This window comes from Streptomyces sp. NPDC059828 (assembly GCF_042731955.1).
Lineage (GTDB): Bacteria > Actinomycetota > Actinomycetes > Streptomycetales > Streptomycetaceae > Streptomyces.
Genome location: NZ_JBHWIW010000018.1, coordinates 48223 through 105893, shown reverse-complemented (window position 1 = coordinate 105893; position 57671 = coordinate 48223). Strand labels below are relative to the sequence as shown.

Below are 57671 nucleotides of genomic sequence, written 5' to 3'. Positions count from 1 at the left end.
CATCCCGGTGGCCACGGCGAGGTACGGCACGCCGACCGCGTAGATGATCGCCGAGCCGAGCACCATCGTCCCGGCCGTGCGCAGCACGGAGCGGTCCGCGCCCCGGCGGGCGAGAGCGCCGACCACGGTGGCGGCGAGCAGCATGCCGAGGATGTAGCCGAAGGACGGCATCCCGTAGCCGGAGGACGCCTCGGCGAACCACGGCACGCCCGCCACACCCGCGACCGCGTACACCGCGAGGGCGAGGAAGCCGCGGCGTGCCCCGAGCGCGGTGCCGACGAGCAGCGCGGCGAAGGTCTGGCCGGTCACCGGGACCGGGGAGCCGGGGACCGGGACGGAGATCTGAGCCGCGATGCCGGTGAGCACGGCGCCGCCCATGACAAGGGCGATGTCCTTGGTGCGCGAGGCGGGCAGCAGGTCGGCGAGGACCGCACCGGTGAACGACGGGCGGACAGGGGCGGCAGCTGTGGTGCTCATCGGTACTCCGCAGTGGCAATTCGATGTGGACATGGCGACGCTAACCGATGAGTGAACGCCCGATCACCGTCGGTCGCAGACAAACCACCGGTCAGCACCTTGGTGGGGTTCACACAAATCGACGGATGCACACCGCGAGGGGGCGTGACGCGCATCACTGAGCTGACGAGCACGAAAGTCCATGAAGGCCGCCCCGGGCGCCCGACGGGACCTCGGGGATCCCTGTGGGCTCTCACCAATTCCCCGACCCGCGGGCGCGATCCCGTACGGTGTATGTGCGATATGCAACCACCTCGTACCCAAAGCTTCACATTGTGTGAGCATTTTGTCCGTATAGCGGTCACTCATGCTCTGTGACCGGTACGGGGCCCAGACTTGGGCGACCCGCTTCGCCCCTTGTCCCCTGTCCCCCATGAGCAAGGCACACCCATGTCCCGGACCCCGGCGCCCGCACCCGCCACCGACACGACCGACAGCACCGCCGGCGCCGCCGACTCGGCGGCGCTCGGGCACAGCCTCAAGCCGCGTCACCTGTCGATGATCGCCCTCGGCGGCGTGATCGGCGCAGGACTCTTTGTCGGTTCCGGCGAGGGAATCGCCGCCGCGGGCCCGTCGATCGTCATCGCCTATGCCGTGTCCGGACTGCTCGTGATGCTCGTGATGCGCATGCTCGGCGAGATGTCGGCGGCGAACCCGGCATCCGGCTCCTTCTCCGTGCACGCCGAGCGGGCGCTCGGGCCCTGGGCGGGCTTCACGGCGGGCTGGTCCTTCTGGGTGCTGCTGTCCGTCGCGGTGGGCCTGGAGGGCATCGGCGCCGCCGAAATCGTCAGCGGCTGGCTGCCCGGCACACCGGAGTGGGCCTGGGTGGCGCTGTTCATGCTGGTGTTCTGCGGCACCAACCTGGCGGCGGTGAAGAACTTCGGCGAGTTCGAGTTCTGGTTCGCCGCCCTCAAGGTCGGGGCCATCGCGCTCTTCCTGGTCCTCGGCGGGCTCGCCATACTCGGTCTGCTGCCCGGCACAGAGGCCCCCGGCACGGCGAATCTCACGGGCGAGGGCGGCTTCCTGCCCAATGGGTCCCAGGGCCTGGTCGTCGGCCTGCTCGCATCGGTGTTCGCCTACGGCGGCCTGGAGACGGTCACGATCGCCGCGGCCGAGTCCGAGCACCCGGTCCAGGGCGTCGCCAAGGCGGTGCGTACGGCGATGTGGCGTATCGCGCTGTTCTACATCGGATCCATGGCGGTCATCGTCACGCTGGTGCCCTGGGACGACCCGGATGTCGCCAACCCCGACAAGGGCCCGTACGTCACGGCCCTGAACCACCTCGACATCCCCGGGGCGGGCACCGTGATGCAGGTCGTGGTGCTGGTCGCGCTGCTCTCCGCGATGAACGCCAACATCTACGGCGCCTCCCGGATGGCGTACTCGCTCGTCGCCCGCGGCCAGGGCCCGAAGGTCCTCGGCCGGGTCACGGGCGGCGTGCCGCGGATCGCCGTGCTGGTGTCCTCGGTGTTCGGCTTCGTCTGCGTGGTGCTCAAGTACTGGCGTCCGGATGACGTGTTCCCCTGGCTGCTGAAGATGATCGGCGCGGTGATCCTGGTCGTCTGGCTCTTCATCGCCGTCTCCCAGCTCGTGCTGCGCCGCCGCACCGAGCGCGAGGCCCCGGAGAAGCTCGTGGTGCGGATGTGGCTGTACCCGGTGCTGACCTGGGTCGCCATCGCGGCCATGCTCGGCATCTTCGTCCTGATGCTGCGTGAGCCCGGCACCCGCGAACAGCTCCTCTACACGGGTGGGATGACCCTGGCGATGGCCGTCTGCGGTGTGCTCGTTCAGAAGAGCCGCAAGCGGACGCAGTCGGCGGACTGACTCCCGCGAACCGACCGCCGAGACCCCCGGACCGCATCGCGGTCCGGGGGTCTTCTGGTCACGCCGCCACCTCGCGAGCCCTTGTTGCTGCTAGCCTGCACTTGCGAATAGTTTGCAATTAGTGGTCGAAGGGCTCGGACATGGCCGTGTACACGCTTCCTGAACTCCCGTACGACTACGCGGCGCTGGAGCCGGTGATCAATCCGCAGATCATCGAGCTGCACCACGACAAGCACCACGCCGCGTACGTGAAGGGCGCCAACGACACGCTGGAGCAGCTGGCGGAGGCACGGGACAAGGACGTCTGGGGCTCGATCAACGGCCTGGAGAAGAATCTCGCGTTCCATCTCTCCGGCCACATCCTGCACAGCATCTACTGGCACAACATGGCCTCCCCGAAGCACGGTGGCGGCGGTGAGCCGCTGGCCGCGGACGGCGTGGGCGAGCTGGCGGACGCGATCGCGGAGTCCTTCGGCTCCTTCGCCGCATTCAGGACCCAGCTCTCGAAGGCCGCGGCCACCACGCAGGGATCCGGCTGGGGCGTCCTCGCCTACGAGCCGGTCAGCCGCCGGCTGATCGTCGAGCAGGTCTACGACCACCAGGGCAACGTCGGCCAGGGCTCGGTGCCGATCCTGGTCTTCGACGCGTGGGAGCACGCCTTCTACCTCCAGTACAAGAACCAGAAGGTGGACTTCATCGACGCGATGTGGGGCGTCGTCAACTGGCAGGACGTGGCGAAGCGCTACGCCGAGGCGAAGGAGCGCACCCCGCTCATCACTCCCTGACACCGGTTCGCCGGCGGGCAAGCGATCCGGAGCGGGGCCTCCCGCCGGAGGCAGGGGCCGGGAACCGGGCCCCACAAGAGGTCTCCTGCTTGTGATCGTCTTCTCAGCCTTCACTTGCAGGTGGATGGAGGAAGGGCCTCCGCGAGGACAGGACTCGCGGAGGCCCTTCTTCTGCGCGCCCCGGACACAGGGCGCCCACGCGGCCGCGGGCGCCCGTGCGAGGATCGTTGCCGTTCGAACGAGACACGAAGGAGTGGCCGTGCCCGGAGAGAATCTGTCCCGCGACGAGGCCCGTGAGCGGGCCGCGCTGCTGTCCGTCGACGGGTACGAGGTCTTCCTCGATGTGCGGTCGGCCACCGAGGAGGACGCGTCCGAACCTCGGACCTTCCGCTCGGTGACGACGATCCGCTTCCGCGCGGCCGAACCGGGCGCCGCCAGCTTCGCCGACCTGCTCGCCCCGTCGGTGACCGCCGTCACCCTGAACGGCGAGGAGCTGGACCCGGCCGTCGTGTTCGACGGGTCCCGGGTGACGCTTCCCGCGCTGCGCGCCGAGAACGTCCTGGTGGTCGACGCCCAGTGCGCGTACAGCCGTACCGGCGAGGGTCTGCACCGCTTCGTCGACCCCGAGGACGGTGAGGTCTACCTCTACACGCACTACGAGCCGGCCGACGCCCGCCGGGTGTTCGCCAATTTCGAGCAGCCGGATCTCAAGGCCCCCTTCCGTTTCGAGGTGGCCGCCCCGGAGAGCTGGACGGTCTGGAGCAACGGGGCCGTGGAGTCCCGGGACGGCGACAGCCGGCGCTTCGCCGTCACCAAGCCGATCTCGACGTACATCACCGCGGTCGTGGCCGGTCCGTACCATTACGAGACCGACCTCTACACCCGCGCGCTGCCCGACGGGAGCACGCTGGAGATCCCGCTCGGCGCCATGTGCCGCAAGTCGCTCGCCAAGCACTTCGACGCGGACGACATCTTCCTGGTCACCAAGCAGGGCCTGGACTTCTTCCACGACCACTTCGACTACCCGTACCCGTTCGGGAAGTACGACCAGGCCTTCGTGCCCGAGTACAACATCGGGGCGATGGAGAACCCGGGGTGCGTGACCTTCCGCGAGGAGTTCATCTTCCGCGGCAAGGTGACCCAGGCGTCGTACGAGCGGCGCACCAACGTCATCCTGCACGAGATGGCGCACATGTGGTTCGGCGACCTGGTCACCATGCAGTGGTGGGACGACCTGTGGCTGAAGGAGTCCTTCGCGGACTTCATGGGGTCCTTCTCGATGGTGGAGGCGACCCGCTTCCACAACGGATGGGTGACCTTCGCGAACAACCGCAAGGCCTGGGCGTACCGCGCGGACCAGCTTCCGTCCACCCACCCCATCACGGCCGACATCCGTGACCTGGAGGACGCGAAGCTCAACTTCGACGGCATCACCTACGCCAAGGGCGCGTCGGTCCTGAAGCAGCTGGTGTCCTATGCGGGCCGGGACGCCTTCCTCGAGGGCGCGCGGCGCTACTTCGCGCGGCACGCGTACGGGAGCACCCGGCTGGGCGATCTGCTCTCCGTGCTGGAGGAGACCTCGGGGCGGGACATGGCGGCCTGGTCGCGTTCCTGGCTGGAGACCGCCGGGGTCAACACACTGACCCCGGTGGCCACCTACGACGCCGAGGGCCGGATCACCGAGCTCGCGGTGCTGCAGGAGGGCGAGGAGTTCCGGCCGCACCGTGTGGCGGTCGGGCTGTACCGGCACGAAGGGCCGGAGCTGGTGCGTTACGCACGGGCCGAGGTGGACGTGGTCGGGGCACGGACGGTCCTGGACGAGCTGGCGGGGGCGGAGCGTCCCGCGCTGGTGCTGGTCAACGACGACGACCTCACGTACTGCAAGATCCGCTTCGACGAGGGCTCGCTGGAGACACTGCGCTCGCACCTGGGTGCGATCACGGACCCGCTCGCCCGCGCGCTGTGCTGGTCGGCACTGTGGAATCTGACACGGGACGCGCTCATGCCCGCGCGGGACTTCGTGACCCTGGCGATGGACTTCGCGGCCCGGGAGTCGGACATCGGTGTGCTCCAGATGGTGCACGCGTGGGCGCGCACGGCGCTGGTGCACTATGCGGCACCGGGCTGGCGCGAGGAGGGCGGGCGGCTGCTGTCCACGTGCGCGCTGCGGGAGCTGCGCCTCACGGAGCCGGGCAGCCAGCACCAGCTCACCTGGGCGCGGTTCTTCGCGGCGGCGGCCACGACCGCGGCCGATTTCCAGTTGCTCCAGGGGCTGCTCGACGGCACCGCGAAGATCGACGGCCTCGATGTCGACCAGGAGCTGCGCTGGGCGTTCCTGGAGCCGCTGGTCGCGCACGGGGTGGCCGACGAGGCGGCGGTCGGGGCGGAGCTGGCCCGTGACGACACCGCGTCCGGCAGACGGCACCAGGTCCGGTGCCTGGCCGCGCGCCCATCGGCCGCGGTCAAGGACCAGGCGTGGGCGCAGGTGGTGGAGTCCGACGCGCTCTCCAACGCGCTGGTGGCGGCGACGATTTCGGGATTCGTACAGTCGTCGCAGCGTGAGCTGATCGCGCCGTACGCGGAGAAGTACTTCGCCGCGATCGAACGGGTGTGGGCCGAGCGTTCCATCCAGATCGGCATGGACGTGGTGCAGGGATTCTTCCCCGGCCTCCAGGGCGACCAGGCCACCCTGGACGCGACGGACGGCTGGCTGTCCTCGCACCCCGCGGCCCCTCCGGCGCTGCGCCGACTGGTCATCGAGGAACGCGACGATCTGGCACGGGCGCTGCGTGCCCAGCAGCGGGACGCAACGCGGGACTGATCCGCCTCGGGTGTGCGGTGTGCCGGTGACGGCGCACCGCACACCCGCACCCGGCGCCTTTCGCGTACGTGACGTCGCCGCCGTCCGTCGCTGCGCCTGTCGGCCGCGGCCACCCCCGTCGCCGAGGGACGGACCACACGACGGCGTCTCCACCGTGGCCGGCCTCCACGGCGTCACCGGTGCGGCTGGAGGCTCTGGCCGCCATGGCACCGGCGGACGGGTGTGCCGGTGAGCGCAGCGCCTGATCGGCTTTCGAACTACCGTACTTTAGGGCGGTGTTGTCCGGAATTGTCGACGAACGTGTAACAGCGGTTAGGAGCCGTACGTCACAAGGGAATTGGCGCATCATGAACCCCAACACCCCTCTTCCTCAGCGCCCCTTGAGTCACCGGTCCGACGCAAGAAGCCGGGTACTGACCGCCGCGCAGCTCCGCGCGCACGGCGTGCCGGCGGACCGCGCCGCCGAGCGGTGCAGGCCCGGTGGGCCGTGGCAACAGGTCCTGCCCGGTGTGTATGTGCTGCACCGGGAGCCGCTCACCAGCGAGGAACGGCTGAACGCCGTGCTGGCGTACGCCGACCGGCCCGCGGGCGGCGGGGAAGCCATGATCACCGGGCTGGCGGCGCTGGCACTGCGGCGGTTCGCCTCGGTACCGGCGCTGCCCTCGCTGGAGCGGATCGACGTGCTGGTGCCGCGCACCAGGCGGCTGCGGTCGGCGGGATGCGCGCGGCTGATCCGCACCCAGTCGCCGCCGCGGCCCGAGTACGTCGCGGGGCTGCCCGTCGCCCCGGTCGCCCGGGCGCTCGCGGACGCGGTCGCCCGCCTCAGCGACCCGGCCTCGGTGCGCCGGCTGCTCACCGAGACCGTCCGCGCCGGATACTGCGAACCCTCCGCCGTGGTCGGGGAGCTGAACCGGGCGCGGTTGCTCTCCCGGCCCCATCTGGTGGACGCCGTGGACGCTCTGCTCGCCGAGGGACGGGCGCTGGCGGAGGACCGGCTGTACGAGCTGATCCATCTGTACGGGCTGCCCGACCCGCTCTGGAATGTCGACCTGCGGCTGCCCGGCGGTCCCCATCTCGGCACCGTCGACGCCTACTGGCCCGGGCAGGCGGTCGCCCTGGAACTCGGCACCCGCGCCCCGCGCCCGCCCCGGCACGGGATTGCCGGGGCGGGCCCGGACCTGGAGTGGCCCGCGTACAGCCATCAGCGGGAGCACCTGGAGCGCCTCGGCATCACGGTGGTGCATGCCTCACCGAAGCGCCTGCGGGATGCCCCCGCCGAACAGGCGGCGGTGATCCGTACCGCGCTGATGGCCTCACCGCACCGGGAGCCCGCCGCGTATGTCGTGGTACTCCCCCGTTGAGCCCCCCGGTCCCGGGATCAGCAGAACTCCGCCTCCATCACGGCCGCGCTGTCGCCCGCCCAGTCACTGTTGAAGTTCAGCGCGAGGGCGTGGCCGCCGTCCCGGGTGGCGACGGCTCCCGACGCGGAGCCGTGGATCCCTCCGCCATGGCCCCAGACCTCTTTGCCGCAGGACAGCTTCATCGCCATCAGCCCGAGCCCGTAACGGAGGTTCGGCGAGTCCTCGTCCGTCGGCAGGGTCGTGGTCATCTTCTTGAGCTGCTCCTTCGGCAGCAGCCGTCCGGCGAGCAGGGCGCGGTAGAAGCGGTTGAGGTCCCCGGTCGTGGAGATCATCTCGCCGGCCGATCCGGCGGCGGACGGGTTCAGCTCGGTGACATCGTGGACGGTGTCGTTCGGCTGGGGACCGACCAGGACCGAGTAAGCCCGCCCGCTGGGACGCGGCATCGAGACCCGGGTGCCCGGCACGGAGGTGCCATGCAGACCCAGCGGACGCAGGATGCGGCGCTCGACCTCGGTGCCGTACGGATGGCCGGTGGCCTTCTCGATGACCAGTCCGGCGAGGATGAAATTGGTGTTGGAGTACTTCCAGTCGGCTCCGGGGGCGAAGTCCGGGCGGTGGCCCGTCGCGAGCCGGACCAGTGCGCGCGGGGTGTAGGTGTCGTAGCGGTGTTCGAAGAAGCCCGGCCCGAAGGTCTTCGCCACGAACCCCGGGTCCTCGGTGTAGTTGTAGAGGCCGCTGGTGTGGTTGAGGAGCTGCCGCAGGGTGATGGCCCGTCCGTCGTTCCCGTTGCCCCGCACCAGCCCGGGCAGCCAGCGCTCCACGGTGTCGTCGAGGCTCAGTCTGCCCTCGGCCTCGAGCTGGAGGATCACCGTGGCCACGAACGTCTTGGTGATGGAGCCGACTCGGAAGCTGTCGCCGGACCGGCGCTCCCGTCCGGTGGTGCGGTCGGCCACACCCGCATCGCCGTTCCAGACGGGCCGGCCGGTGCGGGCGGCCTGCGCGAGCGCCCCCGGCACCCCCTCGGCGACGGCCGCCTCCAGCGCCTGCTGGGTGCGCGCGTGCTGCCCGGAAGGGGCCCGGGAGGAGTCGGCTGCTGCCGCTGGGGTGGCGAGCGCGGCCACCGTCGCGGCCGCGACGAGCACCGGCGGAATCATGCGAACGGGACGTACGGTCATGCGGGAACTCCTGTCTTCGGGAGCTGCGGGCAAACCTGACGTGCTTCGACCGGATGAACTCCGCCCGGCGCCGCCGGGTTGCCCGGCGTGCCGGTGGTTGAGCGGAATTCAGCCGTTCCCGGCACGAGCCCCGATCGCCCTGCCCGCCGGGGGCCGCTCCCGCCACAGCTCCAGCCCGATGTCCACCAGCGCGACCCGCTCGAGCTCCGGCACGGCGGCCAGCTCGTGCCACGCGGCCAGATCGGTGGAGCCGCCCGTCTCGGGGCGCAGCTCTCCCCCGGTGATCCGTCCTTCGTAGACGATGCGCAGGCTGTGGAAGTCGAAGTCACCGGACACTCTGCGCGGACGGCGCTCCCGCATCGAGTCGATGCCCAGCAGCGCGGTCACCTCGGCCGTGTACCCCGTCTCCTCGGTGACCTCACGCACAACGGTGTCGGCCGGATCCTCCCCGTGGTCCATCCCGCCCCCGGGCAGCGTCCACCGCCTGGTGCCGTCACGCGCCACCCAGCGGGCGAGCAGTATGCGCCCGTCCCTCACGCACACGGCGTAGGCCGCGACCCTCAGTTGCCGACTCATGGCCCCGACACTAGGCCGTCCCGGCGAACCGTTCACGTACCCTTGAGGGGTTAGCCAAGAGCGAGAGTGAGGCTGGGAGCCCGCCATGACCGCGTCCGCCGGTGCGCCCGATCCGCGTCCGCTCACCGGTGAACCGGTCTCCCTCGACCTGCTCAACACCCGGTGGACACAGGAGGGCGAGCTGCGGGATCTGCTCGTCTCGGTGGAGGGGCTGCGGGTCTGGCTGGCCGCCCATGGGCTCGACGGCCGCTTCCGGGCCGATCACGTCACGCTGGAGAGGACCATCGAGGCCCGCGAGGCGCTGGGCGGTCTCATCGACGGAGCCGGGGGCGCGGCGGCGGTGGCGCGGGTGGACGGCGTGCTGGAGCATGGCCGCGTCCGGGTGCGGCTCACCGCCGAAGGGCCCGGCGAGGAGGTCGAGTTCGGCGATCCGGCCTGGGGACCCGGCTGGGTCGCCGTACGGGACTATCTGGAGCTGCTGCGCACCGCACCCGACCGGATTCGGGCCTGCGCCCATGAGGCGTGCGTGCTGCACTTCTTCGACACTTCCCGGAACGGGACACGACGCTGGTGCTCCATGACACTGTGCGGGAACCGCGCGAAGGCGTCGCGACACTACGCACGGTCCCGCGAGAGCTGACCAGCGCGGCCCGGCGCATCGGACGCGCAGGGCGGATACGGCACACAAGCCGCTTACCCCGCCGCAGCGGGTACCGCAATCGGGAATCCCCCAGGTCACCCCTCGACCACCCCTTGAAGTCGATCGGCGGAATGCCCACTTTCGAGGTGTTCGCTCCCTCGGCGCATGTCACGCCAGTGGCGGATGTACGCCAACAACCCTTCACGTCTCCGTCAACTCTCCACAAACCCCTGTCTCTTACGAAAGGGTGAGCGGTCATCCGGTACCGAAATCCGGACCCTCTCTTTCACCAACAGGGATGTAGATGACCCCCGAATCCCAGAGCTCCATATCCGGCCGGAGACGCGCCGCCCGTGTGGCAGCCGCGGCCGGCCTTGTGGCCGCGCTGGTCACCACCGGAGTCGTGCCCGCCTTCGCGGCGGCCGCTGACGACCCGGTCGGTTCCGCGCCCGTGAAGTCCACGAGCTCCGACAAGCTGGGGGCGGCCGACGCCGACCTCCTGGAGCAAGCAGAGACCAAGGGCGAGAAGACCGTCACCATGATGGTCGCCACCGCGCCCGGTGAGACCGAGAAGGTCGCCGCACAGCTCGACGCCGTGCCGGGTGCCTCGGTCGGCAAGGTCTACGACAAGCTCGGCTATGTCCGCGCCACCGTGCCGACCGGCAAGGCCGACGCGGCGATCAAGGCGGCCGCCAGGCTCGGCAGCGTCCACGGCATCGACCTCAAGCACGAGATCGAGCTGGACGACCCGACGCCCGCGGGCGACCGCGCGAGCGGGATCGCCACATCGCCGAACGCCAAGTCCGGCAAGGGTGCCAAGGGTGCGAAGGCCGGCAGCTACGCGGCTCCGGACAAGAAGACGCCCGCGCAGAACCCGTACAACCCGTCCTTCGAGACGGGCGCGGTGAAGTTCGTCCAGGACCACCCGAAGTACGACGGCCGCGGTGTCACCATCGGCATCATGGACTCCGGTGTCGACCTCGGTCACCCCGCGCTCCAGAAGACCACCACCGGCGAGCGCAAGATCGTCGACTGGGTGACCGCGACGGACCCGCTGACCGACAACGACGGCACCTGGCGCGCCCAGATCACCCCCGTCGCCGGTCCGACGTTCACCGCCTCGGGCAGCACCTGGAAGGCTCCGGCCGGCTCGTACCAGTTCAGCCGGTTCACGGAGTCGATCACGGCCACCGGTGACATGAAGGGCGACGTCAACCGGGACGGCGACACCACCGACCGGTTCGGGCTGCTCTACGACCCGGCCGCGGGCTCCGTCCGTGTCGACACCGACCAGGACGGCGACTTCACCAACAACGAGCCGATGAAGCCGTACAAGGACGGCTACCAGGTCGGCTACTTCGGCACGGACAACCCGGCGAGCGATGTCGCCGAGCGCATCCCGTTCGTGATCGAGATCCGCAAGAACGTGGCCATGGACCCGCTGGGCGGCGACTGGGTCGGCAAGACCGCCGACTTCGTCAACGTCGGCATCATCGAGTCCGAGCACGGCACCCACGTGGCGGGCATCACCGCCGCCAACGGCCTGTTCGGCGGCAAGATGAACGGCGCGGCGCCCGGCGCCAAGCTGGTCTCGTCCCGTGCCTGCTCCTGGAGCGGCGGCTGCACCAACGTGGCGCTGACCGAGGGCATGGCCGACCTGGTCATCAACCGCGGTGTGGACATCATCAACATGTCCATCGGCGGTCTGCCGGCGCTCAACGACGGCAACAACGCCCGTGCCGAGCTCTACAGCCGTCTGATCGACGAGTACGGCGTGCAGCTGGTCATCTCGGCGGGCAACGAGGGTCCCGGAATCAACACCATCGGCGACCCCGGTCTGGCCGACAAGGTGATCTCCGTGGGTGCCGCGGTGTCCAAGGAGACCTGGGCGTCCAACTACGGCTCCGTCGTGGAGAAGCCGTACGCGATGTTCCCGTTCTCCTCGCGCGGCCCGCGTGAGGACGGTGGGTTCACCCCGACCATCACCGCGCCCGGCGCCTCGATCAACACCATCCAGACCTGGCTGCCGGGCGCCCCGGTGGCCGAGGCCGGATACACGCTGCCGGCCGGTTACGGGATGCTCCAGGGCACCTCGATGTCCTCGCCGCAGGCGGCTGGCGCGAGCGCACTGCTGCTCTCCGCGGCCAAGCAGCGCAAGATCGACCTGGCTCCTGCCGACCTGCGCACCGCTCTGACCAGCTCCGCCAAGCGGATCAGCGGTGTGGCCGCGCACGAGCAGGGCTCCGGTCTGATCAACATCCCGGGTGCCTGGGATGCCGTCAAGGCCGGCGCGACCGCCAACGAGTACTCCGTGAAGGCGCCGGTCGACACCGCGATCGACCAGTTCCTGAAGACCCCGGGCTTCGGCACCGGTCTGTACGACCGGGAAGGCGGTCTGAAGACCGGCCAGAAGAAGTCGTACTCGATCACCATCACCCGGACCACCGGTCCGGACCGTCCGATCCGGCACGAGCTGGACTGGAAGTACAACGACGGCACCTTCGACCTGCCCGGCCGCGGCTACGTCATGCTGCCGCTGGACGAGCCGGTCACCGTCAAGGTCGACGCGAAGCCCCGCACCGCCGGTGTGCACAGCGCCATCCTGGAGCTGGACGACGTCCGCACCGAGGGCGTGGACCGCCAGATCCTGTCCACGGTCGTGGTCTCGCAGCAGCTTGCCAAGCCGTCCTTCGGGTACTCCGCGTCGGGCTCCGTGCAGCGCAACAGCCACAAGTCGTACTTCGTGACCGTCCCCGAGGGTGCCAAGGCCCTCGAGGTCGCGCTGGGCGGGCTCAAGGACCAGAGCCAGACCCGCTTCATCTCGATCCACCCCTACGGTGTGGGCGTCGAGGACAGCGCCACGATCTACTGCTACCCGAACTACACCAGCCCGACCAACACCTGCCGCCCCGACCTGCGGTCGTACGCCAACCCGCAGCCGGGTGTCTGGGAGATCGAGGTCGAGTCCCGCCGTACGTCCCCGCTGCTGGACAACCCGTACAAGCTGGACGTGTCCGTGCTCGGCGCGGCCTTCGACCCCGCGGTGAAGAGCATCCCCGAGGCCAAGGTCGGTACCGCGGCCAAGGTCGACTGGACCGTCTCCAACGGCTTCGCCGCGATCCAGGGCAAGCTGAAGGGCGGCTCGCTGGGTTCGGCGAAGGTCACCCGTCCGTCCATCGCCAACGGCGAGACGCAGGAGAGCACCCTCACCATCGGTGAGGGTGTCGAGCGCCTGGACGTCGCCATCGGCAGCACCTCGGACACCGGCGCCGACCTCGACCTCGAGGTCTGGCTGGGTGACAAGCAGGTAGGCACGTCCGCCGACGGGGACTCGGAGGAGGCGGTCAGCCTCACCAAGCCCGCCGCCGGTACGTACACGGTCAAGGTTGTCGGCTACGCCGTCCCGAACGGCAGCACCGAGTACAACTACCGGGACGTCTACTTCGCGTCCTCCCTCGGCTCGGTCAAGGTCGACGAGGCCCAGGCCGTCAAGCTCGCCAACGGCGCGTCGGCGAAGGTCGCCGCCGAGGTCCTGGTGGGCAGCGCGGCTCCCGAGGGCCGGCAGTTCTTCGGCGAGGTGCAGCTGCTGAACGCCCGCGGAACCGCGGCCGGCACCGGCAGCGTCGTGATCGAGAAGGTCACGCCGTAACACGGTCCGAACGGTCCACTGAGGTGTGACCGGCAGCACCTGGAGGGCGGGCGTCCATAGGGCGCCCGCCCTTCAGTGCCGTGAGGCCAGGTCCGGGCCCACGGCAGGCTCGACCCGGCGCCTTGCGATCCACCGCGCCGGACGTCGCTCCTGGCCGGGCGACCCCTGACCAGGCCCTGGTGTGAGAAGGACCATGCGTCCCGACCCTTGGACAATGGATTGGACAAGCCGGCCGGGGACAGACGCATCATGGAGCACGCAGACTGCACAAAGTACGGAGGAGTCCCGTGAAGGTCGGAATCGTCGGAGCCACCGGGCAGGTCGGCACCGTCATGCGCAAGATCCTCGCCGAGCGGGACTTCCCGGTCGACGAGCTCCGGCTGTTCGCCTCGGCACGCTCCGCGGGCTCCGCCATCGAGTGGCAGGGCCGGGACATCACCGTCGAGGACGCCGCCACCGCCGACTACACCGGCCTTGACATCGTGCTCTTCTCGGCGGGTGGCGCCACCTCGAAGGTTCTCGCCGAGAAGGTGGCGTCCCAGGGTGCCGTCGTGATCGACAACTCCTCCGCCTGGCGTCGCGACCCCGAGGTGCCGCTGGTGGTGTCCGAGGTCAATCCGCACGCGATCAAGGACCGCCCCAAGGGGATCATCGCCAACCCGAACTGCACCACGATGGCCGCCATGCCGGTGCTGAAGCCGCTGCACCAGGAGGCGGGCCTGGTCGCCATGGTCGCCACGACCTACCAGGCCGTGTCCGGCTCGGGCCTCGCGGGCGTCGCGGAGCTGCGCACCCAGGCCTGCGCGGTCGGCGAGAAGGCCGACCAGCTGGCGTACGACGGCGATGCCGTCGAGTTCCCAGAGCCCGCGGTCTACAAGCGCCCCATCGCCTACAACGTGCTTCCGCTGGCCGGCAGCATCGTGGACGACGGCTCCTTCGAGACCGACGAGGAGCAGAAGCTCCGCCACGAGTCCCGCAAGATCCTGGAGATCCCGGAGCTGAAGGTCTCCGGCACCTGTGTCCGCGTGCCGGTCTTCTCCGGCCACTCCCTCCAGGTCAACGCCCGTTTCGCGGCTCCGGTGAGCGTCGAGCGCGCCTATGAGCTGCTGAAGGGCGCGGACGGCGTGGAGCTCTCCGAGATCCCGACCCCGCTCCAGGCCGCGGGCAAGGACGTCTCGTACGTGGGCCGGATCCGGGTGGACGAGACCGTGGAGCACGGCCTCGCCCTCTTCCTCTCGGGCGACAACCTCCGCAAGGGCGCCGCGCTGAACGCGGTGCAGATCGCGGAGCTGGTGGCGGCCGAGCTGAGCGCCTGACCACGTTCCTGCCCCAGGGCGGCCCGCGCATGCTTCTGCGCGGGCCGCCCCGGTGTTTCCCACGCTCAGGCATGACGGGGTTACTCGGATGAACGGCGCCTTCCTCCGTGGAAGGATGGCCGGAAACGTCACATACCGAGGAGATGACCGGGTGCCTGGCACAAACCTGACCCGTGAAGAGGCGCAAGAGCGAGCACGCCTGCTCACCGTTGACTCATACGAGATCGACCTCGATCTCACCGGGGCGCAGGAGGGCGGCACCTACCGGTCCGTGACCACCGTGCGCTTCGACTCCGCCGAGGCAGGGGCGGAGACCTTCATCGACCTCGTCGCACCGGCCGTCCACGAGGCCGTGCTCAATGGCAAGTCGCTGGACGTGGCGGCGGTGTTCCGGGACTCGCGGATCACGCTGGCACACCTGCACGAGGGCCCGAACGAGCTCAGGGTCGTCGCGGACTGCTCGTACACCAACACCGGTGAGGGTCTGCACCGGTTCGTCGACCCGGTCGACGACCAGGCCTACCTCTACACCCAGTTCGAGGTGCCGGACGCCCGCCGGGTGTTCGCCTCCTTCGAGCAGCCCGACCTCAAGGCCACCTTCCAGTTCACCGTGAAGGCGCCCGAGGGCTGGAGCGTGATCTCCAACTCGCCCACTCCGGAGCCGAAGGACAACGTCTGGCGCTTCGAGCCGACGCCGCGGATCTCCACGTACATCACGGCACTGATCGTGGGCCCGTACCACTCCGTGCACAGCTCCTACGAGAAGGACGGGCAGAGCGTGCCGCTCGGCATCTACTGCCGTCCCTCGCTCGCCGAGTACCTGGACGCGGACGCGATCTTCGAGGTCACCCGGCAGGGCTTCGACTGGTTCCAGGAGAAGTTCGACTACGCCTATCCCTTCGCCAAGTACGACCAGCTCTTCGTGCCGGAGTTCAACGCGGGCGCGATGGAGAACGCGGGCGCGGTGACCATCCGCGACCAGTACGTGTTCCGCTCCAAGGTGACGGACGCGGCGTACGAGCTGCGGGCGGAGACGATCCTGCACGAGCTGGCGCACATGTGGTTCGGCGACCTGGTCACCATGGAGTGGTGGAACGACCTGTGGCTGAACGAGTCGTTCGCCACGTACACCTCGATCGCCTGCCAGGCCTACGCACCGGACTCGAAGTGGCCGCACGCCTGGACCACGTTCGCCAACTCGATGAAGACCTGGGCCTACCGGCAGGACCAGCTCCCGTCGACGCACCCGATCATGGCCGAGATCCGGGACCTCGACGACGTCCTGGTGAACTTCGACGGCATCACCTACGCCAAGGGCGCGTCGGTGCTGAAGCAGCTGGTCGCGTATGTCGGGCGGGACGAGTTCTTCCGCGGCGTGCAGGCCTACTTCAAGCGGCACGCCTTCGGCAACACCCGGCTCTCGGATCTGCTGGGCGCGCTGGAGGAGACCAGCGGCCGTGATCTGAAGACCTGGTCGAGGGCCTGGCTGGAGACCGCGGGGATCAACACCCTGCGGCCGGTGATCGACACGGACGCCTCCGGTGCCATCACCTCCTTCGCGGTCAAGCAGGAAGCCCCGGCGCTGCCGGCCGGTGCCAAGGGCGAGGCGGTGCTGCGCCCGCACCGGATCGCGGTCGGCTTCTACGACCTGGACGAGGCCGGGAAGCTGGTGCGCACCGAGCGCGTCGAGCTGGACGTGGACGGCGAGCTCACCGCGGTACCCGAGCTGACGGGCAAGCAGCGCCCGGCGGTGGTGCTGCTGAACGACGACGACCTGTCGTACGCGAAGGTGCGTCTCGACGACGAGTCCCTGAAGGCCGTCACCGAGCACCTGGGCGACTTCGCCGAGTCGCTGCCGCGCGCCCTGTGCTGGGCGTCGGCCTGGGACATGACCCGCGACGGCGAGCTGCCCGCCCGTGACTACCTGTCGCTGGTGCTGTCCGGTATCGCCAAGGAGTCGGACATCGGCGTGGTGCAGTCGCTGCACCGCCAGGTGAAGCTGGCGATCGACCTCTACGCGGCGCCGGAGTGGCGTGACGCGGGGCTGACCCAGTGGACGGACGCCACGCTGGCGCATCTGCGTGCGGCGGAGCCCGGCAGTGACCACCAGCTGGCGTGGGCGCGGGCGTTCGCGGCGACCGCGCGCACCCCGCAGCAGCTGGACCTGCTCCAGGCGCTGCTGGAGGACCGCGAGACGGTCGAGGGCCTGGTCGTGGACACGGAGCTGCGCTGGGCGTTCGTGGAGCGGCTCGCGGCGACCGGGGTCCTCGACGAGGAGGAGATCGCGGGCGAGCTGGAGCGCGACAAGACGGCCGCCGGTGAGCGCCACGCGGCCACCGCGCGTGCGGCGCGGCCCACGCCGGAGGCGAAGGCCGAGGCCTGGGCGTCCGTGGTCGAGTCGGACCAGCTGCCGAACGCGGTGCAGGAGGCGGTGATCGGCGGTTTCGTCCAGACCGACCAGCGCGATCTGCTTGCTCCGTACACGGAGAAGTTCTTCGCGGCTGTGAAGAACGTGTGGGATTCCCGCTCCCACGAGATCGCCCAGCAGATCGCCGTCGGCCTGTATCCGTCGCTTCAGGTGTCTCAGGAGACTCTCGCGGCGACGGATGAATGGCTGGATTCAGCCGGTCCGAACGCGGCGCTGCGGCGGCTGGTCTCGGAGTCCCGCGCGGGTGTCGAGCGGGCACTGAAGGCTCAGGCGGCGGATGCCGCAGCGGCCTGACCTGCTGCGCTGACCGCGTCGGCTTACTGGCGAGTAAGGGCGCCCCGGAACCACACGGTCCGGGGCGCCCTCGCACATCACGCACCCATCACGATTCAGGCGGTGTCTGAAGTGTGACCTGGCGTCAACAAGGCGGCCGGTGAACGACTATGCTCCCTCAGCGTCGCCATGTGATCGTTCCCGTTCGATTCTTTTTGAAGGTGCTGATGGTCCGTGAGGAATCGTCACCTGGAAGTGGAAGTCCGCGCATCGCGGCCTCTTTCGGGTGGCTGCTGCCCGCCGCTGTGACAGCCGTCGTCACCGCCGTCGCGGTGGCACTGGTCTCCACTCCGGCCCGTGTCCCCGTCGTGGTCATCGGCTCCGTCGCCACCATCGCGGTCGCCGTCATCGGCGCCGAGGTCTCCCGCCGCGGCAGGCGGATCGAGACACTGCGCCGCGCCGTACGGGAACGTGACGCCGTCCTGGCCCACCATTCGGCGGAGACCGCGCACCTCGCCGGTTCGCTGCTCCCCGACGCCATGGACCGGCTGCGCAGAGGCGAGTTCCCGGAGGAGGTACTGGGCTCGCTCGCCGCGTCGGAGGCACACCAGGCCGTGCTCCAGGCCGTCGTCGGGGCGGTCGTCGGCGAGGAAGAGCTGCGCGAGTCCGCCCAGCGGGCCTTCGTCAACATCGCCCGCCGCGTGCAGGCCATCGTCCACCAGCAGGCCAAGGAACTGCGGGAGATGGAGGACCGGCACGGCAAGTCCCCGGAGGTGTTCGGCGACCTGCTCCGGCTCGACCACGGCACCGCGCTGATCGGCCGACTCGCGGACTCGATCGCCGTACTCGGTGGCGCCCGCCCCGGTCGCCAGTGGGGCAGGGCCGTGCCGCTCTACAGCGTGATGCGCGGCGCCATGTCGCGAATCATCGACTACCAGCGGGTCGAGCTGCACACCGTCTCCGAGGTCGCCGTGGTGGGACCCGCGGTCGAGCCGCTGATCCACGCGCTCGCCGAGCTGCTCGACAACGCGACCCGCTACTCGCCCCCGCAGACCAAGGTCCATCTGACCGCCGTGGACGTCCAGTCGGGCATCGCCGTCGAGATCGAGGACGGCGGCGTCAGCATGAGCGAGGAGGCCCGTCGCCGTGCCGAGCAGGTGCTGCGCCAGGCCCAGCAGGGCATCGACCTCACCGACCTGGGTGAGACCCCGCGGCTCGGCCTCGCCGTGGTCGGCCGACTGGCGCAGGCGTACGGCTTCCAGGTCGCGCTGCGCTCCTCCGCGTACGGCGGTGTCCGCGCGGTCATCGTCGTACCACAGGAACTGATCACCACCGCCGAGTACGCGACCGGTATCGCACACGGCATCGGCGCCGCCTCCCGGCCCCGTACGACGCTCCCGGCCGCCGCCCCGGCCACCGCCCCCTTCGTGCCCGCGCAGCGCCAGGAGCCGCGCCAGGTGACCGGTCCCGTACCGTCGGACCTCGGTCTCATGCCGTCGGACGGCAGCATCGTCTCGTCGCCCAGCGGTCGCGTGGAGGTGACCGAGCGGACCCCGGGCGGGCTGCCCCAGCGGCGCCGCAAGTCGCGCCTCGCGGCGGACCCCGCCCCGGAGGCGGGGACTGCCCCCGGGGGCGCGTACCTGACGAACTCAGCGGCTTCCGTGCCGGACTCGTCGGCTTCCGTGCCGGACCCATCGGCTCCCGTACCGACCTCGGCTCCTGACCACGAGCCCACACCTCAGGTGCAGCCCGGAATGTGGCTGGCCGCCTTCCAGAGCGGTCTCTCCGGGGATTCCACCGATGCCAGCAAGGGGAACACGCAGCCATGATTCAGCAGCAGGCCAACATGGACTGGATGCTCAAGGACCTCGCGGAGGGGGTGCCGGAGACCCGGCATGTGGTGGTGCTCTCCGCCGACGGTCTGCGCATGGCCCAGTACGGCACCGACACCGACACCGCCGACCGGCTCGCCGCCGCCTGTGCCGGGCTCCAGTCGCTGGCCGGCGCGGTGGCGTCCGAACTCCCTTACAGCGAAGGCCGGATGCGGCTGGTCGTCATCGAGATGGACGGCGGATTCTTCTATCTGATGGCGGCGGGAGCGGGTGCGTTCCTCGCCGTACTCGCCGACGAAGGTGTGGACGCGGGGCTGATGGGACAGCGGATGCGGGACCTCGTGCTGCGCATCGGTGAGCACCTGACCAGCCCGCCGCGGGCCGACAGCGCCTACTCCGGCGGTTACGCCGGCGGAGGGGCGGCCAGGTGAGCCACCCAGGTGGTGGCGGCTGGGAGGACGCGAGCCCGGAGCGGCTCTATGTGATCACGGGCGGGCGCAGCACCTCATCCGCTCCCGTCGAGCTCGACCTGGTCACCCTGGTGGTGGCCAGGTCCCAGCCGAAGCCCGGCATGCCACCGGAGCACACAACGATCATGGAGCTGTGCCAGGCACCGTTATCGGTGGCCGAGGTCTCTGCCTACACGAACCTTCCGGTCAGCGTGGTCACAGTCCTGCTCGGCGATCTGCTCGCAGAGAAGCGGGTGATCGCCCGCGCGCCCGTCCCGGCCGCCCAACTCCCTGACCGCGCGTTGATTGAGGCAGTGATCCATGGACTTCAAAAGCTCTGAGCCCACCCTGGCCGCGGGGCCACGGAGCGAGGACGCCCTGCCCGCAACGGCCACCGCGGCCGTCAAGGTGGTGGTCGTCGGCGGATTCGGCGTGGGCAAGACGACCTTGGTCGGCTCGGTCAGTGAGATACGCCCGCTGACGACCGAGGAGACGATGACCCAGGCAGGGGTCGGCATCGACGACACGGCCGGAGTCAGCACCAAGAGCTCGACCACCGTCGCGATGGACTTCGGACGCATCAGCATCAACGAGGAGCTGGTGCTGTACCTCTTCGGCACCCCGGGCCAGGAGCGCTTCTGGTTCCTGTGGCGCGGCCTCTTCGAGGGCGCCCTGGGCGCGGTGGTCCTGGTGGACACCCGCCGGCTGGAGGTCAGCTTCGATGTCATCGGGCGGCTCGAGGAACGGGGCGTGCCGTTCGTCGTCGCCATCAACTCCTTCCCGAGCGCGCCTGGTTACCCCGTCAACGAGCTCAGGGCGGCACTGGACCTGCCGGATTCGGTGCCGATCGTCTCGTGCGACGCACGGGACCGGACGTCGAGCCGTGACGTCCTGCTCACCCTGATGCGCTATCTCCAGTCGCTCGCCATGTCACACGTGTCCTGAGCAGCCCGGACCGCACCGCACCCGGAACAGCACATGCACCCGCACCCGCACCCGCACCCGCACCCGCACCCGCACCGATGCACTTGACCTGTACCTGACCTGAAATACGAGAGGGAGGCCGACGTGGGGCCTGAGCTGTCCGTACCACCGCTCTTCTCTCCCATCGCCCCGGCGATCCACCCGAACCACTCCGCCATCGTCGTCCAGACCGCGGCCTGGGCGGAGACCTTCCGCATCGGCTCGGCTGAGCTGCGCGACGACCTGGTCGGCCGGGACTTCGGCTCCCTCTGCGCCCGGATCCTGCCCGACGGCCGCCAAGAGGTCGTGTCCCTCCTCTCGGACTTCGCGCTGTGGCTGTCGGCGGTGGACGAGGTGCAGGACGCGCACGGCGCGGAGGGCTCCGGCGATCTGGTCGGGCTGCTGCACCGGCTGATCCGGGTCGCCCAGAACCCCGAGGCCCCCATGCTGGACGACGATCCGCTCGCCGCGGGACTGCGCGATCTGCGGCTGCGGATCGACCGGTTCTGCACCGCGGGCCAGTCCGCGCGCTGGGGAGACGCGCTGCGCGAGTACTTCTTCTCCGTCGTCTGGGAGGCGGCTCATCGCCGCGCGGGGAGCCTGCCGGCCCTGGGCGACTACACGCTGATGCGCCTCTACAACGGGCAGACCGCGGTGATGCTCCCCATCCTGGAGATGGGCCACGCCTATGAGCTCCAGCCCCACGAGCGTGACCGCGTCTCGGTGCGGGCCGCCGCCGAGATGGCCTCCTTCGTCACCACATGGGACAGGGACGTCTTCTCGTACCACCAGGAGCACGGTGGCAGGAAGGTGAGCCACCTCAACGTCCTTCGGGTGCTCGAGCAGGAACACGGACTGGGCCCCGGCGCCGCCCTGGGCCTGGCCGCCCGTCAGCGGGACCGGGTGATGACGCTGTTCCTGCGGCTGAGCGACAGGCTGGCGGAGCGGGGCAGCCCGCAGCTGCGCCAGTACCTGCACGGGCTGGCCTGCTACATACGTGGAGCCCAGGACTGGGGACTCGCCTCCAGCCCCGAACTGCTGCCCTCGGTCTTCACCGACACCCCGGCCGACGACAGTCACGAGCCCCTCGACATCCCCGCCATCGCGTGGTGGTGGGACCTCGTCGCGCGCTCGTCCTGATACGGGTCCCCGCCCCCCACGTGGCGAGGGGGCGGGGACCGCTGTACCAGCAGTGTCAGGCCGTGTCAGGCCGTGTCAGGCCGTGTCAGCGTTGCTGGACGAACGCCTTTCCGGCCTTCTCACCAGCCGAGCAGGACTTCTTCTCGGCGCTGGTCATCTTGCGGCTCTTGACGACCACGGCGTTGCTCACGCCGTCCGTGCCGTTCTTGGCGGGACCGGTGATGGTGTCGCCGAAGAACCAGTAGTAGTGACCCCACTTGGGGCTGTCGTAGTGGGTCTGCCAGGTGCCGGAGACCTCCTGCATCACCTGGGCGCGGGAGATCCAGCCCACCTCACCGGGCCTCACGGTCATGGTGAGCGAGCTGTCCTCCGTGTGCGTGCTGGTCCAGCTGTGGTTGTACGTCGCCGTCACGCTCAGGTCCACGATCCCGGCGATGTTGCCGCCCGCGGTGACCGACACGCCCACCGAGTCGGTGGAACCCACGCTGTCGCTCCAGCTCATGGACTGGGTGGCCGTCGAGCTGCTGCAGTTGTAGAGCGCGTCGGAAACCTGGTGGAACTTCCCGAGGTAGGCCTTGCCGAGCACGGGCGAGTTGAAGGTGCACTTGCCCTCACCCGAGGCGCAGTCCGCCGTGAGTTGCTCACGTGTCGGCTGGTCGTCTGCCGCCGCAGGAGATGTGGACGCCGCAGTGACGGCGCATATGGCCGCTGCCGCGGCGACGATCCGGCCGCCGTTCCTCAGGACGCGGTGTTTGGTCATTCTGGTGCCTTTCAGATGGTGCAGGGGGGATCGGTGAACCAGGCCGCAGGAAGGAAGAACTGAACTGTGGTCAGGGGCCCAGCCAGCCCACGGTGGTTACCGCCGTTGCATGCGAGGTTGTCCGAACGGGCGTAGGAACCACACCAAGAAACGGTAAAGTTGTGGTTGATTTCACAACCTCCTGGAGGGGGCGATCGGCTGACAGGGACTCAAGTAGCCGCGTGACCAGGTCGAAAGGAACGGTGAAGTGATCATCGTTCTGATTGGAGTACCCATGCGACTGTTCGCGCGTGGGGCGGCCACCGCGCTGCTCGCCGCCCTGACCCTGACCGCCCCCGGGCAGGCCGCCACCGCCCAGGACCGCGGGGCCGAACCGAGGCCGGGTCCCGCGCCGCTGCACCTGGCCGACGAGCCGCTCAGGGGGAGCTACATCGTCTCCCTGGAGACCGGGGCCGATGCCGCGGCCGTCGCACAGCGCGCCGGAGTGAAGGCCCGCTACACGTACAACAAGGCCATGCGCGGCTTCTCCGCGAGGCTGAGCAAGGAACAGCTCGCGGCGGTGCGGCTGGCCGCAGGGGTCGCGGCGGTGGAGGAGGACTCCAAGGTGTCCGTCCACCGGGCACCGTCGGCGCACCCCCACCCGTTCCCGGCCGGTCCCGTGCCACGGCGGTCGGTACTGGCGGCGAGTTGGGGACTCGACCGCGCCGACCAGCGGAAACTCCCTCTGGACGGGCAGTTCGCCGCCACCTCGACCGGCAAGGGCGCCACCGTCTACGTCGTCGACACCGGGATCGACTACAAGCACAGTGAGTTCGGCGGGCGCGCCGTCTACGGCTTCGACTCGGTGGGCGATGGCCGCCGCGGACGGGACTGCGACGGCCATGGCACCCATGTCGCGGGCACGGTGGGCGGGGCGACCTACGGGTTCGCCCGGCAGGCCACCCTGGTGAGCGTGCGGGTCCTCGACTGCGACGGTGTCGGTGCCTGGTCCGGGATCATCGCCGGTCTCGACTGGGTGGCCCGCAACGCCAAGCCGCAGTCCGTGCTGACCGCCTCGCTCGGCGGCGCCAAGTCCCCTTCCGTGAACGGTGCGGCCGACGCCGTCTTCGCCCGAGGTGTGCTGCCGGTCATCGCGGCGGGCAACTCGGCCGACGACGCGTGCCGGACCTCGCCCGCCAGCACACCGCGGGTCGTCACGGTCGGCGCGACCGATCGTACGGACACCGAGGCGGACTTCAGCAACTACGGCAAGTGCCTGGACCTCTACGCCCCCGGTACCGAGATCGTCTCCGCGCTGCTGGGTGGTGGCAGCACCGAGATGAGCGGTACGTCGATGGCGGCCCCGCATGTGGCGGGGGTGGCTGCGCTCTACCGCAGCGCTCACCCGGATGCCGGTGCGGAAGCCGTCAGCAACTGGCTCGTCGGCCAGGCCACCAAGAGCGCGATCCGCAGCCTCTCGCCGGGCTCGCCCAACCGGCTGCTGTACGCCGCGGGACTCTGACCGAGCTGCCGGCGCGCCGGCCGGACGGCCGGGGCCGCCGTGCCCCGGTGGTCCGGCTCATGCGCCCTACGCCGGAAGCGGAAGCCTGCCCTGCCCCCAGCGCGAGCTCCGGGTGACGCTCGGCTAGGAGAGCGTGGGCGTGCGCATACGCCTGAGGGCGCCCGACGGAGTGCTTCCGTCGGGCGCCCTCAGGCGTATGTCTCGGTGTGCCGCCGTGCGGCGCAGTGCAGCGCTGAGCCGCGCGCCGTCTCAGGCCTGCTTGCGGGCGGAACGGGGCCGGTCGGACTTGTCCAGCACCATGACCAGGCCCGCGATCACCAGGAACAGCACGATCGGCAGCACCACGTACAGGCCGACCGTCTGGATCACGCTCAGACCGGGACCCGGGTCGTCACCGTCGTCGCGGGTCAGCGCGAGCGCGGGGGACGACATGAGCAGCATCATCAGCGTCGTACCGGCCGCGACGGCGCCGGCGCGCAGGGCGTTCTTCTTGTCCACGGTGCAAACGTAGCGAACCACTAAGCGCGCCGCGCGCCCGGGGTGCCCGTACGGGAACCGGCCCCCTCGGACCCCGCCGCGGGCCGCGGCCGGAACACCTCCATCAGGGCATGCAGCCGGGGCGAGGCCGCCAGGGCCTCGATGCTCAGCGGACGGCCCTCGGCGTCGGCGACGGGCAGCCGCCAGTTCGGATACTGGTCCCAGGTGCCCGGGAGGTTCTGGGGTCTTCGGTCCCCCACCGTGTCCGGCAGCCAGACGCCCACCATCCGCGCGGACGTACGGAGCAGAAAGCGGTAGACGGCACGGATCCCGCCCTCCTCGTCGAGCCTGCCCTCGGGAAGCAGCCCCAGCCTGGCCAGATACGCCAGCCACTCCGCCACCTCCGCCGACCCGTCCCGGTGCTCCTGCTCCAGCGGCCGTGCGAGAAGTCCGAGGCGGTGGCGCAGCGCCACATGGTCGCCGCTGAGCCGGGCGGCGGTGGACGGCAGGTCGTGGGTGGTGGCCGTCGCCACACAGCCCTCCCGCCACTCCTCCGCGGGCAGCGGGCGCCCCGACCCGGCCCAGTCGCGCTCGAACCAGAGCACGGACGTGCCGAGGACCCCGCGGCGCGCCAGGGCCTCCCGGACGCCGGGCTCGACCGTGCCGAGATCCTCCCCTATGACCACGGCTCCCGCCCGTCGCGCCTCCAGCACCAGGACGGCGAGCATTGCCTCCGCGTCGTACCGGACGTATGTGCCGTCGGTCGGCTCGGCGCCCACCGGCACCCACCAGAGCCGGAAGAGGCCCATGACATGGTCGAGTCGCAGGGCCCCCGCATGGCGGAGCAGCCCCCGGAGCAGCCCGCGGTACGGGGCGTAGTCCAGGGCCGCGAGGGCGTCGGGCCGCCACGGGGGCAGGCCCCAGTCCTGCCCGCGGGCGTTGAAGGCGTCGGGGGGCGCCCCGATCGACATCCCCCCGGCGAAGACATCCTGCTGGGCCCAGGCGTCCGCACCACCGGGGTGGACGCCCACGGCGAGGTCGTGCACGACCCCTACGGGCATTCCCGCCTCCCGGGCGGCGCGCGACGCGGCTGCCAGCTGCTCGTCGGTGAGCCAGGCCAGCCGGCAGTGGAAGTCGACCCGGTCCATCAGCTCGCCCCGGGCCCGGGCGGTCTCCGTGGAGCGGGGGTCCCTCAGGCCCGTCGGCCAGCGGTGCCAGTCGGAGCCGTACACCTCCGCCAGCGCGCACCAGGTGGCGTGGTCGTCCAGCGCCTGGCCCTGTGCGGCGAGGAAGTCGCAGTAGGCGGCACGCCGGCCTGGCCCCAGCGGCACGCGGTGGACCAGCTCCAGCGCCTGGGCCTTGAGCCCCCACACGGCGTCCCGGTCGATCAGCGCGCCCTTGTCCAGTACCGAGGCACGCAGTCCGGCCGCCTTCTCGACGAGCGCCTCCAGCGGCGGGCGGTCCTGGCCCGTGACATAGGCGTACTCCGGGATGTCCTCGATCCGCAGATGCACCGGATCGGGGAAGCGACGGGAGCTCGGCCGGTACGGGGAGGGGTCGGTGGGCGCTCCGGGCACGGCCGCGTGCAGCGGGTTCACCTGGACGAACCCGGCACCGAGCGAGCGTCCCGCCCAGCTCGCGAGCTCGGCGAGATCACCGAGGTCGCCCATGCCCCAGGAACGCCCCGACAGCAGGGAGTAGAGCTGGACGAGGAACCCGTGCACGCGCCGCGGGGGCTGTGCCACGGCGTCGGGGGCGACCACCAGACCGGCCCTGGCCGTGCGGCCGTCCGGGGTGCGCACGTCCAGGCGATGCACTCCGGTGGGCAGCATGGCCCATGGGGCCGACGCGTCCACGTCCGGTGCCGCCCGGTCGGCGCCGACGGAGGACGGCTCGCGCCATGACCGTGTGCCGCCGCCGTCCTCCAGCCGGACCCGCACCCGGGTGCCGGGCGGGAAGGTGACGGGTGGTTCCGGGGCGGGGAGCCCGGGTGCCGGGAGCCAGAGCACGACCGTCGGGGGGAGCAACCGGTCCGCCGCGGCGGCGTCGGCATCGGTGAGCGCGGAGCGGACGGCCTCCGGAGTGGAGGCGTCGACGCCCAGCGCGGCGAGGACCGCGACCACCGTGGCCTCGGGGACCGGGACGGTGACGCCGGGGGACGGGGAGTGGGAGGTGGCGACACCGTGCAACGCGGCCAGGCGGTCCAGGCCCATTCAGACTCCTGGGGACTCCGAGCCGCCGGCCGGGCCGGGGGCGGTGGGTTCGCTGGTGAGGGGTGCGGCGGCGGTGAGCGGGGGCTCGCTGGTCAGCGGCAGGGCGTCGGCGAGGGGCGGCTCGCTCGTCAGCGGGGCGGCGAGATGGACCGCGGGCTCGCTGGTCAGCGGGGCGGCGACACAGAGCGCGGGCTCGCTCGTGAGCGGCCCCGGCACCTGTTTGGACAGAGTGGTGAGCCGAAGCGGTGCGGACGTGGCCACGGAGGCCTCCTCGAGGTGCGCAAACGGTTGGTGTACGGGATTACTGCAGCCCTACCCATTGGGCAGAGCCGCAGACGTACACCCCGTCTCAACGTGTTCCGTGTCACATTCTGCGTCACGCACGGGAGTTGAACGGTCGCCGCGCCACGGGGGCACCGGGCAACACAAAGGCCCGGTCTCAGGCTGAGACGCCGTCGATCCGGGCCATCACGTCATCCGCGCCGTACGGTTGCAGGTAGGGCAACCAGCGCGGGTCCCTATGCCCGGTCCCGATGATCCGCCACGCCAGCCCGCTCGGCGGAGCCGGCTGGTGCCGCAGCCGCCAGCCCACCTCGTGCAGGTGCCGGTCGGCCTTGACGTGGTTGCACCGGCGGCAGGCCGCCACCACGTTGTCCCAGACGTGCTGACCCCCGCGGCTGCGCGGAATGACGTGGTCGACGCTGGTCGCGACGCCACCGCAGTACATGCAGCGGCCGCCGTCACGCGCGAACAGCGCGCGCCGGGTCAGAGGAACGGGCCCCCGGTAGGGGACCCGCACAAAGCGCTTGAGCCTCACCACGCTGGGCGCGGGGATCGCTCGGGTGGCACTGTGCATGAAGGCGCCGGACTCCTCGAGGCAGATGGCCTTGTTCTCGAGGACGAGGACGAGCGCGCGGCGGAGCGGTACGACGCCGAGGGGCTCGTACGACGCGTTGAGGACCAGGACATGCGGCACGGATGCCTCCTTGTACGCCGGCGGCGCGTGGCTCGCGCCGGGACGATCTGCTCCCCAGTCTCTCCTCCTGCCTGGTCGAAGCGCCACTACGTGCCTGTAACGGGCCGGGACGATTTTGTGTGTGGTCGGCCACATCCAGGCCTTCCATACCGCCCGGAACGTCCCCGAGTGACCCTTGTCTCTCCGTCGCAGATAACGCCGGGGTCACGAAGAATCCCCCGTTAGTGTGGTGAAGCCGTAGCAAGACCTGGAGGTACCAGTCGTGTCCCTGGCCGCCGATCCGTCCCCCCCGCCCGTCACCCTCGACGAGGCCGCGGAGCGGGCCAACGACGCCGCGAGCTGGGTGGAGCAGAACTGGTCCACTTGGTTGAACGTCGGTCTGCAGATCCTGCTGATCGTGGTAGTCGCCGTGGTGCTGCGGATCTTCGTCCGCAGGGCCCTCACCAAGCTGATCGAGCGGATGAACCGCAGCGTCCAGGCCGTCGAGGGCACGGCACTCGGCGGACTTCTGGTGAACGCCGAGCGCCGCCGTCAGCGCTCGGAGGCGATCGGTTCGGTGCTGCGTTCGGTGGCGTCGTTCCTGATCCTCGGCACGGCGGGCCTGATGGTCCTCGGGGCGCTGGACATCAATCTCGCCCCGCTGCTCGCCTCCGCGGGTGTGGCGGGTGTGGCGCTGGGCTTCGGTGCCCGGAATCTGGTCACCGACTTCCTCTCCGGTGTGTTCATGATCCTGGAGGACCAGTACGGCGTCGGCGACACCGTCGACGCGGGTGTCGCCTCCGGCGAGGTGATCGAGGTGGGACTGCGGGTCACCAAGCTGCGCGGGGACAGCGGAGAGATCTGGTACGTCCGCAATGGCGAGGTCAAGCGGATCGGAAACCTGAGCCAGGGCTGGGCCACCGCGTCCGTCGATGTGAACGTGCGTCCGACGGAGGACCTCGACACGGTCAGGAAGACCATCGAGCATGCCGCGGCCGGGATGGCCAAGGACGAGCCCTGGAACGAGCGCCTGTGGGGTCCGGTCGAGGTACTGGGCCTGACGGAGGTGCTGCTGGACCGGATGACCGTCTCCGTCTCCGTGAAGACCATGCCCGGCAAGGCCCTCGGGGTGGAGCGGGAGCTGCGCTGGCGGATCAAGCACGCGTTCGACGAGGCGGGCATCCGGATCGTCGGCGGGCTGCCGGCCCAGACCGATGAGGAGCAGCCGGCCAAGGACCCGACCGCGGGCATTGCCGCGCCGTCCGCCTATGCATCGAGCACCTCGCCGCAGTCGGTTGCCGCGTCCCCGCTGACCAAGTAGCCCCGCGCAGCCCTCCGCCCCCGGATGGGTAGGACGGGTGCATGAGACCCATGAAGCTCGCCGTGGTCGGCGGCGGCTCCACCTACACGCCCGAACTGGTCGACGGCTTCGCCCGGCTCAGGGATGTCCTGCCGCTCGGTGAGCTGGTCCTCATCGACCCCGCCGCGGACCGGCTGGAGCTGGTCGGGGGGCTGGCCCGGCGGATCCTCGCCCGACAGGGGCACCCCGCGGCCGTCACGACCACAGGCGACCTCGACGGCGGGGTGGCCGGGGCCGACGCCGTACTGCTCCAGCTGCGCGTCGGCGGACAGGCCGCCCGGGAGCAGGACGAGACCTGGCCGCTGGAGTGCGGCTGCGTGGGGCAGGAGACCACGGGCGCGGGTGGGCTGGCCAAGGCGCTGCGCACGGTCCCCGTGGTGCTGGACATCGCCGAGCGGGTGCGACGGGCAAGCCCCCGGGCCTGGATCATCGACTTCACCAATCCGGTCGGCATCGTGACCCGGGCGCTGCTCCAGGCCGGACACCGAGCCGTCGGGCTGTGCAATGTCGCGATCGGCTTCCAGCGGAGGTTCGCCGGGCTGCTGGGGGTGGCCCCGGGGGAGGTGCATCTGGAACACCTGGGGCTGAACCACCTGACCTGGGAGACGGGGGTGCGCATCGGCGGCCCGGAGGGTGAGGACGTCCTGCCGGAGCTGCTCACCCGGCACGGTGACGCCCTCGCCGGCGCGCTGCGGCTGCCGCGCCGGATCCTGGACCGTCTCGGCGCGGTCCCCTCGTACTACCTGCGCTACTTCTACGCACACGACGAGGTCGTGGAGGAGTCACGCAGCAAGCCGCCGCGGGCCGCCGAGGTCGCCGCCATGGAGCGCCGCCTTCTGGAGATGTACGGCGATCCGGCTCTCGACGAGAAGCCGGAGCTGCTGGCCTCCCGGGGCGGGGCGTACTACTCGGAGGCGGCGGTCGAGCTGGCCGCGGCGCTGCTCGGCGCCGGGGGCAGCCCCTACCAGGTGGTCAACACCTACAACGACGGCACGCTGCCCTTCCTCCCCGACGACACGGTGATCGAGGTGCAGGCCGCGGTCGGCCCCGGCGGCGCGCGGCCGCTGCCCGTGCCGGGACCCGACCCTCTGTACGCCGGGCTGATCGCCCAGGTCGCCGCGTATGAGCGGCTCGCCCTGGAGGCGGCGGTGCGCGGCGGCCGGGACCGCGTGTTCAGGGCGCTGCTCGCGCACCCGCTGGTCGGCCAGTACGGGTACGCCGAGGCACTCACCGACCGGCTGGTCGCCCACAACACGGAGCACCTGACGTGGGCGTGAGCGCCGCGGTCCTCGCGATCGACGCGGGCAACAGCAAGACGGACGCGGCCGTGGTCGGGGCCGACGGCTCGGTGCTGGCCACCGCCCGCGGTGGCGGCTTCCAGCCGGCACGCACCGGTGTCGAGGCGGCATTCGACGTGCTCGGGCGCACAGTGGGGCAGGCCCTCGCACGAGCCGGTACGGGGGACGTCGAGCATGTGTCGGCCGCGCTCGCGGGCGCCGATCTGCCTGTCGAGGAGGAGCGGTTGGCCGCCGCGCTGCGAGCCCGTTCCTGGGGTCGTACGTCGGCGGCGCGCAACGACACCTTCGCGGTGCTGAGGGCCGCGACCGACGAGCCGAAGGGGGTCGCCGTGGTGTGCGGCGCGGGCATCAACTGCGTGGGGCTGCTCCCGGACGGTCGCACCGCGCGGTTTCCCGCGCTCGGCAGGCTCTCGGGCGACTGGGGCGGTGGCGCGGGGCTCGCCGACGAGGCGCTGTGGTTCGCGGCGCGGGCGGAGGACGGGCGGGGGGAGCCCACGGAGCTGGCGCGGGCGCTTCCGGCCCACTTCGGCCTGGAGTCGATGTACGCACTGATCGAGGAGCTTCATCTGGGCGTTGTGGAGACGGGGCGGCGGCTCGAGCTCACTCCGGTCCTGTTCTCCGTGGCCGCAGCGGGCGACCGGGTGGCCGGGGCGATCGTGGACCGGCTGGCGGACGAGGTGGTCGCCATGGCGTCGGTGGCCCTGGACCGGCTCGGCCTGCTCGGCGAGCACGGGGGGCCCGGCGAGGACGGTGGGCCCGGCCAGTTCGGCGAGGAGGTGCCCGTGGTGCTCGGCGGCAGTGTCCTGGCGGCCCGTCACCCCCGGCTGGAGGCCCGGATCACCGGACTGATGGCCGCCCGCGCGCCGAGGGCGGCCGTCTCGGTGGTGACCGCGCCTCCGGTGCTGGGGGCGGCGCTGCTCGGGCTGGACCGGTTGGGGGCGCCTGTGGCGGCGAAGGGCAGACTGCGGGCGTACTACGCGGGCAGCTCCGGCTGCTGACGCCGCCCTCGCGGAACCGGCCCTGGCGAGGGCGCGTGTTCGTATGTGTGCGGGGCGTGTAGGCGCCGCAGGTGACGGGCAGGGAGAGCGTTGGCGGACGGCAGAGGGCGAGCGGCATTGACGGGACGGACGAGATAGCTAAAGATCCAGTCGTCTCCCGGCACGAGGGGGCAGGGGAGCCGTCGATGACCAAGGGGGAGGTCAGAGGGTGACACAGACACCGAGCGCGGGCCCGCCCACGCCGTCGGGCGGGCAGGTCCCCGCGCCGTCGGGCGGGCAGGTCCCCGCGCCGTCGGGGCACCCGGGCCCGCGGCCCGCGGCCGGACCACTGCCCGGGCCCAGACCGCAGCCCACGCCAGGGCCGCAACCGGTACCCGGACCCCAGTCCGGGCCCGTATCGCTGCCGTCGGGCGACCAGTCCGCGCCACCGCCCGGGAGCACCGCGCTGGCACGCGCCGCCGCTGCCTCCGAGGCCGCCGTGACGCCGCCGGACGCCGGTGCCCCGCTGCGGCGCAGTGCCTGGGCGGAGACCTCGGCGCGGTTGCGCGCGGCGGCCGTGACGGAGCCGGGCCGACTGCGGATCATCGGCGCCGTGCTGGCCGCGCTGCTGGTGGCGTTCGGTGCCGTGACCGCCTTCCAGATCGCCGACCGGGCGTCGGCGGCCGATGACGTGGTGAGCCGCAGCCAGCCGCTGAGCGCCGACGCGGCGAGCATCTACCGCTCGCTCGCGGACGCGGACACGGCCGCCGCGAGCGGGTTCCTGGCCGGTGCCCAGGAGCCGGCCGACATGCGGGAGCGCTACCACCGGGACATCGCGAACGCCGCGCGGCTGCTCGTCAACGCGGCTGCCAACACGGACGGTTCGACCGAGTCCGGCCGCTACATAGCCGCGCTCAACGAACATCTCCCCCGCTACACCGGCCTGGTCGAGCGGGCCCGCGCCAACAACCGCCAGGGCCTCCCCCTGGGCGGCGCCTACCTCCGGTACGCGAACCAGCAGATGACCACCGAGCTGCTGCCCGCCGCCCAGAAGCTCTACGACGCGGAGACGGAGCGCCTCGACGAGGACCATGGCGCCGCCCAGCTCTGGCCCTTCCTGTCGCTGGGGTTCGGCGTGCTGCTCCTGGGCACCCTGTTCTGGGCCCAGCGGCGCAACTACCTGCTGACCAACCGGGTGTTCAACCACGGACTGCTGGCCGCGAGCGCCGCGTCCACGGTGGTCCTGCTGTGGCTGGCGATCGGGCACACCGTGGCCAGGGCCGAACTGCACGATGCCCGCGCACACGGCCAGCAGTCGCTGAAGGTGCTCAACGACGCCCGTATCGACGGCCTCAAGGCCAGGGCGAACGAGAACCTGACACTGGTCGCGCGGGGTGCGGTGCTCACGGCGGACGGCAAGAGCGACAAGTACGAGACCGACTACAAGGCGGGCATGGAGCGGCTACGCACCTCCCTGGACCAGGCGGAGGGCCTCGCGGACGACGGCGAGGGGCGCACCCCGGTGCTGGATGCCACATCGGCGGTGTCGGAGTGGACGACCCGGCACCAGTCGGCCGCCGACACCGACAAGGCGGGTGACTACGCAGGTGCCCTGGCCAAGGTGATCGGCGGCAAGGCGTCGACGGGCGCCTCCTTCGATCGGGTGGACGCGGCGCTCGAAAAGGCTCTCGCGCACGAGCAGGCGGAGTTCACCGCCGCGGCCACGAGCGGCCGTGACGCGCTGACCGGCCTGCCGGCCGGTGCGGCGGCGCTCGCCGTGCTCGGCGCCGCGGGTGCGATGCTGGGCATCGGCCGCAGGCTTTCGGAGTACCGGTGAGAGGGGGGGAGATGGACGGCGCAGCCGGAAAGGAGCCGGACCGCTCACCGAACGGCACGGGCCGCTTGCGGGGCTGGGGCGGGATCACCGCGATGGCCGTCATGTGCGCGGTGGCGGTGTCCCTGGTCGTGTCGCCGCTCCCGTGGGGCGGTTCTCGTCCGGGCGGCGGTTCGAAGGACACCGCGGGTGCCCCGGTACCCGCCGCGGTCTCCGGGAAGGCCGCCGACTGCACCGACCCGGAGGCCTCGCTGCCGGCATCCGCCGCCGACGGTCCCGCGATCGACGCGATCAAGCAGCGCGGCAGACTCGTCGTCGGTGTCGACCAGAACAGCTATCGCTGGGGCTACCGCAGGGCGGACGGCCGGCTGGAGGGCTTCGACATCGATCTCGCCCGGGCCATCGCCGGGGACATACTCGGCGACGAGGACGCCGTCATCTTCCGCGCCATCCCCACCAACCAGCGCATACCCGCGCTGGAGAACGGCACCGTCGACCTGGTCGTCCGCACGATGACGATCAACTGCGCCCGTATCAAGCAGGTCGCCTTCTCCACCGCGTACTTCCAGACGGGCCAGCAGGTGCTCGCCCCCAAGGAATCCGCGATCACCGGCTACAACAAGACCCTCGCGGGCCGCAGGGTCTGCTCGGCGGAGGGCTCGACGGCGTACGAGGCGCTGGAGAAGAAGTCGTACGGCGCGGTGTTCAAGGACGAGGGCGACGGCGGGCCCGAGGACAGGGACCGGCTGACCGTGCCCAACCAGCTCGACTGCCTGGTCCGGCTGCAACTGGGCGAGGTGGACGCGGTGGTGACCGACGCCGCCCTCGGGGCCGGTCAGGCGGCGCAGGACCCGGCCATCGAGCTGAAGGGCGGGAAGCCCTTCACCACCGAGTTCTACGGCGTGGCCGCGAAACTGGGCAACGACGACCTCGTCCGCCGGGTCAACAAGGTGCTCGACAGCTACCGCAGAGGCCCGTGGATGGCGGCGTACACGAAGTGGCTCGAGGCGGATCTCCCCGGCATACCCGGGCCGCCCGCGCCGAAGTACCGGAACGATTGAGGTACCGGAACAAGCAGTTGAGGTACCGGAGCGAAGGCGCAAGGACGAGCCAGAGCAGACGAGCGTGAGCAGACGAGCGGAGAAGTGATCGATGGGCGTCGCGGGAGCCTCCCCCGGACGGGCGGGGGAACACCCAGGTCCGGTCATGGACCGGGACGAGGTGGACCGTGCTCTGGCGCGGCTCGGTGAGGAGTACGAGGCGATCGAGACCTCGCTGCTCGCCCTCCAGGACCACGCGGGCCGCAGGCTGCTGGAGGGTGCGGAGCTGACGGGGGTCACCAAGGACCGCTGGGCGTCCACCGAGCAGGCGATCACGCTGCTGTGGAACTACTTCGACGCCTACTCGGCCGCGCTGAACTCCGCGCGTGAGCTGCGGGCCCGGCGCCGCTGGCCGAACCGGGACGACCTGGTCGCCCTCACCGACCGGCTGCGGGGCCCGGGCGTCACCGTGCCCAGTCCGGCCGCGGCCGCCTCCCCCACCCTCACCGGACCGGCCAAGCTCTCCGAACGGTTCTCCCTGGAGGACCTGGTGAGCCGGATGAACCAGCTGTACGCACGCTCGCTGGACATGGTCGTCGCCGCCGACGCGGTCTGGTCCGCGCTGCCCGCGCGGATCGATCTGCTCTCCGCCGAGCTCCAGCGCACCCGCTCCCTCGCGCACTCCGTCGGGGTGCGGCCGGGTGAGCACCCCGCGGGAGACGACCTGGAGTCGATCACGCAAGAGCTGTCGGCCTTGCGCGCGCAGGTGGTGTCCGACCCCCTGGCGTTCTGGTCGCCCGCGCCGATGAGTTCGGCGCCCGGTGGCGGCAGACCGGACACCGACCGCTATGACCGGGCGGCGCGTGCCCTGGAGGACGTCCGCCGGGAGATCGAGGCAGTGCTCGCGGTACGCCAGGACTCGGAGGAGCGGCTGCTCCGGCTGCGGGATGTGCTCTCCCGGGCGGACCGCACCCTCTCGGAGGCCCGGTCGGCGCGCGGCGAGGTGCTGGCGAAGATCGCGGCGTCGGAGGTCCCCGCCGTCAGCGGCCCCCCGACCGCCCTTCAGGAGCGTCTGGCCACGGCGGCCGAGTACCGCCGCCATGCGCAGTGGCACCGCTTGTCGCCCCTGCTGGAGTCCCTGGAGCGGGAGGCGGAGGACGAACTGCTGCGGGCCCGCGAGTCGCTGACGGCCGTGACTGCTCCGCTCGCGGTCCGTGCGGAGCTGCGCGGCAGACTCGACGCCTACCGGGCCAAGGTGGCCCGCCACGGCATGGCGGAGGACCCGCTGCTGATCGAGCGCTATGACGCGGCGCGCCGCATGCTGTGGAGCGCTCCCTGTGATCTGCGCGTCGCCGGGCAGGCGGTGCTGCGCTACCAGCAGGCGGCTGCCGAAGTCCTGGTCCCGCAGCAGCCGGGACCGCATGACCGCACCGGTCACCAGGGGGAATCATGAGTGCGACGGCCACATGCGAACGCCACGGCTGCGAGGGCGCGTACGAGGACATGGGCGGCGGCGAGCTCTACTGCGACACCTGCGGACTCGCCCCTTCCGCCCCGGTGACCGGGAGCGCCGGAGGGAACGCCGCCGGGAGCACGGGCGCCGGCTCGTCCGGTGGCCCGGGTGCCTGCCAGCGGCCGGACTGCGAGGGCGTGTACGAGGACATGGGCGGCGGCGAGCTCTACTGCGACACCTGCGGGCTCGCCCCCGTCGTCTCGGCGGCCGGCACCCTGTCGTCCCCGCCCACCGGAGTGGCGGTCGCGGCCCGGGGAGGCGGCGACAGCCGCGGTTCGGCTTCGCTGACGGGGGGCTCGCGGTCGTCGGCCTCCCGCTCGTCGCGGTCCTCCCGTTCGTCGACCTCCCGCAGATCGGTCTCGGGCCGTCTGTCGCGTTCCCTCTCGGGTCGCGCCACAGGCCGTTCCGTGTCGGTCCGCAGCTCCGGCTCCAACTCGTCCTCGTCGGGCCGGGGACGGCTCGGCGCAGGCTTGGTCGCCGTACCGGAAGTGCCGCGTCCCGACCCCCGTTCCGCGGTGATGGAGAACCCCGAGGTTCCCGAGCGGAAGCGTTTCTGTAGCCGCAGCGAGTGCGGTGCGCCGGTGGGCCGGGCACGCGGTGAACGGCCGGGCCGTACCGAGGGCTTCTGCACCAAGTGCGGCCATCCGTACTCGTTCGTACCCAAGCTGCGGGCCGGTGACATCGTCCACGGCCAGTACGAGGTGATCGGCTGCCTCGCCCACGGCGGCCTCGGCTGGATCTATCTCGCCGTCGACCGTGCGGTGTCCGACCGCTGGGTGGTCCTCAAGGGCCTGCTCGACACCGGGGACCAGGACGCGATGGCCGCCGCGATCTCCGAGCGCCGCTTCCTGGCGGAGATCGAGCACTCGAACATCGTGCGCATCTACAACTTCGTCGAGCACCTCGATCCGCGCACGGGTTCGCTCGACGGGTACATCGTGATGGAGTACGTCGGCGGCAAATCCCTCAAGGAGATCGCCAACGAGCGCCGCGCGCCCGACGGCAGGCGCGATCCACTGCCCGTCGAGCAGGCCTGCGCGTACGGGATCGAGGCCCTGGAGGCGCTCGGCCATCTGCACAGCCGCAATCTGCTGTACTGCGACTTCAAGGTCGACAACGCCATCCAGACCGAGGACCAGCTGAAGCTGATCGACATGGGCGCGGTCCGCAGGATGGACGACGACGACTCGGCGATCTACGGCACTGTCGGGTACCAGGCGCCCGAGGTCGCCGAGCTGGGGCCATCTGTCGCTTCGGACCTCTACACGGTGGCCCGTGCCCTGGCGGTGCTGACATTCGACTTCCAGGGCTACACCAATGTGTTCGTGGACTCGCTCCCCGATCCGGACAACATCGAGGTGTTCCGGCGGTACGAGTCCTTCTACCGGCTGCTGGTCCGCGCGACCGACCCCGATCCGGTCCGCCGCTTCGCCTCGGCGCAGGAGATGGCGGACCAGCTGACAGGTGTACTGCGGGAGGTGGTGGCCCTCCAGACGGGGCGGCCGCGTCCGGCCCTGTCCACGCTGTTCGGACCGGAACTCCGGGTGACGGACACCGAGTTGTTCGCGGAGGCGGACGGTGAGGTGTCGGCCCTGGGGGCTCGGGCAGCGAGGCGCAAGGGCGCCGCGGCTGTTCACGCTGCGGGCCCGGTGGCCACGGAGACCGCGGCGCCGCATCTGACACCCGTGGACGCCCGGGCCACCGCGCTGGCCCTGCCGGTGCCCCGGGTCGATCCGAACGACCCGAACGCCGGTTTCCTCGCCGGGCTGGTGGCCTCCGCACCCACCGAACTGATCTCCGCTTTGAGCGGCGCGCCCGCGAGCTCCCTCGAGTTGCGGCTGCGCGAGCTGAGGGCGCGGCTGGAAATGGGGGAGCTCGGCTCCGTACAGACCTCGCTGGCCGATCTGGAGGCGCACCATCCCGATGACTGGCGGGTGGTCTGGTACCGCGGGGTCGCGGCTCTTGCGACCGGTGACGACGAGATGGCGGCGCTGTCCTTCGACGCGGTCTACGACGCCTTCCCGGGTGAGGCTGCGCCCAAGCTGGCCCTCGGCGTGTGCGCCGAGGTGCTCCGGCAGTTGGACAACGCCGCGGAGTACTACCGGCTGGTGTGGACGACGGACCCGAGCTTCGTGAGCGCGGCGTTCGGCCTGGCCCGGGTGCAGCTCGCCGCGGGCGACCGCACGGGGGCCGTACGCACCCTGGAGTCGGTGCCCGAGGCTTCGATCCACTACACCGCGGCGCGGGTCGCCGCGGTACGGGCCAGGTTGCGCAGACGTGCCGCCGGCGAACCCCTGATCGACGAACTGACGGCCGCCGCCGACCAGGTCGTGGCACTCGACGGGTTCGGTCTGGACGCCGTGCGCCGTGCGCGGTTGTCCACAGAGGTACTGGGGACGGCGCTGGACTGGGTACTCTCCGGTAGTCCCGGGGCGCGGCCCACCGCGACCGTCCTGCTCGGCAGTGAACTGGACGAGCGCGGACTGCGCTTCGGCCTTGAACGCTCGTTCCGGGTGCTCGCCCGGCTCGCCCAGCACGGCGAGGAGCGCATCGAACTGGTGGAGCGGGCCAACCGTTTCCGCCCCCGGACGTGGGTGTGAGTGAGGGACCGTATGCACCAGCTCTCGGCGTGCCCCGGCTGCGAAGAGCCCCTGGAATCGAGCGACCTGTTCTGTGGTGCCTGCGGGTACGACCTGTCGGCCCTGTCCGGGCCGTCCCAGGACCGTCCCACGCTGGCCATCGGCTCCCCGGGACCGGGGCAGTGGCAGGGAGCCCCGGGGCCGTACGGGGCCGGGGCACAGGCTCCGGCTCAGCGGCCGGACATCGACGCGGGCGGGCGCCCGCTGCCCGCGACGGCGGTGCGGTACGACGGTCCCGACGCCGCCCCGGCTGAGGCGTCCACCGCGCATCCGATGCCCGCCGCCGGCACCTTCGCCGCTTCAGGTGACTTCGAGCTCGCCGCCCCGGACCCGCGAGCCGTGGCGGCGGCGCAGGGCCACGCTGCCGTCCCGCCGGACCCGGGCGCCAAGGTCTGTGTGGCGTGCCGCGCCGGGCGGGTCGACACCGACGGCTACTGCGAGCACTGCGGCCACGCCCAGCCCCGCGAGCGCGACCACATGGAGCAGGGGCTCGGCGACACCGTGGCGGCGGTGAGCGACCGCGGGCTGCGCCACCACCGCAACGAGGACGCGTTCATGGTGTCGTCGACGGCGCTGACCGACGGCTCCCCCGCCGTCGTGGCCATCGTGTGCGACGGGGTGTCGTCGGCGACCCGGCCGGACGACGCCTCCGCGGCAGCCGCCGACGCGGCCAGTGCGTCACTGCTGGAGGCCCTGCCCAGGGGTGTGCACCCGCAGCAGGCGATGCACGAGGCGATCGTCGCGGCGGCCGAGGCGGTCAACTCCCTGGCGACCGAGCAGTCCGGGGCGATGGAACACGATCCGCACCGCCACCAGAACGCCCCGGCGTGCACGCTGGTGGGCGCCGTCGCCGCGGCCGGCCTCCTCGTCGTGGGCTGGGTCGGCGACAGCAGGGTCTACTGGGTACCGGACGACCGCAGCACGCCACCGGCCCGGCTGACGGAGGACGACTCCTGGGCGGCCCAGATGGTGGCGACGGGTCTGATGAGCGAGGCCGAGGCATACGCGGACGAGCGTGCCCACGCCATCACCGGCTGGCTCGGCGCGGACGCGTACGAGCTGGAGCCGCACACCGCCGCCTTCAAGCCGGACCGCCCGGGCGTGGTCGTGGTCTGTACGGACGGCTTGTGGAACTACGCGGAGGCAGCGGAGGACATGGCGCTGGCGTTGCCAGGGGACGCGGCGGGCCGCCCACTGGCGGCGGCGCAGACGCTGGTCGGGCACGCGCTGGACGGGGGCGGCCACGACAACGTAACAGTGGCCGTCATGCCGTTCACGGTGCCGGGCGCCGGGGCAGGATCCGCCTGAACGGGGCGCTCTTGCCCATATCCCCGCCAGGCGCCGTCTTTTGCCGTGTCTGTCTGTTCTATCTGTTCTCGCTGTTGTGCGGAACGTCAAGGAGCCGGTTCGGATGGCGAACTTCTCGAAGTCGAATGTGCCTCGGTTCTCCGTCGAGGTGTACCAGAACGAATACCTGCCGGAGGGCGGTCGCGAGGTCAACGCGATCGTCACGGTCACCTCCACCGGGGGCGGTACGAACGGCGGTACGACCGCCGGCGGCGCTTCGGCCTCACCCGCCTCGCTCGGGTCGCTGCCGGGCCCCGGGGCATCGGCCGCGGTCGTGCTGATGGTGGACTGCTCGGGCTCGATGGACTACCCGCCGACGAAGATGCGCAACGCCCGGGACGCCACGGCCGCGGCCATCGACACGCTCCGCGACGGCACGGCCTTCGCCGTGGTCGCCGGCACCCATGTCGCGAACGAGGTCTACCCCGGAGGCGGCCGTCTCGCGATCGCCGACGACCAGACCCGGGCCCAGGCCAGGGAGGCGCTGCGCAGGCTGAGCGCGGGCGGCGGCACGGCGATCGGCACCTGGCTGCGCCTCGCCGACCAGCTGCTGCACTCCGGTGACGCGGCGATACGCCACGGCATCCTGCTCACCGACGGTCGCAACGAGCACGAGTCTCCCGAGGACCTCAAGGCCGCCCTGGACGCGTGCGCGGGCCGATTCACCTGTGACGCACGCGGTGTGGGGACCGACTGGGAGGTCAAGGAGGTCACCGGGATCGCCTCCGCGCTCCTCGGCAGCGCCGACATCGTCGCCGACCCGGCCCATCTGGCCGCCGACTTCACGCGGATGATGGCGGACGCCATGGGCAAGGAGGTCGCGGACGTGGCGCTGCGGCTGTGGACGCCGGTCGGCGCGGAGATCACCTTTGTGAAGCAGGTGGCCCCGACGGTCGAGGACCTGACCGGTCGCCGCACCCAGGCGGGTCCGCGCGCCGGGGACTACCCCACCGGCTCGTGGGGCGACGAGTCCCGTGACTACCACGTGTGCGTGCGGGTCCCGCAGGCCGGCCTGGGCCAGGAGATGCTGGCCGCCCGGGTCTCGCTGGTACTCCCCGACCCGGCCGGAGGCACCCCGCAGACCCTCTCCCACGGTCTGGTCCGCGCGGTGTGGACGGACGACATGGCGTCGTCGACATCGATGAACCCGCAGGTCGCGCACTACACGGGACAGGCCGAACTGGCACAGGTCATCCAGCAGGGCCTCGATGCCCGCAAGTCGGGCGATATCGACGGCGCGACGGCGAAGCTGGGACGCGCGGTGCAACTGGCGGCGGCCTCCGGGAACGAGGACACCGCGAAGCTGCTCGCGAAGGTGGTGGACGTCGTCGATGTGGCGACCGGTACTGTGCGACTGAAAGCAAAGGTGGCGGACGCGGACGAGATGACACTCGAAACGCGCTCCACAAAGACAGTTCGCGTCAAGAAGTAACAAGCGGTAGACCGAAACGCTACGCGACACAAGAGCGTGTCAGGCCCTGCCGGGCCCGACGAAGGAGAGGGGGAAGCACCGACATGCCGACTTGCCCGAACGGACACCAGTCGGGTTCCGACGACTGGTGCGAGGTCTGCGGACATCGCATGGCCGGGGCGGGCGCGGTGCCACCGCCTGCCCAGCCGCATGCTCCCATGCCCCCCTCTCCCTCCCAGGGGTACGGCTACCCGCGCCCGGACGGGCCGCCGCCGCCCCCGCCCGGATACGGCTACCCGGGCCCCGACGCCACCGCACAGGCGGAGATCTGCCCGCAGTGCCGTACACCGCGTGAGCCGATGGCGCCGTTCTGTGAGGAATGCCGCTGGAACTTCCTCACGAACACGGCGACGTCGTACACGCCCGTGGCTCCGCCCGGACGCCCTGGACCTGGCCACGGTCCCGGTCCCGGCGGTCCGGGTCCAGGCGGTCCGGGCTTCCAGACGGGACCCCCTCCGCACCGAGGGGACCCGTACGAGTACCAGAGCTCGCGGCCTTCCCAGATGAACCGTCCCGCCGAGCCCCTGATCGGCGAGCCGTCAGCCGGTGGCCGGCCTCCGGGCCCGCCCGCCCCTCCCGGCTTCCCGCAGTCGGGAGGCCCGGGGACGTACCAGCAGCCCGGCCCGCCACCCCCGCAGGGCTTCCAGCCGCCGCCCGGCTTCCCACAGGCCGTGCCGGCGCCGCCACCGCAGCAGCACGGCGGCGATGACGACTGGATGCTGCCGCCGCCCTCCCAGACCCAGCCGCCGCAGGGTTCGCAGCCGTACCAGGGGCATCCTCAGGCGCCTCATGCACCGATGGGCTGGACTGCGGCCATCGCGCCCGACCGGGACTACTTCCGGGCGATGATGCATCGCAGCGGACCGGAAGCCGTCGGCCTCAATCTGCCCGCGTACTCCCCGGAGCAGCAGCTTCAGCTCACGGGGGGCCAGGTCACCATCGGCCGTCGCCGGCACTCCACGGGCGAGTCGCCCGACATCGATCTCGGGGTGCCGCCGGAGGACCCGGGGGTCTCGCACCAGCACGCGATCCTGGTGCAGCAGCCGGACGGGAGCTGGGCGGTGGTCGACCAGAACTCCACCAACGGCACCACGGTCAACGGCGGCGAGGACCCGATCCAGCCGTATGTCCCGGTGCCGCTCCAGGACGGCGACCGCGTGCACGTGGGCGCTTGGACGACGATCACCATCCGTCGCGGCTGACCCCAGCCGGAATGACCGGGCGGACGGCCCTCACGCGGGCCGTCCGCCCCTCGGGCCCCTTCCACGAGGGCCACGGTCCCCTTCCCCGCGTCTGAGACCATGGCAGGGTGAATGAGATTCCGCGGGGCACACTTCAGGAGCAGACCTTCTACGAGCAGGTCGGCGGCGAGGAGACCTTCCGCCGCCTGGTGCGGCGCTTCTACGAAGGCGTCGCCGGGGACCCGCTGCTGCGCCCGATGTACCCCGAGGAGGACCTGGGCCCGGCCGAAGAACGGCTTGTGCTCTTCCTGATGCAGTACTGGGGCGGCCCCCGCACCTACAGCGAGCACCGCGGCCACCCCCGGCTACGGATGCGCCACGCACCGTTCACCGTCGACCAGGCCGCGCACGACGCCTGGCTGAGGCACATGCGGGCGGCGGTCGACGAGCTCGGGCTCGCTCCGGAGCACGAGCGGCAGTTGTGGGACTACCTCACCTACGCGGCGGCGTCGATGGTCAACGCGGCGGGCTGAACCTGCCGGGCGCGAACAGCCCGACGGGGTGCGCGGTCGTCCCGGCCAGCGCCAGATCGGCGAGGATCTCGCCGACCACGGTGACGAACTTGAAGCCGTGCCCGGAGAAACCGCAGGCGACGGTGACGGTCTCCGGGTGACGCGGGTGGCGGGCGATCACGAAGTGCTCGTCGGGGGTGGTGGAGTACATACAGGTGGCGGCCCTGAGGAGGCTGCCGGGGAGGGTGGGCAGCCGCGGGGCCACCTGGTCCGCCATGGCCCGGATCTCGTCCTCGTGAACGGTGCGGTCGATCGTCCCGGGGGTGCAGACCGCGCCCTTGCGGAAGAAGGCGACCTTGGCCCCGCCCCCGGGCCCGTCGATGGCCGGGAACCCGTAGATCTGGACCCCGTCGGTGTCCTCCCAGACATAGATGGGATGCCGGTCCGGGGTGTAGGGGCCGGTGCCCGAGGTGGGCTGGAACCAGTACATGACCTGCCGCTCGATGGTGATCGGCACACCGAGATCCGAGAGCAGAGCGGGAGCCCAGGCACCGGGGCAGACCACGAGCTGCCCGGCCGTGTAGACGTCCTGGGCCGTGTGCACCCGTACGCCGCCGGCGTCCGCCTCCCAGTGGGTGACGGGCTCGTCGAAGCGCAGCTCGGCGCCGTCGCGCCGGGCCAGGTCCAGATGGGCCGAGACGGTGTCCTCGGGGCGCAGCAACCCCGCCCGCGCCTCGTACAGCGCGACCTCGTCCTCGCGTGGTGTGAAGGTGGGGAAGCGCCGGTGCAGTTCCCTCCCGGTGAGCAGCTCGTGCGGCAGGCCCCACCGCTCGGCGGAGCGCAGCGCCCCCGCGACGGGCGTGGACTCGGGCCTGCCGATCATCACACCCCCGCAGAGGGTGGCGATCGGCCGGCCCGAGTCGCGTTCCAGACGTTCGTAGAGCTCGTAGGCCCTCAGAAGCAGCGGCACATAGGCGGGGTCTTCGAAGTAGGCCTGCCGAGTGATGCGTGAACCGCCGTGGCTGGAGCCCTTGTTGTGCGCGGGGCCGTACTGCTCGAGCCCGACGACCCGGGCACCGCGTGCGGCCAGGTGGTGAGCGGCGGCGCTGCCCATGCCGCCGAGTCCGAGGACGATCACGTCCGTGGCCGGTGCCATCGGCAGCTCCTCAGTGCGGGATCCGGGACCTTGCTCCCGGACCCTACGCGTGGTGCCTCGTGGTGGGCGTGACCGTGAGCCCGCCGATCCCGCCTGTGCGCACCGCGATCGAGCCGTACGGGGTGCGCAGCCGCAGCCAGCCGCCCGCGGCCAGCAGGGCAGCCCCGCCGGGCGCGCCCAGGGGTACCGGCCGCAGAAAGCCCAGGGACTGGGCGGCGTGCACGGCCCGCAGCGGCAGTGCGGTTCCGCCGAGGGTGCGCGACCAGATCTCCCGGCCGATGCGGTCACGCTCGGCGCGGGTACGGCTTTCCTGAGGCAGTGCCTCGTCGCGGGCACGGAACTCGGCGACGGCGGCGGCGACCGCGCCGCGCATCTCGGGGACCCCGGGCAGCCCCGGCAGCTCCCGCCAACCGCCGCGGGGTGGCAGCACACCGGCCCATGGCGGACCGGTGACCGCGGCCGGGACGGCCAGTGAGGCGCCCTCGATGGACTCGAGCAGCTCCCCCGCCGACACGGTGGCATCGAGCGCGGCGACCGTACCCGCGTCCCACCCGGCGAGCCGGGCCGTGCGGATCGCCAGCACCTCGAACGACGGCGGCCTGCCGAACACGGCAAGGCTGCCCTGCCCGTCTCTGGTACCGCCCGCCTGGATCCGGACCGCCGCGGCACGGTCGTAGTGGAGGAGCCGGCCGAGGAAGGCGGCGAGGTCCGCCGCCTCCCTCGCGTCGGCGAGCAGCAGGGTCTGCACGGGCGCCGTCATGCCGCGACCGCGTCCGCGCCTTCGTCCAGGTACTCCAGGAGGAAGGACTTCTCCTCGGCGCTTATCCGGCGCGGGCGGGCCGCAACCAGGTCGTAGGGGACGACGACGGTCGAGGCCCGGACATACACCTGCTCCGGGTCCTTGATCTCATAGGCGATCGTCAGCGACGCCGCCCCGATCTTCTTCACCCACGACTCCACGGTGACCGGCGTGTGCCGGTGCACCAGGGGCCGTACGTAGTCGATCTCATGCCGGGCCACAACGGACCCTCCGGAGAACGACGGGGAGCCGTCCCCGGGCGCCAGCCGGAACATGAAGTCGATGCGGGCCTCCTCCAGATAGCGGAGGAAGACCACATTGTTGACATGCCCGAAGGCATCCATGTCCGACCAGCGCAGGGGGCACTGGTAAATATGCCGAGCCACTGACCTCGTCCTGCCTCAGCCCCGGGTGAGCTTCTTGTAGGTGGCACGGTGCGGACGGGCCGCGTCCGGACCGAGCCGCTCGATCTTGTTCTTCTCATAGGTCTCGAAGTTGCCCTCGAACCAGAACCACTTCGAGTCGCCCTCGTACGCCAGGATGTGCGTGGCGACCCGGTCCAGGAACCAGCGGTCGTGGGAGACCACCACGGCGCAGCCCGGGAAGTCGAGCAGCGCGTTCTCCAGCGAGGAGAGGGTCTCGACGTCGAGGTCGTTGGTGGGCTCGTCGAGCAGCAGCAGGTTGCCGCCCTGCTTCAGGGTGAGCGCCAGGTTCAGTCGGTTGCGCTCACCGCCAGAGAGCACACCGGCCGGCTTCTGCTGGTCCGGGCCCTTGAAGCCGAACGCGGAGACATACGCGCGGGACGGCATCTCGACGTGACCCACGTTGATGTAGTCCAGCTCGTCGGAGACCACGGCCCACAGCGTCTTCTTGGGGTCGATGTTCTCGCGGCTCTGGTCCACGTACGAGATCTTGACGGTCTCGCCGACCTTGATCTGGCCGGAGTCCGGGGTCTCGAGGCCCTGGAGCATCTTGAACAGCGTGGTCTTGCCCGCGCCGTTGGGGCCGATCACGCCGACGATGCCGTTGCGCGGCAGGGTGAAGGAGAGGTCGTCGATGAGGACCTTGTCGCCGAAGGCCTTGTTGAGGTTCTCGACCTCGACGACGACACTGCCCAGGCGGGGGCCCGGCGGGATCTGGATCTCCTCGAAGTCCAGCTTCCGGGTCTTCTCGGCCTCGGCGGCCATCTCCTCGTAACGGGCCAGACGGGCCTTGGACTTGGCCTGCCGCCCCTTGGCGTTGGAGCGGACCCACTCCAGCTCTTCCTTGAGCCGCTTCTGGCGCTTGGCGTCCTTCGCGCCCTCGACCTTCAGACGGGAGGCCTTGTTCTCCAGGTAGGTGGAGTAGTTGCCCTCGTAGGGGTGGGCGCGACCGCGGTCGAGCTCCAGGATCCACTGGGCCACGTTGTCCAGGAAGTACCGGTCGTGGGTGATGGCGACGACGGTGCCGGCGTACTTGGCCAGGTGCTGCTCCAGCCACTGCACGGACTCGGCGTCCAGGTGGTTGGTGGGCTCGTCGAGCAGCAGCAGGTCGGGGGCCTCCAGCAGCAGCTTGCAGAGCGCGACGCGGCGCTTCTCACCACCGGACAGGTTGGTCACGGCCCAGTCGCCGGGCGGGCAGCCCAGCGCGTCCATGGCCTGCTCCAGCTGTGCGTCGAGGTCCCAGGCGTTGGCGTGGTCCAGGTCCTCCTGGAGCTTGCCCATCTCCTCCATCAGCGCGTCGGAGTAGTCCGTGGCCATCAGCTCGGCGATCTCGTTGAACCGGTCGAGCTTGCCCTTGATCCCGGCGACGCCGTCCTGGACGTTCTCCAGCACGGTCTTGCTCTCGTCCAGCGGGGGCTCCTGGAGCAGGATGCCGACGCTGTAACCGGGCGAGAGGAACGCGTCACCGTTCGACGGCTGCTCCAGACCGGCCATGATCTTCAGCACAGTGGACTTACCGGCACCGTTCGGGCCGACCACACCGATCTTCGCACCGGGCAGGAAGCTCAGGGTGACGTCGTCAAGGATCACCTTGTCGCCGTGCGCCTTGCGCGTCTTGCGCATGGTGTAGATGTACTCAGCCAAGAGAAACCGTCCGGCGATATGTGAGTGGGCAGATGGATTCCATCTTGCCTGACCGCCACCCCGGGAACGAAACCCGTATCGTCAGGCAGCGCTGACCTGCCTGTTCGCTGTCCATATAGTCAGCCATCCCATCGGCAGGCCTCAGTCACCGGCAGGCGGTGTCTGCTTCCGGCGCACCAGGACGATCACGGCACCGCCCACGAGCACCAGGGCGATCGCCACACCCGCTATGACCGGGGTGAGGCCTGACGAGCCGGTGGCGGCCAGATTCTCCCCATCGGCGTCCGCGCCCATCAGAGCGGGGCTGGGCCCCGAGGACGGCTGGTCGGGCACAGGTCCCGCCTGGCCGGTGGTCTTGCAGTCCAGCACACCCTTGAAGGTCTTCGAGAAACCACCGGGCCCGGTGATCGTGAAGTCGTAGGCCCGGTCCTCCGGCAGCGGGACGGTGACGGTGCGGGTCTCACCGGCCGCGATGGAGTACCTGAGGCCCATCAGCTCGAAGGTGAACGGCTGATCGCCCGTGTTGCCGGCCGTGATGTCGACCCCGCCCTTGGCGCAGTTCTTCCTCGCCGACAGCGCCGGTATGGGCCCGCTCTTGCCCCAGGCGGCCGTCACGGTCGCGGAGACCGTGGACCGGCTGGACCCGGCGAGAATCTGTGTCTGGCTCCTGGTCGCCCCGGCGAAGGCCCGGCCGACCGGGACCGAGGTGGTCGCCTGGAGGGAGAGCGAGGCCGTGCCGTCAGCGGCGCCGGAGGGTATGTCGAGGTAGAGCTGGCTGCCGTCGACCGCGGAGGTGACGGGCGCGCCGTCCTTGGCGACCACCTTGATGCCGGTGGCGGCGGCGTCGGCGGGCGGGGTCACCGTGACGCGGTCGGCGTCGGTACGGACCGTGATCGGTCCCAGCCGCCCACCCGCCTTCCCGGAGACGGCGTTCGGTTGCAGGCTGAGCGAGGCACGCGGTTCGCCGAGGTCCTTCGCCTTCTTCTCCAGCCAGTCGGCAAGCTTTTCGGCCGCCGGGTCGACCGCCTCGACATCGACGCCGTCCGAGTAGCGCCAGATCGCGACCTGGGTGCCCGCGGCGGCCGTCCGCTCGGTGAGCGCACCGGCGCCCGCCCGGTCGGCGAGCGCCGTGAGGTCGTCGACCTGCGGGTAGGAGTGCAGCAGGATCCAGCGGATCCTGCCCGCGTTCGTGTTGGCACCGAGCGAGGTCTGGTTCCAGGGCGTCTCCAGATACCTGGCTTGCTCCTGGGTGGGGTTGTGGATGTCGACGCAGTACGTCTTGAGGCTGCCGCCGCCGTCCACGGTCATCTCGAAGAGCCCGGCGGGCAGTTCCTGGTCCTGCCCCCCTTCGTGCAGCACCGCGCGATCGAAGGTGGCGAGTCCCCCGAGAGTGGCGGAGGCACCACCCGTGTGCTGCGGGGCGTCGTCGGCCTCAGCCGGTGCCGCGGCGCCTATCGAACCCGCCGCGAGCAGCCCCGACAGCAGAACCGTCGCAGCGAGCCGGACGGCTCCCCGCCCGCGTACGGAAAGCGCAGAGAGCGCCGCAGACGCAGAGGACGCAGAGAACGCAGCAAACACAGAATTCCCCTCCGGGCGAGGCCGTTCGCGTGGGATGCGTGGGGGGAAGTGCCTCGCCAAAAGACTCAAGTGCCCCGTGAGCACTGGAAATCCTAGGGCGCGGCGCGACTTGGTGCCCCGTCATACCTTCAGATAACCGTTCCGAATCGGAATCGTTATCACCGCCTTCACATCCCTCAGGCGACTCCCGTCAAATCTCCTCAACCGGAAGGTCAGAAGGGGGCGCCGACGGTCTCCTCACCGATGGTGACGATCGTCCTGTCCTCGGTGACGGCGCCTCCCTCAGCGCCCTGTCCACCCGGCCCCGTAACGGCCGGGTCACCCGTGTCGCGTCTGGCCACACGGCGGAAGGCGGAGGTGCCCCGCGACAGGTCGTGTCCGGCCGCCACGGCGTCGATGTCGACGGACGTCCGCCGCTGTCCCTCCCGCTCCTCCTCCCGGATCCGCAACCGGCCCTGCACCACCAGTGGTTCGCCGACGGTCACGGAAGCCGCGAGATTCTGCCCGAGGCCCCGCCAGGCCCACACGTTGTAGAAGCTGGTGGCACCGTCGGCCCAGAACTCGCGCTGGCGGTCCCAGCGGCGCGAGGTCACCGCGAAGCGGAACCGCGCGTATCCCCCGCTCGCCGACTCCCGGTACTCAACCGCCGTCGCCACATTCCCCACCAACGTGACCATCGTCTCGTTCATGTCCGATCCCCTCGGTGTGCTGCTGAAGACTCGCTGACCGGTCCCATGCTGGATCGGCGCGCCGAATCCCGCCGGGGCCTGTGGAAGCCGTCGGGATTGTGGAAAACCCCGCCACCCTTTCGGGTGACGGGGCATCGGCAGAACGTCAATGTCCGTGTCCGCGTGTTCAGCGTCTCGACACCGTCACGTACTGGTCCCGCACTTCCCGGTAGCGCAGCAGCTCGGCCGCGACCGGATCCAGCACCCGGGCCCTCCCGCACGCCGCGGCGGCCTCCTTGAGGCGCCGTTCCGCGTCCTGCCCGTATCTGTGCGCGGGCCCCTTCGCGGCGCTCGCACACGCCCACTCCACCAGCGGCCCGCCGATGATCCCCGTCAGCATCAGCAGCACCGGGGGGATCAGCAACGGATCCGTCACACCGACGATCTGGCCCACCAGCCACAGCCCGCCGCACACCTGGACGATCGTCATCATCGCCTGGGCCAGTACCGCGGCAGGCCACCAGGCCGGCCGGGGTGGCCGCCCGTTCGGGGTCCCCAGCGTCACGGCCAGTTCGTCGAGCGCCTCCGGCAGCCCCTCGGCCCCCCGGACCGCCGCCTCCCGCACGGCCTGCGCCCAGGGCGCGGGCAGTCCGTGCGCCGCCTCGTCCGCGACGACACGTACGGCCTGTTCGACGCGCTGACGGGCCGTGAGCTCCTCCTCCACCGGCTCCAGGGGCTGTGGAAGCCCGCTGCCGGGGGTGCGGACGCGCTCGAACCAGCGCCACAGCCGCAACCACGGCGTGCCGCAGGCCCGGCCCGCGCTCCTGCGCCACTGGCGTTCGGCCTCCTCGCCCACCGCCGTGGCCCCTACCGCGACCGCCAGCCGGGCGGAGAAGTCGTCCCGGGCCCGTTCGCTCAGTCCCGCGTGACCGTCGGCGACGTACACACGACGCAGTTCCTTCGCGGCGGCGTCGACGTCGGCGGAGATCCGGCTGGCCGCAGCGGTGCGACCCTGCACGAAGCGCCCGAGCAGCTCCCGCAGATCGGCGACGCCCTCACCGGTGACGGCCGACAGGGCGAGCACGGTGGCGCCGGGCTCTCCGTGTTCGCCGACCGCCATACCGTCCTCGTCGAGGAGCCGGCGCAGATCGTCCAGCACCTGGTCGGCCGCCTCGCCGGGCAGGCGGTCGATCTGGTTCAGCACCACGAAGCTGACCTCGGCGTGGCCGGCGAGCGGCCTCAGATAGCGCTCGTGCAGCGCGGCGTCGGCGTACTTCTCGGGGTCGACGACCCAGATGACCGCGTCAACGAGTTTCAGCACCCGGTCCACCTGGTCCCGGTGCGCGGTCAGCGCCGAATCGTGGTCGGGCAGATCCACGAGCACCAGGCCTTGGAGTGCCTCGTCGCCCGATCCGCCCGCGAGCGGCCTGCGCCGCAGCCGCCCGGGGATGGCGAGCCGGTCGAGCAGTCCGCCCGCCCCTTCGGACCAGGCCAGGGAGATCGGGGCGGATGTGGTGGGCCGGCGCAGTCCGGTCTCCGAAATGGGTACCCCGGCCAAGGCGTTGAACAGCGTCGACTTGCCGCTCCCGCTGGCGCCCGCGATGGCGACGACGGTGTGCTCCGACGACAGCCGCTGCCGCGCCGCAGCCTCGTCGAGCACTCGTCCGGCCTCTTCGAGCGCCTGGCCCTCGATTCGGGTACGGGACAGGCCCACGAGCTCACGGAGGGCGTCGAGCCGGGTGCGCAGCGGGGCTGCGTAGGGGCCGGGAACCGGGATGTGCGGCTCCCCCGCGGGGTCCTCCGGGCACGGCTCCGCGGCGCGGCGGGCGATCAGCCCGTCGTCCCAGCGCCCCTCGTCCGCGCCGGGCTGGCCGTCCGCGTGCCGTCCGTCCGCCTGCTCGCCGTCCTCGTGCGCCGGGTCCTTCCCCGTACCGGCCCCGGAGGCGACGGCGGGCCCCGCACCCTCCGTCCCCGCCTCCGTCCCCGTCTCCGAGTCCATCTGCGTTTCCGCCCTCGGAGCGGTCCCCGGGCGGTCCTCGGTCTCCCCAGTGACGGCGGTCATCGGCGGTCACCTTTCCTTCTGTAGTACGGACAGCGCGGCGATCAGCTCGGCTTGTGGTTCCGGGGACACTTCGAGGGCGTCCAGCGGGGCGAGCCGCCGGTCGCGTTCATCCCGCATGACGCCCTCGACACAGTCCTTCACCAGCTCACCGCCCTTGTCCCGCAGTCGCAGGGCGCTCTGGGCACCGAGGCGCTCGGCGAGCAGTTCGCCCGCCGCGCGGGCGCGCCGGCCACCGAGCAGCGCGGCGGCGAGCAGAGCCGCGACGGTCTCGGGATCGGGCGCGGCCGACTTCTCCATGTCCCGTACCGCCTCTTCGGTGAGCTCCTCCAGCACCCGCCGCCAGCGCCGTACGGCCATGCCGATCCGCTCCCCGCATTCCCGGTCGGCTCCCGCGAACCCGCCTCCCACCGCCCCCGCCGCGGGCTCGTGGCGCCATGCCTCCTGGAGCCGCTCGTCGGCGGCGGCCACCGCGCAGTGGAGCAGTGCGGTCAGGCTCTCGGCGATCGCGTCGAGCACCTCTGTCGCCGAGCTGTCGCGCGGGTAGCCGCGCCAGCGCGTACGGGCGTCTCCGGCGAGTACGGCGCCCCGGCCGAGCTGCTTGTGCACCCGGTCGGTCTCTCGGGCGTACGACTCGTCGAGGCTGCCGGAGAGGCGTACAGCGGCGGCGTACTGGGCCGCGACGGCGCCCGCGAGATCGGGCATGCGGGCGGAGAGCGAGTCGATGACCCCGGCGGCCGTACGTACCAGGGTCTCCCGGCGTGCCACGGGGTCCAGGGCCTGGTGCGCCAGCCAGTCCCTGAGCGCGACGACTGCGGACTCCGGGAGCAGCCCGCTGCCGAGGCCGGCGGACTCCGGGAGTTCGGGGATGGTGAAGCGCGGCACATGTCCGAGCCCGGCCTTGGTCAGGAGCGCCGCGTACTGCCGGGAGACCTCGTTGACCATCTGGTGCGGGACCCGGTCGAGCACCGTGATCAGCGCGGCGTCGTACTGCTTGGCCGTACGCAGCAGGTGCCACGGCACGGCGTCCGCGTAGCGGGAGGCGGTGGTGACCATGACCCAGATGTCGGCGGCGCAGATCAACTCGGCGGCCAGCATCCGGTTCTCGATGACGAGCGAGTCGATGTCGGGCGCGTCGAGCAGCGCGAGCCCGGGAGGCAGCGCTCCTGAGGTCTCCAGCCGCAGCGCACCGCCCTCCGCCTGCTCGCGCTCCCCGCCGGGGGTCTCGGCGTCCTGCTGCGGAAGCCATACGCGGGTGAGGTGCGGCAGCACCCTGACCCCCGCGAACCAGTGGAGGTCATCCGGGTGGCACACGAGGACGGGCGTCCGTGTCGTGGGCCGCAGCACCCCGGCCTCGCTCACGCGCCGCCCCACAAGCGAGTTGACCAAGGTGGACTTGCCCGCCCCGGTGGATCCGCCGATCACCGCCAGCAGGGGCGCGTCGGGGTGCTTGAGCCGGGGCACCAGATAGTCGTCGAGCTGCGCGAGCAGCTCGTCCCTGGTCCGCCGGGCGCGCGGCGCACCGGGGAGCGGTAGTGGAAGACGCACCGCAGCGACACGGTCGCGCAGGGCGGAGAGTGCGTCGATCAGCTGAGGCCGTACTTCCATGGTCACCACATGCGAAGAATGCCCAATTTTGGAGTCGTTTTGAAGCGTATGGCCACCCCTGCGCGCCGATCAGATGGGCGAAATGGCCGAGGCAAGTGGGGCGCAGGCATAACGAGTGCACAACACCCGGGGCGACAGGCGAAAAAACCGCTGCAAGAATCGCACCTGCCTGCGATTATCGGTTCGCTTCACCGAACCTCCACATCGTGCCACGCAGGTGAAGCAACCGGGTCAAGGCGAATGGAGCCCTATCCTTGTCCCGGCAAGGTCACGGCCGACCCACCAGGGGCTCCAGGCCACCGAGGCCACATCTGGCCCCCGTAGCTCAGTGGATAGAGCAGGCGCCTTCTAAGCGCTTGGCCGCAGGTTCGAGTCCTGCCGGGGGCGCACAGAAACTTCGCTGGTCAACGCCCACGTGGGCGAGCAGCGGGGTGCGCGAGTGGTTCGCGAGGGTCTCGAGCTCGTACGTGCCGGCGCCGGATCCCGTCGCCAGCGCTCCGCACCCGCGGTGCTGCGCACTCGGACCCACCCTCCTCGACCCGGCCCATCCGACCTGATCCGGCACCGATCCGGTTCAGGGTCGGCCAGAGCGCCCCGCGCCGGGCCGGTAGCGGCCTCGGCGGGGGCTGGGGTAGACGGTCGTCAGGGCATCCGCAGGTCGGAGCAACCGTGTTGCCGCGCCGACTGCTCGGCGAACGCCGTGAGTGCGTCCTTCTCGAAGTCACGGGCGGGCTTCCGCACGGGGTAGGCGTCGTCGTCCGTGTCGAAGATCCGCCAGAGGGTGAAGAGTGCCCGCTCGGACGATCCGGGGCACTGGGCGGAGGCCCAGGCATGGTTGCCGTTCTCGGAGAGCCCGGCGGTCCTGCGCAGATCGGCGGGACCGGACTCCTTGAGGCTCTTGGCATAGGGCCCGTACACGGCGGACATGCCGTACCCGGGCCTGCCGTCCGGCGTGGCCAGGAAGCAGTCGGCAAGGGGGGCCTGCCGCTGCGATGCGGACTCCATGGCGTTCGGCACGCCTGAGTGTGTGGCGGCCGAGGCCAGGGAGCGCACCGGGGCGCACGTTCCGTCGGCCCGGGACAGGGGGTGGCTTGTGGTGAGAGGGTCGGCCGGAGTCGTCGTGATCGGCCCGCCCGGCGTCGCCGTGCAGTCGAACCTGTCCGCGGCGTTCGCCGCCGCCTGCGCGGTGGCCCGGGCGAGCGCGGTCCGTTCACCGCGGTCGCCGGGGCCTTCCCCGCCTGACAGCACGCTGCTGACCAGAAGGCTCTCGTTGTGACGATTGCGGCACCGCAACGCGATCGACACGCGGGACTGGCCGGACGTCGAGGTGATCGTCCCGGGCCAGCCGCCGCCCAGCGGGGCAGCGCTCCCCGTGGCCCCCCGGAGGTCCGCGCGACCCGGGAAAAGGGAGGCGGCGTCGGCGTCGCCGCCCCAGCGCACATCGAACAGGACGGCGGCCGTACCAGCGGATGTCGTGATGCCGCAGCGGGTGAGGCTCTGAGCCGGATCGCCGAGGAGCGAGAGATCCCCCTTGCCGGATCTGGCCCGCCCCTTGCCACCGAGGACTCGCAGTGTGTCGTCGGGGGCGAGAACACCCTCACAGGCAGCACCGAGGGCCCGTCCGCCGCGCCAGTCGTCGTAAGCGCCGGAGAAGTAGAAGATCCCGGAACCTGCGAGGACGATGGCGAGGGCAACAGCGAGGAGGGCTCGGCGGGTCTTGAGCTTCGTGAGTTTCATATGCGTCGTTCTGCTCCGGTGGTACAGGCCGCGCGGCCCCTGCTACATGTCGGTGCGCAGGGCCAGCAGCGCTTGGTCTCGCCCTTGCTTGTGCTTCAACTGCCCGTCTCCGACGAGGACCTTCGCGAAGTCGCTCTCCTTGTCGTGCCCGTTGCTCTCGGCCCAGGAGGTGACCATTCCGTCCACGACCTTCTGGCCGGAGGTGAACGACTTGTAGTTCTCCTCCGTCGCCGCCGCATTGATCTCGGCGATCCTGTCCTTCGTCGCTTCATAGGAGGCGAAACCGAGGATGCGGTTACCGATGTCGCCCGTCACGCCGTACTTGTCCGGAACGAAGTTGAGGGCCGCACCCGGCGCTGACGTCACAGCGTTGTTGAAGTCGTTGGTCCACTGCGTGTCGTTGAACCTCTTGTCGAAGGCGACGTCTCCACGCACGCCGTCGTAGGCACCCATCGCGGCAGAAGCCTCCTGGATCCGCGCCTTGGTGGTGTCGTTGGTGGTGCTGTCCGGCATGCCGGCGAAGGTGTCCAGGGAGTACTGCTTCTCCGCCTGGTACACCTGCCCGAACGCCGCGGGGTCGTCGGCGACTCCGCGCATCAGCTTCACCAACTGGTCCCTCGGGACGGACATATGGGTCTGGCCGTCCTCATCCGTCCACGCCTTGTCCGAGGTGTTGTAGGTGGTGTTGTCCAGACCGAGGATCTGATGCAGGTCGGGTGTGTAGTCCGTCATCAGGTTGGCCATGGGCTGTGTGAGGTTCTCGGGCAGCTTCTCCGCCTGGCCTGAGGAATTCAGCACGTTGATCGTGTCGTGCATGATCCTGGCCTGCGCGATGCTGTGCCCGCCCAGCTCATGGTCGGATCCCGGAACATAGCCGGTGGCAGCCGACTCGAGCACGGCACCGAAACCGGTACGGACATCCTTGTCGAACGTGTCCGGCCCGATGCCCTCGACCTTGGCCTGGTCCTTGGTGGTATTGACGAGATCCCAGTCCCGCTCCTTCAGCAGGTACTCGAGATTGTCGTTCTTCGAGTCGGCGCCCGGGTCCAGATAGGACGTGGCGGTCTTCGGATCCTCCGCCATGATGCCCAGCACACCGTCGAGAGGGTCGTTGGCGAACCAGCCGTCCTGGCTTCCGCTGAATTCCCCGCTCAGATCCCAGACGTCCGGATCGCCGCCCTGCCCCTTGTCCTCGGCATGGCGTATGTCGTCGGCCATGTCCTTGAGGAACTGCCCGGAGTAGCCGTCGCCGTGCTGCATCAGCGTGACCAGACTCTGATAGCCGCGCGCCTGCTGTCCATGACCGACACCAACCGCGATCTTGTCACCGGTGGCGTCCAGGTCGAACTGCTGAACCCCGGCCTTCTTCAGATCGGCCCGGAAGTCCTTGTAGAACGTGGAGTCAGGGTCCTTGGTCGCGGTCGCAAGGGTCGTGGCGAGACCCTTCTGGAGACCCAGGTAGTCCTTCTTGTGGTCCTTGTCGTCGAAGTACGCCAGGTCGTTGAGCCTGTTGGTGAACTTGAGCGTGTTCTGTGCGCCGAGACCGTCGAGGAAGGTCTGGGTGAACTTGGTGTCGTCGGCGTTGTCGCGGAACGTACGCTGGAGTTCCGCCATGTCCGCTGCGGAGACCTTGTTGCCGTTGTTGATCTCCATGGCGATGGAGGCGGCGTGGTCGGCCTCGTACTCCTCGACGTCCGACTTGGCATCGCGGTTGAAGCCGTTCAAGGTGCCATCGGTGACATCCCCGTCGATGACCGCCGCCTCAAGGGCTATCTTGACGCCGTCGTCGGCGTCGTTGATGTCCTGGACCGCGGCCTTGATGGCCTGATTCCATTCACCCACGGCCGTGCGGACGGAATCCTGGTAGTCGCGGTCGTGGTGGTAGGCGTTGCGGGTGCCTTCGTCCATCTTCTCGAAGTCGAACTCGACGACCCCCTGCTCCGACACCTTCATGCCGGCCTTGATGGCATCGTCATGCACCGCCTTGAGCTTGCCGCGCAATTCGGTGAACTGCTGGTGGGCATCGCGCAGCAGGGAGGCGATCGCCTTGGCTTCCTTCTGGGCCGCCTGGTACTCGCTCAGAGTGACCTTGAAACGGCTGCTGGCGGCGGTCGCGGCCAGGCCCTGCCAGGTTTGGCCAAGGGATATGTTCGAGACGTCCCGCTTGTAGTCGGCTTCGAGCTTCTTGAACTCACCCGCCATCTCGTCGCATTTGTCAGCCGCGTTGGTCAGCGTGGACAAATCGGTGGTCATCGCTTCGTGGTATGTCGGCATGTGCTCCCCCGTAGAGCTTATGGCGTTGTGCGGCGGCAGATCAGAGGATGTCGAGCGTGGACGACTGGCGCACCTGCGACCTGATGCCGATGTCATTGCTCTGGAACAGGATCGAGGTGTTGCGCAGCGCGGCCTTGTCCGCGCCGAGGCGGTCCACCAGCGCCTTGACCTGCTTCTCCCAGGTGCCGTGTGCCTTCTTCAAAGCGCCTGAGGTGTCCCAGCCATGGCCGTCCTTGCCGCTGAACTCCTTGACCGCGCTGTCCGTCTTGTCCTCCGCGACCTTGCCGGCCTTCTTCGTGTCCGGCTCGAGATGCTGCTCGATCGCATTCGCGGCAGCCTTCTTCTCCGCCGGCGAGGAGGCCAGATCTCCTATGCCACCGCCGCCACCCGCGGCGGGGGCCGCCTGATTGAGCCGCATCCCCGTGGGCTGCGCGGCCTCGTCGGCCTTCAACTGCTCCCACTCGTTCCACGCCATGGCGTGAACTCCTCTCCCATGTCGGCGTCAGGGCCGTATCCGGCGGCGAGGCCGGGCGTCCGGAACTCGCCGGCCGGACCGGGTTCACCCTGAAGTCCCGAGGGCGATACGAGGGCGGACGACGACGCAGGAAGGGCTGTCGAAGGACTCGCCCGGGCCCTGGCACCTTCCCTCTCGCAAAGCCGAGGTCAGACGATCATCCTAGTAGTTGCCACTGTCGCGGCGCAGTCCTCTTCATCACCCACACAATGGGCATAAGTCGCTTACAGAGAGCGGGATTTACCCCCTTGGGGAACACCCATGACCAGCGAGGCGCCGCGGATGCGTGCACCGAGGAGACCGCTCGGGTCCGTGGTGGCGGTCGCGATGGCGACGACCGGCCGGGGGGCCCACCCGATGGAGGGGTGGACCGGGCCGGCCCCGAG

44 protein-coding genes and 1 tRNA gene (1 of these 45 running past the window's edge) are annotated in these 57671 nt (G+C 70.8%); 26 read left to right on the top strand and 19 right to left on the bottom strand.

Annotated elements, in window-relative coordinates:
* A protein-coding gene (locus ACFV6V_RS13900; protein WP_385563712.1) for a biotin transporter BioY crosses the window boundary here: on the bottom strand, positions 1-477 show its 5' portion. Its footprint begins 120 nt before the window's first position; 477 of the gene's 597 nt are visible here — the first part of the coding sequence; its start codon is at positions 475-477; the stop codon falls past the left edge of the window.
* 429 nt (positions 478-906) lie between these two features.
* On the opposite strand from ACFV6V_RS13900, the gene ACFV6V_RS13895 reads away from it, so the two are divergent.
* From ACFV6V_RS13895 to ACFV6V_RS13880, 4 genes are all read left to right on the top strand, one after another.
* Positions 907-2340, top strand: a complete 1434-nt coding sequence (locus ACFV6V_RS13895; protein ID WP_385563709.1) for an amino acid permease — start codon at positions 907-909, stop codon at positions 2338-2340.
* A 140-nt stretch (positions 2341-2480) separates the two neighbouring features.
* On the top strand, positions 2481-3125 hold the full coding sequence (locus ACFV6V_RS13890; protein ID WP_385563706.1) for a superoxide dismutase: 645 nt from the start codon (positions 2481-2483) through the stop codon (positions 3123-3125).
* Between the two features lie 259 nt (positions 3126-3384).
* Positions 3385-5946: an aminopeptidase N gene (gene pepN, locus ACFV6V_RS13885; RefSeq protein WP_385563703.1), complete on the top strand. Its 2562-nt coding sequence runs from the start codon at positions 3385-3387 to the stop codon at positions 5944-5946.
* 347 nt (positions 5947-6293) lie between these two features.
* Complete coding sequence (locus tag ACFV6V_RS13880) at positions 6294-7307, top strand: hypothetical protein (protein WP_385563701.1); 1014 nt, start codon at positions 6294-6296, stop codon at positions 7305-7307.
* A gap of 17 nt (positions 7308-7324) precedes the next feature.
* Here the strand turns inward: ACFV6V_RS13880 and ACFV6V_RS13875 are convergent, their stop codons facing one another.
* Together ACFV6V_RS13875 and ACFV6V_RS13870 are read right to left on the bottom strand one after the other, a co-directional pair.
* Positions 7325-8482, bottom strand: coding sequence for a serine hydrolase domain-containing protein (locus tag ACFV6V_RS13875; RefSeq protein WP_385563698.1), 1158 nt, complete (start codon positions 8480-8482; stop codon positions 7325-7327).
* A gap of 108 nt (positions 8483-8590) precedes the next feature.
* Positions 8591-9058 carry an NUDIX hydrolase gene (locus ACFV6V_RS13870; RefSeq protein ID WP_385563696.1) on the bottom strand — a complete coding sequence of 156 codons (468 nt, stop codon included), beginning with the start codon at positions 9056-9058 and terminating at the stop codon, positions 8591-8593.
* A gap of 85 nt (positions 9059-9143) precedes the next feature.
* On the opposite strand from ACFV6V_RS13870, the gene ACFV6V_RS13865 reads away from it, so the two are divergent.
* From ACFV6V_RS13865 to ACFV6V_RS13825, 9 genes are all read left to right on the top strand, one after another.
* Complete coding sequence (locus ACFV6V_RS13865; protein WP_385563693.1) at positions 9144-9698, top strand: CGNR zinc finger domain-containing protein; 555 nt, start codon at positions 9144-9146, stop codon at positions 9696-9698.
* A 304-nt stretch (positions 9699-10002) separates the two neighbouring features.
* A complete protein-coding gene (locus tag ACFV6V_RS13860) occupies positions 10003-13347 on the top strand; it encodes a S8 family serine peptidase (RefSeq protein WP_385563690.1) in 3345 nt (1114 codons plus the stop codon).
* A gap of 287 nt (positions 13348-13634) precedes the next feature.
* Positions 13635-14663, top strand: a complete 1029-nt coding sequence (locus ACFV6V_RS13855) for an aspartate-semialdehyde dehydrogenase (RefSeq protein WP_385563687.1) — start codon at positions 13635-13637, stop codon at positions 14661-14663.
* 151 nt (positions 14664-14814) lie between these two features.
* Positions 14815-17385, top strand: coding sequence for an aminopeptidase N (gene pepN / locus ACFV6V_RS13850; RefSeq protein WP_385563686.1), 2571 nt, complete (start codon positions 14815-14817; stop codon positions 17383-17385).
* Positions 17386-17591: 206 nt separating this feature from the next.
* The gene (locus tag ACFV6V_RS13845) at positions 17592-19193 is read left to right on the top strand and encodes an ATP-binding protein (protein ID WP_385563683.1); all 1602 of its coding nucleotides are present in this window, start codon (positions 17592-17594) and stop codon (positions 19191-19193) included.
* Positions 19190-19627: a roadblock/LC7 domain-containing protein gene (locus ACFV6V_RS13840; RefSeq protein WP_361279621.1), complete on the top strand. Its 438-nt coding sequence runs from the start codon at positions 19190-19192 to the stop codon at positions 19625-19627. The genes ACFV6V_RS13845 and ACFV6V_RS13840 overlap by 4 nt, the downstream gene beginning before the upstream one ends.
* Positions 19624-19986 carry a DUF742 domain-containing protein gene (locus ACFV6V_RS13835; protein WP_385563680.1) on the top strand — a complete coding sequence of 121 codons (363 nt, stop codon included), beginning with the start codon at positions 19624-19626 and terminating at the stop codon, positions 19984-19986. Before ACFV6V_RS13840 ends, ACFV6V_RS13835 begins: the two co-directional genes overlap by 4 nt.
* A complete protein-coding gene (locus ACFV6V_RS13830; RefSeq protein WP_385563677.1) occupies positions 19967-20590 on the top strand; it encodes an ATP/GTP-binding protein in 624 nt (207 codons plus the stop codon). The genes ACFV6V_RS13835 and ACFV6V_RS13830 overlap by 20 nt, the downstream gene beginning before the upstream one ends.
* Before the next feature lie 123 nt (positions 20591-20713).
* Positions 20714-21748 carry a selina-4(15),7(11)-diene synthase gene (locus ACFV6V_RS13825; RefSeq protein WP_385563674.1) on the top strand — a complete coding sequence of 345 codons (1035 nt, stop codon included), beginning with the start codon at positions 20714-20716 and terminating at the stop codon, positions 21746-21748.
* Positions 21749-21833: 85 nt separating this feature from the next.
* Here the strand turns inward: ACFV6V_RS13825 and ACFV6V_RS13820 are convergent, their stop codons facing one another.
* Entirely contained in the window at positions 21834-22508 is a 675-nt protein-coding gene (locus ACFV6V_RS13820) for a hypothetical protein (RefSeq protein ID WP_385563671.1), read from the bottom strand.
* A gap of 274 nt (positions 22509-22782) precedes the next feature.
* Here ACFV6V_RS13820 and ACFV6V_RS13815 point away from each other — a divergent pair, with 274 nt between their 5' ends.
* Positions 22783-24009, top strand: a complete 1227-nt coding sequence (locus tag ACFV6V_RS13815; protein ID WP_385563669.1) for a S8 family peptidase — start codon at positions 22783-22785, stop codon at positions 24007-24009.
* 249 nt (positions 24010-24258) lie between these two features.
* Here ACFV6V_RS13815 and ACFV6V_RS13810 read toward each other — a convergent pair whose 3' ends face one another.
* The 4 genes from ACFV6V_RS13810 to ACFV6V_RS13795 all read right to left on the bottom strand — a co-directional run bounded on the left by ACFV6V_RS13810 (position 24259) and on the right by ACFV6V_RS13795 (position 27675).
* Complete coding sequence (locus tag ACFV6V_RS13810; RefSeq protein ID WP_361279627.1) at positions 24259-24507, bottom strand: hypothetical protein; 249 nt, start codon at positions 24505-24507, stop codon at positions 24259-24261.
* A 20-nt stretch (positions 24508-24527) separates the two neighbouring features.
* Entirely contained in the window at positions 24528-26699 is a 2172-nt protein-coding gene (gene malQ, locus ACFV6V_RS13805) for a 4-alpha-glucanotransferase (protein ID WP_385563667.1), read from the bottom strand.
* Positions 26700-26960: a hypothetical protein gene (locus ACFV6V_RS13800; RefSeq protein WP_385563664.1), complete on the bottom strand. Its 261-nt coding sequence runs from the start codon at positions 26958-26960 to the stop codon at positions 26700-26702.
* 178 nt (positions 26961-27138) lie between these two features.
* Positions 27139-27675 (bottom strand): HNH endonuclease, encoded by a 537-nt coding sequence (locus tag ACFV6V_RS13795; protein WP_361279630.1) that lies wholly within the window; start codon positions 27673-27675, stop codon positions 27139-27141.
* A 262-nt stretch (positions 27676-27937) separates the two neighbouring features.
* On the opposite strand from ACFV6V_RS13795, the gene ACFV6V_RS13790 reads away from it, so the two are divergent.
* The 11 genes from ACFV6V_RS13790 to ACFV6V_RS13740 all read left to right on the top strand — a co-directional run bounded on the left by ACFV6V_RS13790 (position 27938) and on the right by ACFV6V_RS13740 (position 42847).
* On the top strand, positions 27938-28975 hold the full coding sequence (locus tag ACFV6V_RS13790; RefSeq protein ID WP_385563661.1) for a mechanosensitive ion channel family protein: 1038 nt from the start codon (positions 27938-27940) through the stop codon (positions 28973-28975).
* A 50-nt stretch (positions 28976-29025) separates the two neighbouring features.
* Positions 29026-30291 carry a 6-phospho-beta-glucosidase gene (locus tag ACFV6V_RS13785; RefSeq protein WP_385563747.1) on the top strand — a complete coding sequence of 422 codons (1266 nt, stop codon included), beginning with the start codon at positions 29026-29028 and terminating at the stop codon, positions 30289-30291.
* On the top strand, positions 30282-31310 hold the full coding sequence (locus tag ACFV6V_RS13780; protein WP_385563658.1) for an N-acetylglucosamine kinase: 1029 nt from the start codon (positions 30282-30284) through the stop codon (positions 31308-31310). Before ACFV6V_RS13785 ends, ACFV6V_RS13780 begins: the two co-directional genes overlap by 10 nt.
* Before the next feature lie 478 nt (positions 31311-31788).
* On the top strand, positions 31789-33126 hold the full coding sequence (locus tag ACFV6V_RS13775) for a hypothetical protein (RefSeq protein ID WP_385563744.1): 1338 nt from the start codon (positions 31789-31791) through the stop codon (positions 33124-33126).
* Between the two features lie 11 nt (positions 33127-33137).
* Complete coding sequence (locus tag ACFV6V_RS13770) at positions 33138-34184, top strand: glutamate ABC transporter substrate-binding protein (RefSeq protein ID WP_385563655.1); 1047 nt, start codon at positions 33138-33140, stop codon at positions 34182-34184.
* A 91-nt stretch (positions 34185-34275) separates the two neighbouring features.
* Positions 34276-35616 (top strand): hypothetical protein, encoded by a 1341-nt coding sequence (locus ACFV6V_RS13765; RefSeq protein WP_385563652.1) that lies wholly within the window; start codon positions 34276-34278, stop codon positions 35614-35616.
* Positions 35613-38276 (top strand): tetratricopeptide repeat protein, encoded by a 2664-nt coding sequence (locus ACFV6V_RS13760; RefSeq protein ID WP_385563650.1) that lies wholly within the window; start codon positions 35613-35615, stop codon positions 38274-38276. Before ACFV6V_RS13765 ends, ACFV6V_RS13760 begins: the two co-directional genes overlap by 4 nt.
* A 12-nt stretch (positions 38277-38288) precedes the next feature.
* Positions 38289-39623 carry a PP2C family protein-serine/threonine phosphatase gene (locus ACFV6V_RS13755; protein ID WP_385563647.1) on the top strand — a complete coding sequence of 445 codons (1335 nt, stop codon included), beginning with the start codon at positions 38289-38291 and terminating at the stop codon, positions 39621-39623.
* A 103-nt stretch (positions 39624-39726) separates the two neighbouring features.
* Complete coding sequence (locus ACFV6V_RS13750) at positions 39727-41094, top strand: VWA domain-containing protein (RefSeq protein ID WP_385563644.1); 1368 nt, start codon at positions 39727-39729, stop codon at positions 41092-41094.
* A gap of 83 nt (positions 41095-41177) precedes the next feature.
* Positions 41178-42335 (top strand): FHA domain-containing protein, encoded by a 1158-nt coding sequence (locus ACFV6V_RS13745; protein WP_385563641.1) that lies wholly within the window; start codon positions 41178-41180, stop codon positions 42333-42335.
* A gap of 107 nt (positions 42336-42442) precedes the next feature.
* Positions 42443-42847: a globin gene (locus ACFV6V_RS13740; protein WP_385563638.1), complete on the top strand. Its 405-nt coding sequence runs from the start codon at positions 42443-42445 to the stop codon at positions 42845-42847.
* Here the strand turns inward: ACFV6V_RS13740 and solA are convergent.
* From solA to ACFV6V_RS13700, 8 genes are all read right to left on the bottom strand, one after another.
* Entirely contained in the window at positions 42831-43982 is a 1152-nt protein-coding gene (solA, locus tag ACFV6V_RS13735; protein WP_385563635.1) for an N-methyl-L-tryptophan oxidase, read from the bottom strand. The genes ACFV6V_RS13740 and solA overlap by 17 nt on opposite strands.
* Before the next feature lie 43 nt (positions 43983-44025).
* Positions 44026-44742 carry a hypothetical protein gene (locus ACFV6V_RS13730; RefSeq protein WP_385563632.1) on the bottom strand — a complete coding sequence of 239 codons (717 nt, stop codon included), beginning with the start codon at positions 44740-44742 and terminating at the stop codon, positions 44026-44028.
* A complete protein-coding gene (locus tag ACFV6V_RS13725; RefSeq protein ID WP_385563629.1) occupies positions 44739-45167 on the bottom strand; it encodes an acyl-CoA thioesterase in 429 nt (142 codons plus the stop codon). Before ACFV6V_RS13725 ends, ACFV6V_RS13730 begins: the two co-directional genes overlap by 4 nt.
* A 15-nt stretch (positions 45168-45182) precedes the next feature.
* Positions 45183-46847 carry an energy-dependent translational throttle protein EttA gene (gene ettA, locus ACFV6V_RS13720; protein WP_385563626.1) on the bottom strand — a complete coding sequence of 555 codons (1665 nt, stop codon included), beginning with the start codon at positions 46845-46847 and terminating at the stop codon, positions 45183-45185.
* A 141-nt stretch (positions 46848-46988) separates the two neighbouring features.
* Positions 46989-48425: a Cys-Gln thioester bond-forming surface protein gene (locus ACFV6V_RS13715; protein WP_385563623.1), complete on the bottom strand. Its 1437-nt coding sequence runs from the start codon at positions 48423-48425 to the stop codon at positions 46989-46991.
* Positions 48426-48637: 212 nt separating this feature from the next.
* A complete protein-coding gene (locus ACFV6V_RS13710; protein ID WP_385563620.1) occupies positions 48638-49114 on the bottom strand; it encodes a single-stranded DNA-binding protein in 477 nt (158 codons plus the stop codon).
* Positions 49115-49280: 166 nt separating this feature from the next.
* The gene (locus tag ACFV6V_RS13705) at positions 49281-51155 is read right to left on the bottom strand and encodes a GTPase (RefSeq protein ID WP_385563618.1); all 1875 of its coding nucleotides are present in this window, start codon (positions 51153-51155) and stop codon (positions 49281-49283) included.
* 6 nt (positions 51156-51161) lie between these two features.
* The gene (locus tag ACFV6V_RS13700; RefSeq protein WP_385563741.1) at positions 51162-52760 is read right to left on the bottom strand and encodes a dynamin family protein; all 1599 of its coding nucleotides are present in this window, start codon (positions 52758-52760) and stop codon (positions 51162-51164) included.
* 314 nt (positions 52761-53074) lie between these two features.
* On the opposite strand from ACFV6V_RS13700, the gene ACFV6V_RS13695 reads away from it, so the two are divergent.
* A tRNA-Arg gene (locus ACFV6V_RS13695) sits at positions 53075-53147 on the top strand.
* Positions 53148-53402: 255 nt separating this feature from the next.
* Here the strand turns inward: ACFV6V_RS13695 and ACFV6V_RS13690 are convergent.
* The 3 genes from ACFV6V_RS13690 to ACFV6V_RS13680 all read right to left on the bottom strand — a co-directional run bounded on the left by ACFV6V_RS13690 (position 53403) and on the right by ACFV6V_RS13680 (position 57246).
* Complete coding sequence (locus ACFV6V_RS13690; protein WP_385563615.1) at positions 53403-54497, bottom strand: hypothetical protein; 1095 nt, start codon at positions 54495-54497, stop codon at positions 53403-53405.
* A gap of 42 nt (positions 54498-54539) precedes the next feature.
* Positions 54540-56750, bottom strand: coding sequence for a hypothetical protein (locus tag ACFV6V_RS13685; protein ID WP_385563613.1), 2211 nt, complete (start codon positions 56748-56750; stop codon positions 54540-54542).
* A gap of 61 nt (positions 56751-56811) precedes the next feature.
* Positions 56812-57246, bottom strand: a complete 435-nt coding sequence (locus tag ACFV6V_RS13680) for a hypothetical protein (protein WP_385563610.1) — start codon at positions 57244-57246, stop codon at positions 56812-56814.
* Positions 57247-57671 lie beyond the last annotated feature (425 nt).

What these genes read in the sequence shown, in the direction of transcription:
- ACFV6V_RS13870 (WP_385563696.1), bottom strand. Translation starts at nt 9,058, where the DNA reads ATGAGTCGGCAACTGAGGGTCGCGGCCTACGCCGTGTGCGTGAGGGAC.
- ACFV6V_RS13745 (WP_385563641.1), top strand. Translation starts at nt 41,178, where the DNA reads ATGCCGACTTGCCCGAACGGACACCAGTCGGGTTCCGACGACTGGTGC.
- ACFV6V_RS13830 (WP_385563677.1), top strand. Translation starts at nt 19,967, where the DNA reads ATGGACTTCAAAAGCTCTGAGCCCACCCTGGCCGCGGGGCCACGGAGC.
- ACFV6V_RS13765 (WP_385563652.1), top strand. Translation starts at nt 34,276, where the DNA reads ATGGGCGTCGCGGGAGCCTCCCCCGGACGGGCGGGGGAACACCCAGGT.
- ACFV6V_RS13705 (WP_385563618.1), bottom strand. Translation starts at nt 51,155, where the DNA reads ATGACCGCCGTCACTGGGGAGACCGAGGACCGCCCGGGGACCGCTCCG.
- ACFV6V_RS13685 (WP_385563613.1), bottom strand. Translation starts at nt 56,750, where the DNA reads ATGACCACCGATTTGTCCACGCTGACCAACGCGGCTGACAAATGCGAC.
- ACFV6V_RS13865 (WP_385563693.1), top strand. Translation starts at nt 9,144, where the DNA reads ATGACCGCGTCCGCCGGTGCGCCCGATCCGCGTCCGCTCACCGGTGAA.
- ACFV6V_RS13845 (WP_385563683.1), top strand. Translation starts at nt 17,592, where the DNA reads ATGGTCCGTGAGGAATCGTCACCTGGAAGTGGAAGTCCGCGCATCGCG.
- ACFV6V_RS13755 (WP_385563647.1), top strand. Translation starts at nt 38,289, where the DNA reads ATGCACCAGCTCTCGGCGTGCCCCGGCTGCGAAGAGCCCCTGGAATCG.
- ACFV6V_RS13815 (WP_385563669.1), top strand. Translation starts at nt 22,783, where the DNA reads ATGCGACTGTTCGCGCGTGGGGCGGCCACCGCGCTGCTCGCCGCCCTG.
- ACFV6V_RS13820 (WP_385563671.1), bottom strand. Translation starts at nt 22,508, where the DNA reads ATGACCAAACACCGCGTCCTGAGGAACGGCGGCCGGATCGTCGCCGCG.
- ACFV6V_RS13680 (WP_385563610.1), bottom strand. Translation starts at nt 57,246, where the DNA reads ATGGCGTGGAACGAGTGGGAGCAGTTGAAGGCCGACGAGGCCGCGCAG.
- ACFV6V_RS13710 (WP_385563620.1), bottom strand. Translation starts at nt 49,114, where the DNA reads ATGAACGAGACGATGGTCACGTTGGTGGGGAATGTGGCGACGGCGGTT.
- ACFV6V_RS13700 (WP_385563741.1), bottom strand. Translation starts at nt 52,760, where the DNA reads ATGGAAGTACGGCCTCAGCTGATCGACGCACTCTCCGCCCTGCGCGAC.
- ACFV6V_RS13785 (WP_385563747.1), top strand. Translation starts at nt 29,026, where the DNA reads ATGAAGCTCGCCGTGGTCGGCGGCGGCTCCACCTACACGCCCGAACTG.
- ACFV6V_RS13730 (WP_385563632.1), bottom strand. Translation starts at nt 44,742, where the DNA reads ATGACGGCGCCCGTGCAGACCCTGCTGCTCGCCGACGCGAGGGAGGCG.
- ACFV6V_RS13840 (WP_361279621.1), top strand. Translation starts at nt 19,190, where the DNA reads ATGATTCAGCAGCAGGCCAACATGGACTGGATGCTCAAGGACCTCGCG.
- ACFV6V_RS13760 (WP_385563650.1), top strand. Translation starts at nt 35,613, where the DNA reads ATGAGTGCGACGGCCACATGCGAACGCCACGGCTGCGAGGGCGCGTAC.
- ACFV6V_RS13895 (WP_385563709.1), top strand. Translation starts at nt 907, where the DNA reads ATGTCCCGGACCCCGGCGCCCGCACCCGCCACCGACACGACCGACAGC.
- malQ (WP_385563667.1), bottom strand. Translation starts at nt 26,699, where the DNA reads ATGGGCCTGGACCGCCTGGCCGCGTTGCACGGTGTCGCCACCTCCCAC.
- ACFV6V_RS13880 (WP_385563701.1), top strand. Translation starts at nt 6,294, where the DNA reads ATGAACCCCAACACCCCTCTTCCTCAGCGCCCCTTGAGTCACCGGTCC.
- ACFV6V_RS13750 (WP_385563644.1), top strand. Translation starts at nt 39,727, where the DNA reads ATGGCGAACTTCTCGAAGTCGAATGTGCCTCGGTTCTCCGTCGAGGTG.
- ACFV6V_RS13890 (WP_385563706.1), top strand. Translation starts at nt 2,481, where the DNA reads ATGGCCGTGTACACGCTTCCTGAACTCCCGTACGACTACGCGGCGCTG.
- ACFV6V_RS13875 (WP_385563698.1), bottom strand. Translation starts at nt 8,482, where the DNA reads ATGACCGTACGTCCCGTTCGCATGATTCCGCCGGTGCTCGTCGCGGCC.
- solA (WP_385563635.1), bottom strand. Translation starts at nt 43,982, where the DNA reads ATGGCACCGGCCACGGACGTGATCGTCCTCGGACTCGGCGGCATGGGC.
- ACFV6V_RS13860 (WP_385563690.1), top strand. Translation starts at nt 10,003, where the DNA reads ATGACCCCCGAATCCCAGAGCTCCATATCCGGCCGGAGACGCGCCGCC.
- ACFV6V_RS13770 (WP_385563655.1), top strand. Translation starts at nt 33,138, where the DNA reads ATGGACGGCGCAGCCGGAAAGGAGCCGGACCGCTCACCGAACGGCACG.
- ACFV6V_RS13690 (WP_385563615.1), bottom strand. Translation starts at nt 54,497, where the DNA reads ATGAAACTCACGAAGCTCAAGACCCGCCGAGCCCTCCTCGCTGTTGCC.